A 57,671-nucleotide genomic window follows, 5' to 3' on the forward strand; every position below is an offset into this window, starting at 1 on the left:
GGCAAGGACCCGCTCCATGATGTCCAGTCTCCTGGCTTCCTTGGGTTTCAAGAAAACGTCTCCCTTCTTCATGAGTGACATTTTCTCAGACCGCTTACGGGGTGACAATATCACAGGCCAACAACACAGAGGAAAGATTGGGCTTGATCTTCCACCGTGTGGGTGATACAATATAACTCGTGCATGACCGCACGGAAGAGGTTTAAAAGCGGTGCGACCGGCGCCCACCCCGTTCCGGCGAGTCCTTAAAAAAAACAGAGGGGGTAAACATGTACGCGATTATTGAAACCGGCGGCAAGCAGTTGTGCGTCCGCGAAGGAGACACGGTACGGGTTGAAAAGCTCGCGGCCGAAAACGGCGCCCAAGTCCTTTTCGACCGGGTGCTTTTAGTCAGCACGGACGAAGGCGTGAAGATCGGCCGGCCGCTGGTCCCGGGCGCCCGGGTGACCGGCCGGGTGCAGAAACAGGGGCGCGCCAAGAAGATTATTGTTTTCAAGTACAAGTCCAAGAAGAACTACCGGCGCAAGCAGGGGCACCGTCAGCCCTACACGCAGGTGGTAGTGGAGAAGATTGAGTTTTAGTCCATTGGGGAGGTGACAAAAAATGGCCCATAAAAAGGGAGTAGGCAGCTCAAGGAACGGCCGGGATTCAAGGGCCCAGCGCCTGGGAGTCAAGCGGGGCGATGGGCAGTTTGTCACGGCCGGGAGCATTATCATCAGGCAGCGGGGGACCAGGGTCCATCCCGGGCGCAACGTGGGGATCGGCGGCGACGACACCCTGTTCGCCAAGACGGACGGGTATGTCAGTTTCCAGCGCCAGGGCAAGGACCGCAAGACGGTCAACATAGTTCCCGCCGCCACCCTGTAGCGGCGTCTGTTCAGGGGCCAGCCTTTAACCGGGCTGGCTTTTGTTTTGTCGGGGAGGTTTTGAGAATGTGGACCCCCGGAGGGCTCGCCACCGGAATCGGCAGTCTGCCGTACACGAGTCCGGAGCAGGCACTGAATCTCGTGGCGGCGTACTTGCCGGACATGCCCCACTGGCCGCAACTGCCCGGTTTGGGCCCGCAGGAGGGTTTCGTGCTCCAGTTCCTGTGCCCCCTGCTGGAAACCGGGCTTTTGGAGCAAAACGGAGACAAGGTTTGCTTTGCCACCGGCGCCCCCGACTGGCCCGAACGGATGGCCGCGTTCTATGCGCTGTACCTGGCGGCGGAGGAAGGTGACCGGGAGGCCCTGGAGCGGTTCGCCATCCCGCGGGAGGCGGCCTCGGGGTTTCACGCCTTCTTGGAACGAGCCCCGGCCGGACCGGCTGGTTTTGTGAAAGGACAGGTCGTGGGGCCGCTGACCGCCGCCTTTCAGTTGACCGATGCCGAGGGCCGTCCCGCGTATTACGATGAACAATTGCGTGACCTGGTGGTCAAGAATCTGGCGCTTCAGGGCCGCTGGCAGGCGCAAGCGCTGAAGGGGATCGGCGCTCACGTGCTGGTCTTTGTGGATGAGCCGGGAGTGAGTGTCTACGGGCAGTCGACGTACATTACGGTAACCCGTGAGATGATCGTGGATGATCTGAAGGCCGTCGTCGCCGGCATCCGGATGGCGGGGGCGAAGTCCGGCATCCACTCGTGCGCCGCCGTCGATTGGAGCATCCTGATGGACACCGGCACCGAGGTACTGAGCCTTGACGCGTACTGGTATTTTGATTCTCTGCTGCCGTACCGGGCCGAACTCAATGCCTTTTTGGCACGGGGCGGGGTGGTGGCCTGGGGCATAGTGCCCACCTCGGAGCAGGTGGAGACGCAAACCGTGGAGAGCTTAAGTACCAGGTTGGAAGGATTCTGGGAGGAGCTTTCCAGCCGGGGAATCTCCGCGGAGCGGTTGCGGCGGCAATGCTTGATCACCCCCAGCTGCGGCGCCGGCACACTGACGGAGGCCCTGGCCGAAAGGATCTACCGGTTGACGGCGGGCGTTTCGGAAGCACTGCGCGCCGGCGGTGGAATTGCCGGGAGAGAAGGGTTTTGATGCCCGTTGCCGGTTGACTACCACCTCCACACCTTCCGGTGCGGGCACGCCCGGGGCCGGATGGCCGACTACGTCCGGGTGGCCCGCAAGCGTGGTTTGCGTGAAATCGGGTTCGCCGACCACATTCCGTTGTATTTTTGCCCTCCCGAAAGGCGCCCCTCCGGTCTGGCCATGACCGAATCCGAGTTGCCGCAGTACGTGGACGACGTGCTGGCTCTGCGGGCGGCCAACCCGGATCTGCCGGTCAGGCTGGGGATCGAGGCCGATTTCGTGCCGGGCCGGGAGGCCGAACTGGCGGCGCTTTTGTCGGGATACCCTTTCGACTATGTGCTGGGTTCGGTTCACTATATAGACGGCTGGGGCTTCGACCAACCCGAACTTCTGGACGGCTACCGGAACTGGGACTCCGAGGCGCTCTACCGGCGCTATTTCATGCTGGTGCAGGAGGCAGCCCGTTCCGGTCTTTTCGATGTCCTGGCCCACCCGGACCTGCTGAAGAAATTCGGTTGCCGGCCAAGCGGCGACCTGACGGCGCTCTACCGGGAGACGGCTTCTGTCATCGCCGGATCCGGCATCTGTGTTGAAGTAAATACCGCGGGCTTGAGGGCCCCCGTGGCCGAAATCTACCCGCATCCAGCTTTTCTTACCGCCTGCCGTGAGCTGAACATCCCGGTGACGCTGGGTTCTGACGCCCACCGTCCGGAAGAAGTCGGTTTCGGCTGCCACGAGGCCGTGACCCTGCTGCGGGGGGCCGGGTACGACCGGCTGGCCGTCTTCAGAAAGCGCGAAAGGCATTTGGTGCCGCTGTAGGAAACCTAGAATTCAAGGCCGGCGCTTTTTACGCCGCTGGCCCCGGCCCCGGGCATATTGTCCGCACCCCTCCCGTATATTGTAAGCAAATGTTTGAGGTGGTGGGCGGAAAATGAGGCGGCAAAGCCGAAAGGCGCCGGAAAGACTTGGTTGGAAGCGGCTGACGGTGCTGGTATGCGCGGGATTGCTGGTGGTGGCGGCGGTGGGCGCAAGCGCCTTCAACCGGACTACGTCCCAGGCTCCCGGCGGCCCTCCGGAAGCGGCGCGTGAACAGGTGCAACGTGAGCTGGAGGCGCTGCTGGTCAGGAGCGCCGACATAGACGGACTCCACTACCGGCAGGTGACCAACTACCCCCTGTGGTCGTACGAAACACGGGTCTGGTTACAGGGTGACTGGGTAAAGACCGAGACGATGGTCGACGGGCAGAGCTTGGTTTTACTGGTGGACACCGCCCGGGGCGAACTGTTGTCCTACGACGCCGCCGAAAGCACGGCGACGCGGATGAGGCTGGGCGATGGGGAAGCGAGTGTTCCGGAGACACTGCCGGACTACGTGCGCGGCCTGAACCCCGCCGAGTGGGTTCCGGGCGAGGTCACATTCCTGGACGGCCTGCGCTGCCGGAAGTTCACCCGGGAAGAGGCCCGGGGGGCGACGGTGCTCTACCTGTGGGAGGAATACGGTCTGCCCCTGCGGGTGGAAAACGTGGCGGACGGCGGCTTCACCGTAGTGGAGTTCAAGGACCTGGAAGTCGGATTGGTACCTGACGACGTCTTCGCCCTTCCGGCCGGGGTGGATGTCACCGACTTCTGGGAGGAAGAGGCGCCGGGCGACTACGGCGAGAACACAAAACGCTAAAAGTCAAATAAAGAATATCTGCTGCCCTGAAAGGGCTTTCCCGCATGGAAGGCTCTTTTTTGGTTCAACCGCCGGCGCAAAAACCTTTTTATATTTTTAGGAATTAATTGCAGGATTTCTCTTGTCAAAGGCCGAAGAGTGGTTTAAAGTGGGGGAAAGTGGAGGAAATAACGGCGGGCGGGGGGTGGCCGTCCTGTTTATTGGGGAGTACTTGCACACCATGGATAATAAGGGGCGGCTCTTCATACCGGCCCGCTTTCGTGAGGGCCTGGGGCTGGTTTTTGTCGTCACCAAGGGACTGGACCGCTGTCTGTTTCTGTATTCCCGGCCGGAATGGGAATTGATGGAAAAGAAACTGCGCAAGCTGCCGTTGGCCAGGGCGGAGGCCCGGGCTTTCACGCGGCTGTTTTTTTCGGGCGCGGCCGAACTGGAGGCCGATAAGCAGGGCCGGGTTTTGCTGCCGGCCGCGCTGCGCGATTATGCGCGGCTGGAAAAGGACGTGATGGTCCTGGGTGTTTCGTCCCGGGTGGAAATCTGGGCGCGCGAGGAGTGGGAGCGGTACAGCTCGGAAGCAGCGGCGGCCTACGAGGAAACCGCCGAGAAGATCGTGGACTACGACCTGGACCTGTAATGCCGTGCACTGCGGGGTAGGCCCATGACCCTGACCGGTTTTCACCACCAACCGGTGATGCTCCGGGAGGTCCTGGAGTGGCTGGATCCGAAGCCTGGCGGGACCTACGTGGACTGTACCCTTGGAGGGGGCGGGCACGCGCTCGGTATCCTGGAACGAACCGGAGGCCGGGGCCTCCTGGTGGGGATGGACCGGGACGCGGACGCGCTGGCCGCGGCCGCCTTCCGGCTGGCCGGATATGGTGGAGGGGTGCGGCTGGTGCAGGCCGATTTCAGGGAACTTTCGGCTGTTCTCCAGCGGTTCGGGACCGGCCTGGTACAGGGAATTCTCTATGACCTGGGTGTTTCCTCGCACCAGCTGGACACGGCGTCCCGCGGGTTCGGTTACCGGCAGGACGCGCCCTTGGACATGCGGATGGACTCCGGCAAAGGCGTCACCGCCGCCGACCTGGTGAACCGGTTGCCGGAAGATGAGTTGTCCGGCTTGATAAGAGCATACGGCGAGGAACGCTGGTCCCGGCGCATTGCGTCCTTTATCGCCCGGGAGCGGAAAAGGGAGCCGATTATGACCACCGGACGCTTGGCGGAGCTGATCAAGGAGGCCGTCCCGGCGCGGGCGCGGCGTACCGGACCGCACCCCGCCCGGCGCACCTTCCAGGCCCTGCGCATTGCCGTGAACGATGAATTGGGGGCCCTGAAGACCTCGTTGCACCAAGCGGTGGATCTGCTGGCCGCGGGAGGCAGGGTCGTGGTCTTAAGTTATCACTCGCTGGAGGACCGGTTGGTGAAGGACGTTTTTCGGGAGTTCGCGATACACTGCAAGTGTCCTCCGGGACTGCCGGAGTGCCGTTGCGGGGTGGTGCCCCGGCTGGAGATCCTGACTCCCCGGCCACGGGTGCCGGAGGAGGACGAGGTTCTGGCCAACCCCCGGGCCCGAAGCGCCAAATTGCGGGCGGCCCGGAAGCCGGCCGGCGTTCTAAAGGACTGAGAGGTGAATAGGCTTGATAGTAGCGCGGGAAAGGGCTGATTACGGTCTGGAGGCACACCGGCGGAGTGTGTCGGCCCAAGTCCGGTCCGGTGCAGGGAAAAAGGCGCGTCTTTCCCTGATGGTCACGGTGGTGTTTGCGTTCGTGCTCGCCGCCGCGTTCAGTTATGCAAACACTTATACCATGAATGTAAGTTACCAGGCCCAAAAAATTGAGAAGAACATCGGGATGCTGGAGGCGGAAAACCAGAGCCTGAGGACGGCGATCAACCGGCTGGATTCCCTGCCCCGGGTCGAAATGCTGGCCGTGACCCAACTGGGGATGGTCCGTCCCACCCCGAACGATATGCTTTTTGTGGCTGTCGGCGACTCCGGTCTGACCGCTTTTTCCGGTGCCGCTGATCCGGAACCGACCAAACCCGCCTACGCCGTTACCGGTTCAAATCCGGAGGAGCGTGGGCTGCCGGGAGGGAAGCCGAGCGATCCGGGAATACTCCAGGCCTTTCTGAATCTGGTCGTCCGCTAGCCGCAAAGGCACAAGGCAAAAGCTTATACGGACGGGAGGGGCGGTATGCAGACCACCAGAATCATCATGCGCAAGCGCATCCTTTTGCTCCTCCTGGCGAGTACGGTCGTGTTTTTTCTTTTGTCCCTGCGCCTGGCATACATCCAGTTCTTCCTGGGAGAGCAGCTGCGGAAGGAAGCCCTGGAGAACAGGATGCGTGATATTCCGGTGGAGGCCAAGCGGGGAACGATCTACGACCGTAACGGAAAAGAACTCGTAACCAGCATCAGTGTCGACTCGGTGTTCGCCGTTCCCTCTCAGATCGAGAACCAGGGCGAAACCGCCCAGAAGGTGGCCGTGGTGCTGGACATGGACGTTGACCGTGTCCGCCGGCTGATCACCAAGCCGGAGTCGTTCGTCTGGATCAAACGCAAGGTCGATTTCCGGACCGCCCAGGAACTAAAATCCCTGAAACTGCCCGGCATTGAGTTCGTCGAGGAGAGCCGGCGCGGCTACCTGAAAGACGGTCTGGCCGCACATGTTCTGGGTTTCGTGGGCATTGACAACCAGGGCCTGACCGGCATCGAGAACACGTGTGACGCCGACCTGCGCGGGATTCCCGGCCGAATCGTCATGGAGTACGACGCCGTCGGGCGCCAGATTCCCAGCGCCGTGCACAAGTACTACCCGCCGGTGCAAGGGCACGCCTTGTTTTTGACGCTGGATGAGACAGTTCAGTACTTCGTGGAGCGTGAACTGGACCGGCTGGTGGACACCTACCAGCCCAGGTACGCGGTCATCATCGTCATGGACCCGCAGACCGGCGAGATTCTGGGGATGGGGAACCGTCCCACCTTCGACCCCAACCGCTGGGCCGACCAAGCCGAATCCGTCTGGGACCGGAACCCGGCGATCTGGTACAATTACGAACCCGGATCGACCTTCAAGATCATCACCCTCGCGGCGGCCCTGGAAGAGGGTAGCGTCAACAAAAACCGCCGTTTTTACGACCCAGGCCACATCAAGGTCGCCGACCGGAACATCAGGTGCTGGAAAGCCGGCGGCCACGGCAGCCAGACGTTTGAAGAAGTGATTCAGAACTCTTGCAACCCGGGCTTCATTGAGATCGGCCTGGGTATCGGTATCGATCCTTTCTACAAGTATCTGCATGGTTTCGGTTTTGGTGCGCCCACGGGAATCGGCCTGCCCGGCGAGGCGCACGGCATCATGATTCCGCAGAAGCAGGCCACCAACTTAAACCTGGCCGCCATGTCCATCGGCCAGTCCATTGCCGTGACCCCGACCCAGTTGACCGCGGCGGTGGCGGCGGTGGCTAACGGGGGTGAACTTCTACAGCCGCAATTGGTAAAAAAAGTGGTCGATCACGATGGCAAGGCGGTCCGCGAATCAAAGCCGAAAGTGGTGTGCCGGGTCATTTCCAACGAAACGGCGCGGGAGATGCAGACGCTCCTGGAGAACGTGGTGTTGCGGGGAACCGGAATGAACGCCCACGTGGACGGCTACCGGGTGGCCGGCAAGACCGGCACGGCCCAGGTCGTGGGGCCGGCCGGGGGCTACGTGTCCGGCCGGTACGTATCTTCATTCGTCGGTTTTGGGCCGGTTGACGACCCGCGGGCGGTCACCCTGATCATGGTCGTGGAACCGCAGGGCCCGATCTACTACGGCAGCCAGGTGGCGGCGCCGGCCTTCCGGAACGTGATGCAGGACGTGCTGCGGTACATGGGCCTTCAAGCCCGGGAGGATCTGCCGCGCCCCGAGAGACAGTGGATCTGGGTGGAACCGCAGGAACCCAAGGACGTCAAAGTGCCGCAAGTGGTCAACCTACCGCTGGACGAAGCGGTGCTGGAACTGCGCGCCGCCAACCTGAATTTCATCACCCGCGGGGAGGGGAATATTGTACACGAGCAGGTGCCTGAAACCGGGGCGGTCGTCAAAGAGGGCACCACCGTGATTTTGAGCCTTAAGCCCGAACCGGTGGATAAGCGCCGTCCGGTGACCGTACCTGATCTCGCCGGACTGACCATCAAGCAGGCCGGCACCCTGCTGGAAAGCCTGGATCTCCTGCTGGAGCCGTCCGGAAGCGGGGTGGCCGTACAGCAGTCCGCGGCGCCGGGGCAAAAGGTTGACAAGGGTACCGTGATAAAGGTAAAGTTTGAACGTCCGGCGGCGGGAGGTCCGCCCGGTCAGGAGACCAACGGCACCGGTGTTCCCGACCAATCCCCCCGGAGGGATGGCATTTGAGCTTTAGAGATCTGATCAACCAGCTGGACGTGTTGGATCACGGTCCGCTTTTGGACGTTTTGGTGTCCGGAATCGCTTACGATTCGCGGCAGGTCCAGCCGGGTTTCATGTTTGCGGCTATCGACGGGCTGGTCACCGACGGCCACCGTTTTGTGCCCGACGCCGTGGCGCGGGGTGCGGCGGCCGTATTGCTCCAGCAAAGGGTGCCGGTGCCTGAGGGAGTGGCTTGGGCGGTGGTGCCCGACACCCGTAAAGGGCTGGCTTTGGCGGCCGGCCGTTTTTACGGGGACCCGGGCCGGGCGTTGCGCCTGGTCGGGGTGACGGGGACGAACGGAAAAACCACCACCACCCACCTGATCACGGCTCTTTTCCGGGCGCGCCGGCCGGGTGTGGGGTTGATCGGCACCATTGAAAACCGCATTGGGGACGAAGTGCTGCCTGTACGGCATACCACCCCCGAATCACTGGACCTGCAACGTCTTTTGCGCCGGATGGTCGATGCCGGGGTGACCGACGTGGTAATGGAGGTTTCCTCACACGCGTTGAGCTTATCCCGGGTGCACGGGCTTTCTTTTGAGGCGGGCGTGTTCACCAACCTGACCCAGGACCACCTCGACTTCCATGCCGGTTTTGAGGACTATTTCGCCGCCAAAACTCAACTGTTCACGGGGCTCGGCGAAGCGGCGGCCGCCGTAATCAACCGGGACGACCCTTATGGGATACGCCTGTTGGATCTGACCCGGGGACGCCCCATCACATATGCCGTGCACGAGGCCGCCGACGTGCGCGCTTCCGGGGTCCGTCCGGTTGCCGGCGGAGTGGAGTTTTTGCTGGAGAGTGCCTGGGGTTCCGCACCGGTGGCGCTCCGGCTGTCCGGGCTTTTTAACGTGTACAACGCTCTGGCCGCGGCCTGCGTCGGGCTGGATCGCGGTTTTGCACCGGAAGAGATCGCCGGCGTCCTGGAAAAGGTCCAAGGCGTTCCCGGCCGGTTTGAGCGTGTTGATCAGGGGCAAGAATATACTGTGATCGTGGACTACGCCCATACCCCGGACGGCTTGGAAAACGTGCTCCGGGCGGCGCGGGAAATTGCTCCGGGGCGGCTCATTTCGGTATTCGGCTGCGGCGGTGACCGGGATCGCGCCAAACGCCCGCTCATGGGGGCGATAAGCGCCCGCGGCGCCGACTACTCAGTGCTGACCTCGGACAATCCGCGCACGGAGGATCCATTGACCATTATCGCCGATGTTGAGGAAGGCTACCGGCGGGTGCGGCCGGATGGATACGCGGTGGTGCCCGACCGCCGCGAGGCCATGCGGCACGCTTTCGAGAAGGCCCGGGCCGGAGACGTTGTGGTTATTGCGGGCAAGGGCCACGAGGACTACCAGATCGTCGGCACCAAGCGTCTGGAGTTCGACGACCGCCGGGAGGCCGCCGGGATTCTGGCCGCTTTTGGCTACGGAGGAACAGATGAAGCCGACGACGATCGCTGAGATCGGCACTGTAACCGGGGCCGAGTTGATCCAGGGTGCACCGTTCGCCCCTGTGGCGCGCGTAACGACCGACACCAGGGCAATTAACGGCGGCGAGCTGTTTGTCGCCCTGCGCGGTTCCCGTTTTGACGGGCACGATTTCGTGGCGCAGGCCGTGGACCGCGGGGTTGGCGGATTGCTGGTCGGCCGGGAGGTATCCGTTCCCCCCGGCGTCCCCGTGTTGAAAGTCGCCGATACCCTGGCGGCGCTCCAGGCGCTGGCGCTGGACAACAGGCGGCGCTGCGGCCTGCCCGTTATTGCGGTTACCGGCAGCACCGGGAAGACCACCACCAAGGACCTGCTGACGGCCGTGCTCGCGGCCCGTTTCCGGGTGTCGGCCACCCGTGAGAACCTGAACAACGAAATCGGCCTACCCCTGACGCTCCTGGATATTGACCCCGACCACGAGGTGGCGGTGGTCGAGCTGGGGATGCGCGCCCGGGGCGAGATCGACCTCTTGGCCCGGATTTGTGAGCCGACGGGAGGCGTGATCACCAATATCGGTGAAACCCACCTGGAACTTCTGGGTTCAGTGGCGAATATCGCCCGCGCCAAGGGGGAGCTTCTAGAACACATCCCCACTTCCGGGTTTGCCGTGCTGCATGCCGATAGTCCCGGGATGGATGAGCAGGCAGGGCGGTGCCGCGGGAAAGTGATCCGCTTCGGAGAATCTGAATCCGCCGACTTCCGGCTCCTCGGCTATCAAGCCGTGCCGGGCGGCTCGGTTTTCCGGGCGCGGTCCCCCAGAGGGGACGAGGACTACCGCATGCCGCTTTTCGGCCGGCACATGGCGCAAAACGCCCTGGCGGCGATCGCGGTCGGGTCGGAACTGGGCCTGACGGTGAGTGAGATCCGTGCCGGCCTGGAGCAGGTCCGGACCTCGTCTTGGCGCCAAGCCCTGGTGAGGGCCGGGGGCTTGACCATAATCAACGATACATACAACTCAAGCCCTGCTTCAGTCAAGGCGGCGCTTGCGGTTTTGGCGGAGATTGCGGCCGGGGGTCCTACAGTGGCGGTCCTCGGCGGCATGTTGGAGTTGGGTCCGCGTTCTGAGGCCGCCCACCGGGAGGTGGGGGTGGCTTTAGCCCACGCCGGCGTCGGTCAACTGGTGACCATGGGGGAGATGGCCGCGGGGATTGCCTGCGGCGCCCGTGAAGCCGGGTTGCCCGCCTCCCGCATCCAGATCTGCCGCACGCTCGAGGAAACCGTGGGCGCTGTCCGCCGGTTGGCGGGAGCGGGCGTTTTTGTTTTGGTCAAGGGCTCGCGCGCGTTCCAGATGGAGCAGATCGTGAAAGCCCTCGCCGAAGCGGCCGCGCCGGCCGCAGGCGAAACCGGGAGGGACGGACGTTGACACCGGTATTGGTGGCCGCCGGGGTAGCCTTCCTGGTGACACTGATCCTGGGTCCGATCGCAATTCCGCTTTTGCACCGTCTCCGGTTCGGCCAGCGGGTGCGCTCCGACGGCCCTGCCCGTCACCTGCAAAAGACGGGGACGCCCACGATGGGCGGGGTGATGTTTCTGATCGGGGCGGCGGCCGCCGTCCCGGCGGTCGCCTTTTTGCCGGGAGGGCCGCCCGCCGGCTGGGCCGAAGGGCTGGTGGTGCTGGCCGTTGCCCTGGGGTTTGGGGTGCTGGGTTTTCTAGACGATTTCTCGAAGATGGTGCATAAACGGTCCCTGGGCTTGCGGGCCCGGGAGAAGCTCTTCGGCCAGGTACTGATTGCGGTCGCTCTGGCGGTGGTGTCCGTTTTTGTACTGGAACGCGGCACCGATTTCCCCGTGCCCTTTTCCGGACTGGTGGTTTCCGGCGGATTGACCTTGGACCTGGGCTGGTGGTTTTTTCTAGGGACCACGGTATTCGTGGTTCTGGCTACAGCCAACGCCGTCAATCTTACTGACGGGCTGGACGGTTTGGCGGCCGGGACATTTGCGGTCGCGGCCCTGGCTTTCGCCGTGATTGCGCTGGTAATGGACAAAACCGGGGTCGGGATCGTGCTCGGTGCCTTAATCGGGGGTTCCTTGGGTTTTTTGTGCTACAACTACTACCCCGCACGGGTCTTCATGGGGGACACCGGTTCTCTGGCTCTTGGCGGGGGGTTGTCCGCGGCGGCGGTGATCACCAAGAGTGAACTCTTTCTTTTGATCATCGGTGGCGTGTTCGTAGCCGAAACGCTGTCCGTGATTATTCAGGTGCTCTCGTACCAGCTCACCCGGCGGCGCGTATTCCGGATGGCCCCCCTGCACCATCACTTTGAACTGGCGGGCTGGTCCGAAACACGGGTGGTGCTCACTTTCTGGACTGTCGGGGTGGTGTTGGCCCTCCTTGGCCTCGCCGGCCTCAGAGGTCTCGGCTAGACGGGGGGAATGGACGTGGAACTGGCGGGAAAAAGCGTTTTAGTAGTCGGCGCCGGTAAGAGCGGGCAGGCGGTGTCCCGGTTTCTCGCGTCGCAGGAAGTGTCGGTAACCCTGACGGACACCAAAAAGCAGGAGGACCTTGAGCTGGATGTTCCCGCGGGCGTAAGCTTAAGCCTGGGCTTCTACCCCCAGATTTCTTCCGGGCGCTGGGATTTGATCGTGGTCAGTCCGGGTGTGCCCGCGCATATTCCACCCGCGGCCGAAGGCCGCCGGCTTGGTATCCCCGTGATCGGGGAACTGGAGTTGGCCTGGTGGTTTACACGTTCTCCCGTGGTGGCTGTAACCGGCACCAACGGGAAGACCACTACCACCGCGCTCTTGGGGGAGTTGTTCCGGCAGGCCGGGCGCCGCACCTTGGTGGCCGGGAACATCGGGGTACCCTTGATCACCGAGGTCGGGAACTACGGCCCGGGAGACGTAATCGTGGCCGAGGTGTCGAGTTTCCAACTGGAAACCACCCATGATTTCCGGCCCCGGGTGGCGGTCATCCTGAACCTGACCCCCGATCACCTGGACCGGCACGGCACCATGGAAGTCTACACCGAGGCTAAAGCCGCCATTTTCGCCAACCAGCAGGCGTCCGACTGGACCGTTTTGAATTTCGACGACCCGCGCACCAGAGCACTGGCTTCCCGGACGCGGGCCAAGGTCTTATTCTTCAGCCGCCGGCATAAACTGGAACAAGGCGTGTTTATCCAGGACGGCCGGATTATGGCGCGGACCGGGGGGAAGGAAGCGGACGTGTGCCCGGTCGAGACCCTGGGCATCCCGGGTGCGCACAACGTTGAGAATGCGCTCGCGGCGACGGCGGCGGGATGGGTGTCGGGGATCGAGCCGTCCGTCATAGGCCGGGCGCTGGCTGCTTTTAAGGGCGTTCCGCACCGGCTCGAAGTAGTGGGCCGGGTCGGCGGGGTCGAGTTCATCAACGATTCCAAGGCCACCAACCCGGACGCGGCTGTCCGGGCCCTTGGCGCGTACCCGGGCCCGGTGGTGCTCATCGCGGGCGGGCGCAACAAGGGCAACGATTTCTCCGCCTTTATGGAAAAGGCCAAGGAGACGGTGCGGGTACTGGTCGTTCTGGGGGAGTGCGCCCCGGAAATGGCCGCCGCCGCCTTCCGGGCGGGCCTGGCGGAGGTCGTGTGGGCGAAAGACCTGCCCGCCGCCGTGCAACTGGCGCGAAAAGCTGCTCGTCCCGGCGAGGTGGTGCTTTTGTCCCCGGCATGTGCCAGTTGGGATATGTTCCGAAACTACGAGGAGCGGGGCGACCTCTTTCGCCGCCTGGTACGGGAACTGGCGGACAAACAGCAGTGATGGGCAAGGGGGGGGGCGGGTTAGTGCCTAAAACCAGCCGGGCTCCTGATTTTCTGCTTTTCCTGACCGTGTTGATGATGTTGAGCATCGGCCTGGTCATGATTTTGAGCGCCAGTGAGTACAGCTCCCTCATTCACTTCAACGACAGTTTCCATTACTTCAAGCGCCAACTGCTGTGGGCTCTGATCGGCCTGGCGGCGATGTTCCTGGCGATGAACCAGGACTACCGGAAATGGCGGCGCTGGGCCCTGCCGATGCTGGCGGCGGCGTTCGTCCTGCTGATCCTGGTGCTCATCCCGGGGATCGGCATAGAGGCTTACGGGGCGCGGCGGTGGATCGGGATCGGCCCGGTCACTATGCAACCGTCAGAGTTCGTCAAGCTCTGCCTCGTGGTCTTCACCGCCTACGGCTTGTCCCGGAAGGGCGAGCTGGTGCGGCATTTCAGCCGCGGTCTTTTGCCGTTTCTGGTTATGCTTGGGGCCGCTTGCGGTCTGATTCTCCTCCAGCCCAACCTGGGCACCGCCATTATTCTGGCGGGCACGATCTTCGTGATGCTCTTCGCGGCCGGAGCCCGGCTCAGCACTTTGGCGGGCCTGGGTGTGCTGGGCCTGGCGGGCGTCGGGGCGGCCATCGCCGTCGCTCCTTACCGGTTGGAGCGCCTGCTCGCCTTCCTGGATCCCTGGCAGGACCCGCAGGGCAGCGGGCTTCAAATCATCCAGTCGCTTTACGCCCTGGGTTCGGGCGGACTTTTCGGCACCGGTCTCGGTCAGGGCAAGCAAAAATTCCTATACCTGCCCGCGCAACACACCGACTTCATCTTCGCGGTGGTGGGCGAGGAATTGGGGTTTATCGGCGCCTTTCTAATCATCGGTCTTTTTACGGTTTTCCTATGGCGGGGTTTGAGGATCGCGGTGTCCGCCCCCGACGCGTTTTCCAGCCTGCTGGCCACCGGGTTGACGGCGGGCATTGTCTTACAGGCCATCATCAACATCGGGGTGGCCACCGGGAGCATGCCGATCACCGGGATTACCCTGCCTTTTATCAGTTTCGGAGGCAACTCCCTGATTTTCACCCTGGTCGGCGTGGGAATTCTGTTGAATATCTCTAAGTACGCCACCGGAAAATGAGCACCATGAAATGAGGTCTGGGTTCTTGCGCATTATCATTGCCGGGGGCGGTACCGGCGGCCACATCTACCCGGCGCTGGCGATTGCGGAAGGAATCAAGCGGCGTCATTCCGGCGCCGACCTGCTGTACGTCGGGACAAGCCGGGGACTGGAGAGTGAGATCGTCCCCCCTACGGGCTTGCCGTTTTACGCCGTTCCGGCGGCGGGACTGAAGCGAAGTTTGAGCCCCGCCAACCTGGCGGCGGTGTTGCAGGCGGGGCGGGGACTCCAAGAGTCATTGTCCCTGGTGCGCCGTTTCCGCCCGCACGTGGTGGTGGGCACCGGCGGTTACGTGTGCGGGCCGGTGGTGCTGGCCGGGGTGCTGCGGGGAATCCCGACCCTGATCCACGAGCAAAACGCGCTGCCCGGCTTGACCAACCGGATGCTGGCGCGCTACGCCAGTCGCACGGCGGTGACTTTTGTCGACGCCGCCGGGTACTTTCCGGCCCGGGCCCGGATCATCCTTACGGGCCTGCCGGTGCGGCCGGAAATCCTGAGCACCAGCCGGCACGAGGCGCGCCGGCACCTGGGCCTTCCGGAGAAAGCCTTCGTGTTGCTGTCCTTCGGGGGCAGCCGGGGCGCCAGGAGTCTCAATCAGGCGATGATCCCGGTGGTACAGGCCTTCCGTAAACGTCCTGATGTGTGGTTGTTTCACGCCACCGGGACGTCCGGATACGGCGAGTTCGCGCCGCTTATGGAGGCGGCCGGTTCTTTTTCCCGGCCGCCCGGCAACCTTGTGGTCGCGCCCTACTTCCACGACATCGCCGCTCTCCTGGGTGCGGCCGACTTGGTGATCTGCCGCTCCGGAGCTTCGACCATCGCCGAACTCACGGTGCTCGGGCTCCCGAGCATTCTGGTGCCCTATCCGTTCGCCACCGGAAACCACCAGGAGTATAACGCCCGGGCCCTTTCCGCGCGGGGTGCGGCCCTGCTTATTCCGGACCGGGAATTGACCGGAGAGCGTCTTTTGGCCGCCGTCACCGCCCTCCTGAACGAACCCCGGAAACTGGCGGAAATGGGTCGGGCGGGCAAAGCCCTGGGTAAGCCGCGCGCCCTGGACAGCATTCTGGATACCATTGAGAAGCTTGCAGGAAAAGGAACGAGATAATTGAAACATGTCACTCGTACACCTAGTTTCATCCGGTCCCGGACAGGCTAACGTAACACCCTGTCTGGAGTGCGCATAGTATACAAAGAACAGACGCCTTGGAGGAAGGAGCGAGTTTATGTGCCTCTAGCACCCGAACGCGTACACTTTGTCGGTATCGGCGGCGCTGGGATGAGTGGCATTGCCATGGTCCTTTTGGACCGGGGGTGCAAGGTCAGCGGTTCGGATCTAAAGAAGTCGGAAATCACCGACAAGTTGCAGATGCGCGGGGCCCGGGTGTTTTATGGGCATTCACCGTCTCACCTGGGCGACGCCGAACTGGTGGTGTATTCGTCCGCCGTACCGCCCGACAATCCGGAACTGGTGACGGCGCGCAAACGGGGCTTGCCCGTTGTTCCGAGGGCAGAGATGTTGGGGCGTCTGATGCGCCACTGGAAAGGGATCGCGGTCGCCGGCGCCCACGGCAAGACCACCACCACCTCACTGGTGGCCTTCCTGCTGGAGCGGACGGGATTGGACCCGACGGTGATCATCGGTGGCGAAATGAATGGATTTGGCAACGCCAAAACGGGCAGCGGGGAGTTCCTGGTGGCGGAAGCCGATGAGAGTGACGGTTCGTTCTTCCTCCTTGACCCGTCCATTGTGGTCGTCACCAACGTGGAGGACGATCACCTGGACTACTACCACACGGTGGAGGCCATCCGAAAGGCCTTCCGGGAGTTCATCTTCAAGGTGCCGCGCGACGGGGTGGCGGTCTTAAACTACGATGATCCCTTTCTGCGCCGGGTGGCGCACGAGTTGCCCGTTCCGGTCATCACTTACGGCTCGGCGCCGGACGCCGACTGCCGGGCGGCTCGGTTTCACCTGAACGGCGCGGTCTCGGGCACCGACGTTTACTGGAGACGGGAACTTCTGGGCCGTCTTGAGCTGACCATTCCGGGCCGCCATAACCTCCTGAACGCACTGGCGGTGGTGGCCGTGGGCCGGCACGTAGGATTGGAGTTTCCGGAGATTGCCCAGGCACTCAGGAACTTCCGGGGAGTCCGGCGGCGGTTCGAGCTAGTGGGGGAAAGCCGGGGAGTGCGGGTGGTTGACGACTACGCCCACCACCCTACGGAAGTCAGGGCCACGCTGGAGGCTGCCCGCCAGACCGGGCCGAAGCGTCTGATCGCTGTGTTTCAGCCGCACCGCTATACGCGCACCCGGTTTTTGCACAAGGAGTTCGGCAAGGCCTTCACGGCCGCCGATCAGGTGTGCTTGACCGAGATTTACCCGGCCGGTGAAAGACCGATTCCCGGCGTCAGTGCCCGGTTGATCGGAGACGAGATTCCGAAGCACCAGGGAGTTCGACCCGTGCTGTTCGAAGAGCAGGACCAATTGGTGGCCTACTTGGCGGCGATGGTTCGAGAGGGGGATCTGGTGATCACCCTGGGCGCCGGGGACATTTGGAGGACCGGGCGGGCGCTGCTCCGGATCCTGGAGGGAAGATAATGGAAGTCTACCTGGGCCTGAAAGCGGGAATCAGGGGTTCGGTACGCGCTGGCGAGATGCTGGGGGCCCACACTACCTGGCGCGTCGGCGGTCCGGCCGATTTTTTCGTGGAGCCGGCTGCAGTTGAAGACCTGCGGTTCGTGCTGCGTTTTACCGCCGAGCGGGGACTGCCGCTGACCGTGATGGGTAACGGCTCCAACCTGCTGGTAAGTGACGCGGGCTTGCGGGGGGTCGTGGTCCGGATGGGTACCGGTATGGACCGGGTGGGGCTCGACGGGAACATAATCCTGGCGCAGGGTGGAGTCAGACTTTCGCGTTTGGTCCGGACGGCGCAAGCTTCAGGTCTGGGCGGACTTGAGTTTATGGCTGGGATTCCGGCGTCGTTGGGCGGAGCGGTGGTAATGAACGCGGGCGCCAACGGGTTGTGCATGGGTGACCGGGTGGAAGAGGTCACGGTGGTCGACCGCTCGGGAACGGTTGAGCGGCGGGCGGTGAGCCAACTCGGTTTCCGGTACCGGTGGAGCAACATCCAGGCCGGACCGGAAATCGTGACCGCGGTGGCCTTGCGTTGTTTTCCGAAAGACAAGAACGAAATCGGCCGCGAAATCGAGCGTTTTCTGAACCGGCGCCGGGAAACACAGCCGCTTGACCAGCCGAGTGCGGGTTGCGTGTTCAAGAATCCGCCGGGCGATTCGGCCGGCCGGCTGATTGAGGCCGCAGGCGGGAAAGGCCTGCGGGTGGGGGGCGCCACGGTGTCGCGAAAACACGCGAATTTCGTGCTGAATACGGGCGGGGCCACGGCACGGGATATCCTGGAGTTGATCAGGCAAATACGCCAGTTGGTAGGTGATAGATTCGGGATTGAATTGGGACTAGAGGTGAAACTGATGGGCGATTTCTAAGGCGGGGTGACGTATGGAGCGCATTATCATCAAGGGGGGAAACCGCCTTAAGGGGAACATTGCGGTCAGCGGCGCGAAAAATGCCGTACTCCCGATTCTGGGGGCCAGCCTCTTGTGCGGGGGAGAGTCTTTCATCAAAAACGTACCGAAGCTGCAAGACGTGGGGGTGATGGTTGAGCTTTTGAAGTACCTCGGGGCCCGCATCAACCGGGAGGACCACTGCCTCCGGATTGACAACCGCAACGTGGCGCCCCGGGAAATCGGCGAGGATTTAATGCGTAAAATGCGGGCCTCCAACCTTGTACTCGGCCCGCTCCTCGGGCGGTTTGGCTCCGTTCTCATTTCTCAGCCCGGGGGGTGTGATATCGGTTCGCGGCCGATGGACCTGCACCTGCGGGGGATGCGCGCTCTGGGGGCACGAATCGAGGACCGGGCGGGTTTTATCCGGGCCGAAGCCGCAGGGCTTGCGGGCGCCGACATCTATCTCGACGTTCCCAGCGTCGGCGCTACGGAGAACATCATGATGGCCGCCACCCTGGCCCGCGGCCGTACCACCATCCGGAACGCGGCCCGGGAGCCGGAAATCGCCGATTTGCAGGATTATTTGAACCGGATGGGTGCGAGGATCAGCGGGGCGGGGACCGGCGTAATCCGCATCGAAGGAGTGGAAAGTCTCAATCCCTGCCGGCACACGGTGATCCCCGACCGGATCGAAGCCGGCACCTACTTGATGGCGGCCGCCGTCACCGGAGGTGAGGTGACGGTGGAGAACATCATCCCGGACCACCTGGAACCGGTTCTGGCCAAACTCCGGGAGACCGGGGCTGAATTGGAAGCGGCCGGAAACGCCGTCCACATCCGCGGCCCGGAACGGCCCAAAGCTATAGACGTCAGGACGCTGCCTTACCCGGGCTTCCCCACCGACATGCAGCCCCAGTTCGTGGCCTTGCTGAGTCTGGCTGAGGGAACATCCACAGTGACCGAAACCATTTTCGAGAACCGTTTTAAGCACGTTCCCGAGCTGAGGCGCCTGGGGGCGGACATCCGGGTGGAAGGCAACACGGCGATCATCAAAGGCAAGAGGAACTTGAGCGGAGCGCTCGTGGAGGCCTCCGACCTGCGGGCGGGCGCGGCTCTCGTCCTAGCCGGACTAGGCGCCGAAAACACTACCGTGGTCGGGCGGGCCGAGCATATTGACCGGGGTTACGAGAGATTGGAAGAAAAATTCCGCAATCTGGGAGCAGAGATCATAAGGGCGCGGGCATAGCCCGCCCCTTGTTGGTTTGGATTTGGACAAGTCCCGGTGCCGGAGTTATAATTACGTATCATTCAGGGGGATTGGACGTGCCCGGACCGAGGCTCAACTGGTGGGAAACCATCCTGTTTTCGATTGTCATCCTTGTGGCGGGGTTTATCCTCGTTGGTTCGCCGTTGTTTGAGATTGACACTATTACCGTGGAGGGCAACCTTTGGCTGCAGGCCGAAGAGATTATCGCCGCCAGCGGGCTGGTTCCCGGAACCAACATCTTCCGGGCGCAAACAGGGGAGGCCCGGGACCGCCTCGAAGCACTCCCCGCTGTTCGGGAGGCCCGGCTGGTCCGGGAGTTCCCTTCGGCGGTCCGCATTGTGGTGGCCGAAAGAGTGCCGGTGGCCCTCTTGAGTATTCAGGGGGAATTCTGGGAGGTGGACGTGGAAGGGGTTCCGGTGCGCAAAAAGAGGAAGGGCTGGGATGATTTGCCTGTAATCACCGGTGTTGGGATCAAAAACCCCAACTTGCCGCGAACCCTGGAAGCCGTAGAGAGACTGCCGGAGGAAGTGGTGGCCGGGCTTTCCGAGGTCTGGTTCGGAGAGGATCTCCGGCTGATCCTTTATACTATTGATGGAATCGAAATCCGCCTGGGCCGGCTTGAGCGTCTGGAACAAAAGGGCGTGCTGTTGGCGGAGGTGCTGACGCTGGTCCGGGATGACGGCCGCAAGGTGGAGTATATCGACCTTTCGGAGCCCGACAAGACCGTGGTGAAGTATGCCGGAGGTGGCGGCGGTGTTGAGGAGTAAGTTTCACTGGGTCCTGGTTGTCGTCGGCCTTGTACTCGGCCTGATGCTGTCCACTCAGTTCAGGGCGCAGCAGGACAGGGTTGCTACCACCACCGTCCAACGAATTGAACAGTTGGCTCAGGAGGTGAAGGCGGCCCGTGCGGAGCGGGACGCGTTGCGCGTCCGGAACAGCGAACTCCGGAACGAGTTGGACCAGGTGGCCGGGGAGGCGCGGCACGGGCGCCTGCGTAACGAACTGGAAACGGTGCGTATCCAGTCCGGCATGTCGTCGGTGACCGGACCGGGAATCGAAGTGGTTTTGAGTGACAGCAGTCTGCCTTCGCAAATCGGGCAGAATCCGAACCTTTATGTTTTGCACGATGAGGATCTGGTGCGGGTGTTGAACGAGTTGCGCGCCGCCGGGGCGGAAGCGCTGGCGATCAACGGGGAACGGATCGTGGCCACCAGTGAGGTGATGTGCATCGGTCCGGCCGTCCGGGTAAACAAGACCAAACGGCTGACCCCTCCATACGTGATTACGGCGATCGGGAATCAGGACACTATGATTGCGGCGCTTGAAATGCGGGACGGTGTAATGGACACCCTGAAGTACTGGGGCATCCAGGTCACGGTGCGCCGGGTGGCGGAGGCCGGCATACCGGCGTATACCGGGCCGACCACCTTCAACTACGCGCGGCCGCTTTCTCAGGAAGGGGGTTCTTAAGGCTGTGCACCCCCGGTACTTTTCCATTGCCGTGGTGGGGCTGCTCCTGGGCCTCTTAGTGGGATTTCAAGTGCGGCTGCTGGAGCTTCCGGAGCCGCCCCTGCCTCCGCACGACCGGGGCCGCATCCTGACCGCCGAACTTAAGGAATTGGCGCTGGAAAAGGAGAGCCTGGCGGCGGAGGTCCGGGAAATGGACGACAAGGTGGAAACGGCCCGGCAGGGCATTGAGCAGGCCGAGTTCGCTTTGCGGGCCGAAATTGAAAAACACATGGTTCTGGCCGGTCTCACCAGGGTGGCTGGGCCCGGTGTGGAGCTTATCCTGCATAACGTGCCGGGCATTGACCGGCCGGACGGGTTTTTGTTCGCCGTGCGTGACGAAGACCTCCTGCGCGTGGTAAATGAACTCCGGGCGGCCGGAGCGGAGGCGATCGCGGTCAATGACCAGCGGCTGACCGCCTCGAGTGAAATCCGGCAGGCCGGGCCGTTCATCAACGTCAACCTGGAACGCGTATCGGCCCCCTACCGGATTCAGGCGATCGGCAACCCCGACGACCTGGTCAAGGCGTTGGAGTTTCCCGGGGGGCTGGCCGAGACCCTGCGGCAGTGGGGCATCAACGTGGTCATTGAAACCAGAACTGAACTGGTGCTGCCGGCGTACCAGGGCCGCCCCCGCCCGGAATACGCCCGGCCGCTGAGGGAAGGAGTGTAGTCGCGTGTGGGTTAGCGTCTGGCTGGCAGTGATCGGCTTGGTCATCGGGTTCGGAATCGGGATGAGCATTCCCGCGTTCCTGCCGCCGGCATACGCCAAATACCTGGGAATCGCCATCCTGGCCGCGCTGGACTCGGTGTTCGGCGGAATCAGGGCCGCTTTGGAAGAGAAGTTCGACAACCTCGTGTTCTTGTCCGGTTTCGCCGGTAACGCCTTGATGGCCGCGCTGCTGGTATTTATCGGAGACCGGCTCGGAGTGGACATATACATCGCCGCGGTGGTTGCCTTCGGCGTACGGTTGTTTCAAAACCTGGGCATCATCCGCCGCTACGTCGTTGGCAGAAAAAATGAGGCCGGCTAAAGGGAATGTTCGCCTGGGTGTTGAATACTAGAGCCGTACGCCGCGCGTGCGAAAGGGGGAGCCGGGTGATAGATCTGGAGTTGGAAGCCAGCAGTTTTGCCAATATCAAGGTGGTGGGTGTCGGCGGGGGCGGCAACAACGCCGTGAACCGGATGATCAGCGCAGGGCTGAAAGGCGTGGAGTTCATCGCCATCAACACCGATGCGCAAGCACTGGCGGTATCCCTGTGCAGCTATAAAATCCAAATCGGGACCAAGCTCACCAAAGGCCTCGGCGCGGGGGGCAACCCCGAGGTTGGGCAGAAAGCGGCCGAGGAAAGCCGGAACGAGTTGGTCCAGGGTTTGAAGGGGGCGGACATGGTGTTTGTCACCGCCGGCATGGGCGGGGGCACCGGCACCGGCGGGGCGCCCATTGTGGCCGAGGTGGCCCGGGATTTGGGAGCGCTCACGGTGGGCGTGGTGACCCGCCCGTTCACCTTCGAGGGGCGTAAGCGCTATCAGCAGGCCGACTCGGGGATTGAGAACCTGAGGACCCGAGTGGACACCCTGATCACCATTCCGAACGACAAGCTCCTGCAGGTGATCGAAAAGAACACGTCCATCATCGAGGCTTTCCGTATCGCCGACGACGTTTTGAGACAAGGGGTCCAAGGGATTTCCGACCTGATTGCGGTGCCGGGACTCATCAACCTGGACTTCGCCGACGTAAAGACGATCATGAAGGAGACGGGTTCGGCCTTGATGGGCATTGGCACGGCGGCCGGCGACAACCGGGCGGCGGAAGCGGCCCGGATGGCGATTTCCAGCCCGCTCCTGGAAACCTCGGTGGACGGAGCGCGCGGCGTTCTTTTGAACATCACCGGCGGCAGTTCGCTCGGGCTGTTTGAGGTCAACGAAGCAGCCGAGATCATTGCCCAGGCGGTGGATCCGGAGGCGAACATCATCTTTGGGGCCGTCATTGACGAAGCGATGAATGACGAGGTCCGGGTGACGGTGATCGCCACCGGTTTCGAATTGGAGGCGGCGCGCCAGGCCGCCGCTGCGGCACCCGAAGATGAGCTGCGCCCGTTTACCAGTCATGACGACCTCGATATTCCCGAGTTTCTGCGGAGACGGTAGAGGAAACAGAATAGCCGATACCGTCGATAAAAAAACCGGACACCCGGCTACCTTTTTACAGGTTTTTCCAACCCCGGTTGCTATAATAGGAACCGGGGTTTTGTTTTTGGCATAATCTCTGGTTCAAGTCATATAAAGTGGTAGGGATTGGGGGCGAGGTGGGGCTTTGCGTGACGTACACCGTGTATCTGGACGAGTTCTTCCTGGGCAACGTGCTCATGAACTTCACCATCCTTTGGTTTACCGCCCGGGTGGCCCTGGTTCCCGCTACCTTCCGGCGGCTTCTGGGCGCCGCCGCGCTCGGCGCTGCCTATGTCCTGTTAGTGTTTTTGCCGGCGCCGGCCTGGTTGACGGGAATACCGGCCAAGGTCGGCGTTTCTCTGCTGATGCTGGCCACCGCTTTTTACCCGCAGCCGGTCCGCAAGTTCGGGGCGTGTTTCGCGATTTTCTATCTGGCGTCTTTTGGGCTGGGCGGGTTGGTGTTCGGACTCACCTATTTCTTCGGCGGCGGCGAGTCGGCTGGCGTGGCCGGCTTCCTGGATGTGCCGCGGGGCTACTTCTGGCCGGCCGTGACGGCCGCTCTGGCGGTGATGTGGCTGGTAGGGCGCAGCGGGGGTACATTCTTGAGGCGGCGGCGATTGAAAGGGCTGTTTCACATCCCGGTACGGATCCGTACCCACGGAAGAAGCCTTTCGGTCAACGCCCTGCTCGACACCGGCAACCAACTCTCCGATCCGCTGACCAATCACCCGGTGGTGGTGGTGGAATTCAACGCCGTGCGGGAATTGTTGCCGCCCGAAGTCCACTCGACCTTCGAGACCGGGGAGGAACCGGATCTCGTCCGCGTGCTGAAGAGTCTGGGCGAAAGCCGATGGGCCGGCAGGTTCAGGGTAATCCCCTTTCAGTCCCTGGGGCGCAGCAGCGGGCTATTGCTGGGGTTTCGGCCGGATGAGGTTGAAATCCGGTACGGCTCGGAAAACATCCGGGTGCGCAAGGTAGTGATCGGGGTATACCACCGTCAGCTGTGTCCCGAAGCCACCTACCGGGCGCTCGTCAATCCGCGCCTTTTAGAGAAGGCGGCCGGATTCTGACAAGGGGGGATAAGTGTGCGTCAAGCCTGGCAGATCAGGCTTTACCTGCGGCTACTGGCGGTTAGGCTCCTGCGGAGTGTCGGCTATCATCCCGAGGGGCATTATGTCGGCAGTAGCGAAACCCTGCCGCCGCCGCTCACCCTGGACGAGGAGACGGGATTAATCAACCGTCTGGAGGCCGGCGACCACGGGGTGCGCAGCACCCTGATCGAACGCAACCTGCGCCTGGTAGTCTATATCGCGCGCAAGTTTGAAAGCACTGGTGTAGGGATTGAGGATCTGGTGTCCATCGGAACCATCGGCCTGATCAAGGCGGTGAACACCTTCGATCCTCGTAAGCGGATCAAGTTGGCCACCTATGCTTCACGGTGCATTGAAAATGAAATCTTGATGTACCTGCGGCGCAACAGCAGGGTCCGCGGTGAAATCTCTTTCGAGGAGCCGTTGAACATAGACTGGGACGGCAACGAACTCTTGCTTTCGGACGTGTTGGGCACCGACTCCGACATTATCTATAAAGACCTGGAGATGGAGGTTGATCACAAGCTGCTCCGCCTGGCCCTCCAAAAACTGACCCACCGGGAGCGCAGGATCATGGAACTGCGCTTCGGCTTGAACAATGGGGAAGAAAAGACGCAGAAAGAAGTGGCCGACCTGTTGGGCATCTCCCAATCCTACATTTCGCGCCTCGAAAAACGAATCATCAACCGCCTCAAGAAAGAGATCTACCGTTTCGGGTAGGAAACCACAAAGCCCGCCAATCAGTCAACCAAACCTTGCTCCGGTGCCGGCCGGGGCATAAGTTTTTCCGGCTCCCGCCCGGTGGGCCGGCCGTGGTGCGGGTATAAACGCCTGCGGGCAAGGCAATAATGAGGACAATCAAATAACGCAGGGAGGCCGGGTTGTGGTCAACAAGGTGGAGATTTGCGGGGTTAACACGTCCAAGCTCCCCGTCTTGACCGCCGCTGAAATGCGGCAGCTGTTCCAGGAGATGCAAGCCGGAGATCCCTCGGCCCGGTCCAAACTCATCAACGGGAACCTCAGACTGGTTTTGAGCGTGATCCAAAGGTTCACGAACCGCGGTGAGTTTGTGGACGACCTGTTCCAAGTCGGATGTATCGGCCTGATCAAGGCCATTGACAACTTCGACTTGGGCCAGAACGTCAAGTTCTCCACCTACGCCGTGCCGATGATCATCGGCGAAATCAGGCGTTACTTGCGGGACAACAACCCCATCCGGGTCTCGCGCTCCTTGCGTGACGTAGCGTACAAGGCGCTTCAGGTTCGGGACAACCTGGCCAACCGGTTTTCGCGCGAGCCGTCGGTGAGCGAAATCGCCCGGGAACTGAATATACCCCGCGAGGAAATCGTGTTCGCTCTGGACTCCATTCAAGAACCGATCTCACTTTTCGAACCGATTTACCACGACGGCGGGGATCCGATCTTTGTGATGGACCAGGTCTCTGACGATAAAAACGCTGATGCCAACTGGCTGGAGGGCATCGCCATCCGAGACGCGATCCGCAAGCTGAACGAGCGGGAAAAACTCATTCTAACCCTGCGGTTCTTCGAGGGGAAAACGCAGATGGAGGTGGCCGAGGAAATCGGCATCTCCCAGGCGCAGGTGTCCAGGCTGGAAAAAGCGGCCTTAAGCCATATGCGCAAATACATTTGACTCTCAAAGTGAGGTATGGTTGAAATGCGGAAAACGAAGCTTTTGGTGGTGGGCGTGCTGGTGGCGGGAGCAGTGGCGGCGGGTGGGGCCGCGGTGCACTGGCAGCAGGAGGCGGCCCTACCGGCCTACAACCAGGACAACTTGATCCGGATTCACATCGTGCCCCACAGCGACGATGAGGCCGACCAGGTTTTGAAGCATCGGGTGCGCCAAGCAGTGGTGGAAAATGTGCGTCCCCTCGTGTTCGGGGTGCATGACGCCCGGGAGGCCGGGCAGGTTATCGGTGACAGCCTGGTTATGATCCAACAGGTCAGTCAGGCGGAAGTGGAAAAAGCCGGGAAGCACTATCCGGTTGAGGTAGGCTACGGCACCTTTGCATTCCCGACCAGGACCTATGGGAGCCTGACCCTGGCCGCCGGTGATTACCAGGCCGTCCGGGTGACTCTTGGGTCCGGCGGCGGCGCCAACTGGTGGTGCGTGCTCTTCCCGCCGCTGTGCTTCGTGGACGCGGAGCCCCAGGCGCTTGGGGCGGGCACCGCGGATGGCGTTCCCGCTGCCGGGTCCGGTCGGCTGCAGGTGAAGTTCAGGGCGGCCGAACTTTGGGAAAGGTCCGCGGCCATTGCGGCGAACCTGGCCGGACACTTAAACGGCAAAGACAAGGAGGAACGGATCTAGGTAGTGGGCCGCAGCCAGGTCTGGGATGTGGGAAGTGGGAAGTTGGAGGTGGGATAAGGGGCCGGAAATCCGCATGCCGAATTCCTTTAAACCTCCCACTTCTCACTTCCCACTTCTCACTTCCCACCTCTCACCTCTCACCCCGGGGCGGTTTTGGTTCTTCCGGAAGGTGCGGCGTACATATAATTAACGGGGTGATCCAGATGCTGAAGGTGTCCGACCTCCGGATGCGTGAAATTGTGAATGTGATCGACGGCCGGCGCATGGGGTTGATCAAGGATATCGACATCGATCTCGACAACGGCCGGATCAGCGCGCTCATCCTGGCCGGCTCATCAAGGGTGCTCGGTTTTTTTGGGCGCGACGACGAAATCATGGTCCCTTGGGAAAAGATCGTTAAAATCGGAGTGGACGTAATTTTGGTAGAGGTGCCTGACTACGTTGAACGCTTTCCGGCGCGCAGATAGCCGGAGTATTGACCGGGGCTTTCGCCTTTTGATCGACAGGGTCAACGGCAGCCGGCACAACTGGATTTGGTGCAGGGCCCACAGGCATCGCCCTTTCCGCCCTCCGTACCCGGCGAACTGAACCCGGAAACGATTCGTACCACGCCGGAGGTGTTGCACTCCGGACAGGCAAGGTGCGCTCCGTTTTCACCGAGGCGGCAAAGCCTCTCGAATTTCCGCTGGCACCAAGGACATCTGAACTCGTATACCGGCACAATAGACCGCTCCTTTCGTCCCTAGCTTAAGCCTGACGCCCTGCGGCTGTCAAGGGCGGAGGGTCCGAGTCCGTCTCTTTTTCCGAACTCCGTTGTTACCCGGTTTATGGGTCCGCTTCACGCTCACCGGCAAGTTCGAAGATTCCGGCGGTGACAAGAAAACGCTTCTTTAGTGTTCACCAGCCTCCTTGTGTTTACCTCCCTCGAGTTTTCAGCTGCTTTCTGCGCAATCCGGTTGCCGTCCTTGGAGATTAGCGGCTATAATCTAGTCAGTCATTGAAACAGCAGGGAGGCGCTTCGCCTTGCGTCTGACTTTCTACGGTGCCACCGACACGGTGACCGGATCCTGTTTCCTGCTGGACACGGGCAAACTCCGGCTCCTGGTGGACTGCGGGTTGTTTCAGGGCCGCAAGGAAATCCGGAAAAGAAACTACGAACCGTTCCCCTTCGCTCCGGAGAGCATCAACCTGGTGCTGTTGACCCACGCCCATATCGACCACAGCGGCCTATTGCCGAAGCTCGTCAAGCACGGTTTCCGCGGCCGCATTCTGGCCACCGGATGTACCGTGGAACTGTGCCGCGTGCTGTTGCCGGACAGCGGCTCCATCCAGGAATCGGAGGTGGCCTTAAAAAACCGTAAGGCCAAGCGATCGGGGCAGCCCCAGCTCACGCCGATGTACACTGAGGACGACGCCTACCGGTGCCTCGAGTACTTCACCCCGGTCGATTATGACCGGCAGATCACTCTGGCGGACGGGGTGGAGTGCTGTTACCGCGATGCCGGCCACATCCTGGGCAGCGCCCTGATCGAGGTCCGCGTCGCCGGACCGGCAGGGGAAACCAAGCTGGTTTTTTCCGGTGACCTGGGGAACCAGGACCGGCCCTTTGTCCGAAACCCAACCAATGTGTTGGATGCCGACTACCTGGTCCTGGAGTCCACCTACGGGGCGCGGATGTACCTCCCCAGCCCGGAGGCCGGCCGGGAAGCCCTGAAGAAGGCGATTTGGGACACCTACCACAAGGGCGGCAACCTGCTGATCCCCGCCTTCGCCGTGGAACGCACCCAGGACTTGATCTATTACGTCTTCGCCTTGGACCGGAACGGGGAACTGCCGCCGGTGAGCGTCTGGCTGGACAGTCCCCTGGCGGTGGCGATTACCCGGGTTTTCGGCCGCCACCCCGAATGCTTCGACGACGAAACGACAAGCCTCGCGGCCGGCGGTATCGATCCCCTGGGCACGCCGCATCTGAAACTGGCCCGAACGGTGGAGGAGTCCCGGGCGCTGAACGAGTCGCCCGGCCCGAACGTGATCATCGCCGGCAGCGGCATGTGTGACGGCGGCCGGATCAGGCACCACTTGAAACACAACCTCTGGCGTCCCGAATCCACCGTCTTGTTTGTGGGTTACCAGGCCGAGGACACTCTGGGCCGGTACCTGGTGGAGGGGGCGAAGAGGGTGAGGCTCTTTGGCGAGGACATCGTGGTCAAGGCCGACATTGTGAATGTCAACGGTTTCTCATCCCACGCCGACCAGAAGATGCTTTTGGAGTGGGTAGCCAATTTCCGGGTACGACCACGCCGGATCTTCCTGGTACACGGGGAGGCCGTCGCCGCCGCAGCGTTGCGGGAATTGCTCGGGGCCGCCGGGTTTGAGGCCTACCGGCCCGGGTGGCAGGAAACAGTCATTCTTGGTCCGGGGCGGACGGTGGAGGAAAGGCTTTGGCAGGTATTTTCCGGCCTGCGTGCCCGGACGGAAGCGTATCTCAAAACACATTCCGAACCAGAAGCGTATAACCGCATCTTAGAGAAGCTGGTGGCCCTGGATGTGGATCTGCACGGCAATGCGGGGGGCGGAAATGGACGCGGGGAGGGCTAGTTCCGGTTTTCGAGCAGAAGAAGCCGGCGGGCTGGTATACTATACGCCCGGGTTTGCGCGGGGGGACGGCGTTCGGGCCGCTTTCAGCAACCGGCGGGGAGGCTGGAGCCGGGGCCCCCACAGTACGTTGAACTTGGGACTGCACGTGGGCGACGACCCGCAAGCGGTCCTCAGCAACCGGGCCTCTTTCTGTGCGGCGCTCGGGTTGAACCACCGGGACTTGGTGGCTTGCGCCCAGGTGCACGGAACGGCGATGGCGGTGGTGGGGCCGGACGACCGGGGCCGGGGGGCTTTTGACCCGGGTGGGGCGGTGCCCGGAGTCGACGGCCTGGCCACCGATGTCCCCGGAGTGCCGCTCGTCACTTTTTATGGTGACTGTGTGCCCCTCTTCTTTTTCGACCCGGTACGGCCGGCGATCGCCCTGGTGCACGCCGGCTGGCGGGGGACTCTGGGCCGGATCGCCGCCCGGGCCGTCAGCCTGATGCGGGAGCATTTCGGCGCTTCACCCGAAAGAATGCTGGTTGGAATCGGCCCGTCGATCGGGGCCTGCTGCTATACGGTGGGTCCGGAGGTGGCCCAGATGTTCGCCCGGCAATTCGGCCCCGCGGCGGAGGTCCGCTGCCACCCCGGGGAAGGCGGGCGGCTCGACCTGGCGTTGCTCAACAGGCGGATTCTGGAGGCGGCCGGCGTGTGGAGCGAGCATATCGATACTGCTCCGTGGTGTACTTCGTGCCACCCCGAAGAGTTCTTTTCCCACCGGGCCTCCCGGGGGATAACCGGCCGGATGGCCGCAGTAATGGCCCTGGAGTGATTGGTCAATGGCAAGGGTTTTGGTGGTCGAGGACGACAAACACATTGTCGAACTGGTGCGGTACGCCCTGGAGAAAGATGGCTTTCAGGTGCTGGAGGCCCACGACGGCGACCGGGCGTTGGAGATGGTCCACGCGCAGCGGATCGACCTGGTGGTGCTGGATGTCATGCTGCCCGGTCTGGACGGGCTGACCATTTGCCGGCTGATGCGCCAGGACGAGCGCACCCGGGACATTCCGGTGATCATCCTGAGCGCGAGGGGCCAGGAGTTGGACCGCGTGCTCGGCCTGGAACTGGGCGCCGACGATTATATCGCCAAGCCGTTCAGCGTGCGGGAACTGGTCGCCCGGGTCAAGGCGCGGCTGCGTCGTCACGTCCCGGTGCAAGAGGGGCGCAAGATGGTCCGGTCGGGCGACCTGGTAATCGACGCGGAACGTCTGGCGGTTGAGGCGGCGGGAACGCGGGAGCGACTGACGCCCACCGAATTTGAGTTGTTGTGGGTGTTGGCCGCGAGTCCGGGCCGGGTTTTCTCCCGGGATTTGCTGCTCCAGAAGGTCTGGGGCTATGACTATGCGGGGGATTCCCGGACCGTGGACGTGCATGTGCGTCACGTGCGCCAAAAACTGCAGCGGCTGCCTGGAAGCCCCCAGTACATTGAAACGGTGCGCGGAGTCGGCTACCGTTTCCGGGAGTTGAGCGGATGAGACGGATGCAGAACCAGGTGGTTTTCAGCCTGCTGCTGTTGGCGATGGTGATCATCTCCTTATGGGCGCTTTCCGCCGCGGGCCTTCTCGGTACGGGAGCGGCGATGGCGCTGGGGCTCCTGGCCACGGCGGCGATGGCCGTCCTGGCCCCCCGGTTTATCAGCCAGCCGCTCTCCAGGGTGGCCGAGACCGCCGAGAAGATTGCGGAGGGTGACCTCAACAAAACCATCCGGGTATACGAGGGCGACGAAGTCGGCAAGCTGGCGCAGAGTTTCAACCAGATGGCCCAGCGCTTGCGGGGCACGCTGAGCCTGGTGACCGACGAGAAAAACCGGATCCAGGCCATTCTGGACAGTATGGCGGACGGAGTGATCGCCGTCGGCCGGGAGACGCGGGTAATCCTGATCAACCCGGTGGTTGAAGAAGCTTTCGGCCTGAACGAGGAAGCGAGCCTCGGCCGGACGGTGCTCGAGGTGGTGCGGGACTACGAACTGGACCGGCTCTTCCGCCAGGCGCTGGAGACGGGCCGGCCTTTGAAGCAGGAACTGCGGATTCTGACCCCGGAGCCGCGCATCTTTCGGGTGCACTTGACCCCGCTCCGCGGTCCTCAGGGCGGCGTGGTCGCCCTTTTCCGGGACATCACCGAGCGCCGCCGGCTGGAAGAAATGCGCACCGAATTCGTGGCCAACGCTTCACACGAGTTGCGCACGCCGCTGACGTCCATCCGGGGGTTCATCGAGGCCCTGAGGGACGGCGCGGTGAATGAGCCGGAAACGGCGCACCGTTTCTTGGGCATTATTCAGGAGGAAACCGACCGGCTGACCGAATTGGTGGACGACCTGCTGAAACTGGCCACCATTGAGGAGCGGCGGAATATGTTCGGCCGTTTGCCGGTGGAATTGCCTGCGGTCGTGCAACGGGCGGTGGATACATTCGCCTCCCGGGCCCGGCAAAAAGGACTGGCGCTGCGGGTGGAACTCCCCGAAGGGTTGCCTCCGGTGACCGGGGACGAGGACCTCTTGGCCCAGGTGTTCAACAACCTTTTGGACAACGCCGTAAAGTTCACCGAAAAAGGCGGGATTACGATCCGGGCCGCGGCGGCCGAGGGCGGAGTGGAAGTGGAAGTCTCGGATACCGGCGCCGGGATCGCGCCGGAAAACCTGCCCCGGATCTTCGAGCGCTTCTTCCGGGCGGACAAGGCCCGCACCCAGGGCGGCACCGGCCTGGGGCTGGCGATCGTCAAACACACCGTCGAGGGTCACGGCGGCAAAATACGGGTGACGAGCAAGCCCGGCCAGGGCACGACCTTTTCTTTGTTTTTGCCGTCCTAGTACCGGTATCGAGCTTCGGCCTTAACTTTTCCTTAACATTGCTTTAACACCGGACTAATAATGGCGTGTTAGGCTGGATCGGGGGAGAATCGGGCTCTGACCGGGCAGGTGGTTCGCGCCGGCGCCATTGTGCCTTTTCGGCAAAACCTAGGAGGACGAAAGACGGATGGAGAATAAGATCGCAATCCGGGACCTCAATTTACACTATGGGGATTTCCAAGCTCTGACCGACATCAACATGGACGTTCCGGAGCGGCGGATCACCGCGCTCATCGGGCCTTCCGGCTGCGGCAAGAGCACGTTTTTGCGGGTCTTGAACCGGATGAACGATTTGATTGAAGGGGTGCGGGTGTCGGGAGAGGTGTTGCTCGACGGTCAGAACATCGTGGGACCGGAGGTTGACGTGGTACAACTCCGCAAGCGGGTCGGGATGGTGTTCCAGCGGCCCAACCCCTTTCCGATGTCGGTGTACGACAACGTTGCCTACGGGCCGCGGATTCACGGTTTGAAGAACAAGCAGCGGCTTGACGAGATCGTGGAGCGCAGCCTGCGGGACGCGGCCCTCTGGGAGGAGGTCCGTGACCGCCTGTTCCGCTCGGCGTTGGGGCTTTCGGGCGGGCAGCAGCAACGGCTGTGCATCGCCCGGCTGCTGGCGGTGGGGCCCGACGTGCTCCTGATGGACGAACCCAGCTCCGCCCTGGACCCGATCTCGACGCTCAAGATCGAGGAGTTGCTTCAGGAACTGAAAAAGGACTACACGATCATCATCGTCACGCACAACATGCAACAGGCGGCCCGGGTGTCGGACATTACCGCTTTCTTCCTGAACGGAGAAGTAGTGGAATCGGGAGCCACAGACACCCTGTTCACCAAACCGACCGACAAACGGACGGAAGACTACATTACCGGGCGTTTCGGCTAGTCAAGTGGTTCTTGCCCTTTCAATACGCATATGATACATTAATGCTTATTACATTTAACCGATTAGTTTATCGAGCCAGGGGTGGTCCCATTGTCCAATCGGCGCGCTTTTGACACGGAATTGAACGATTTGAAGCATGACATCCTGCGGATGGCCAGTCTGGTCGAGCAGAGCATTTTCAACGCTCTCGAGGCGCTCTTGAAACAGGACCCGCTGATCGCGAGAGACGTCATCACCGGGGACGATGCTATCGACCGGATGAGATACGAAACCGAAAACCGGTGCATCCGGCTGATCGCCACCCAGCAGCCGATGGCCCGGGACCTGAGGGTGATTGTCACCGGCATCAAGATCCTGATCAATCTGGAGCGGATGGGCGACCACGCCGAGGATATCGCCCGGGCGGCGATGTGCGTTTGCGGGCGGATGCCCGCCAAGCCGCTGGAGAAGATCCCCCGGATGGCGCAGCTTGTCCAGCGCATGGTCAAGGACGGCTTGGACGCCTACGTGCACGGTGACGTGGAAAAGGCCCGGCAGATGTGCCTTATGGACGACGACGTGGACGAGATCTACAACCTGACCTTCCAGGACCTGATCACCTACATGGAAGAAAACCCCCACACCATTCCCTGCGTGGTGTACCTCCTTATGGTTGCCCGCTCCTTGGAGCGCCTGGCGGACCGGGCGACGAACATCGGCGAGGAAGTTATCTACCTGGTTACTGGAGAATGGAAAGAGCTGAACTAGAAAGAGCCCGCGCCAGGGCTCTTTTTCTTCGCAGGAGTTGCCGCCGGGGCGTAGAATAGCATGCCCCAAACAAGTACCGGTAATTTGCCTTGTGTTTAAGATACTCCTGAAATCGGCCCGGCTGTTAAGCTGGTACACGATCGGGGGCGGGACAGGCGTGCAAACGATAGATGTGGTTCACAACCTGGAACAGGTTCGCCGGCGGCTCGCCGCAGCGGCCGGGCGCGCCGGGCGTGACCCGGAGACCGTCGGGCTGGTGGCCGTTTCTAAAGACGTCGGCCCGGAACAGATCAGGAAGGCCTTGGAGGCGGGCGTACAGGTCTTTGGAGAGAGCCGGGTGCAGGAACTGGCCGGGAAGTACCCTGAACTGCCGGGAGCGCGGTGGCACTTCATCGGTCATCTGCAGCGCAACAAGGTCAAGTACCTGGTGGGCCGGGTGGAACTGATCCACAGTTTGGATCGCTGGTCGCTGGCGGAGGAACTGGACCGCCGGGCCCGGGGGCAAGGGCGCCCGTTCCGGGTGCTGGTCCAGGTGAGAGCGGGGGCGGACGAAGGGAAACTCGGGGTTGGGGCCGCCGAAGTGGGTGATTTTGTCAGCCGGGTGGCAGGACTGGGCGGCCTGGATGTCGAAGGAATTATGGTTATCGCGCCGTTTGTGGAAGACCCGGAACAGACGCGTCCCTATTTCCGGGCCGTGAAACGGCTTTTTGACAGTCTTGCGGATGTGCCCGGCTTCAAGGGACGTTACCTTTCAATGGGAATGAGCGGCGACTTCGAAGTCGCGGTGGAGGAGGGAGCGAATCTGGTCCGCGTGGGCACGGCCGTTTTCGGCCCCCGAAAATGCACATTAAGGGAGGGCTGACGGTGGGAAGAAGAAAACTGGTGGACCGGGTCCTGAATTTCATGGGTTTTGAGGATGAAGGGCCGGAACAGGTGCAGGAGGAGCGGGTGCCGCGGGAGAGCCCGGACCCCAAGAAGAAGGCCACCGTGGTAAATCTCCACGCGCAGCGGCAGACACGAGTGGTGGTGGTGGAGCCCAAGTTGTTCGACGAGGCCCAGGAAATCGCCGAGCACTTGAAAAACCGGCGCCCCGTGATCGTAAACCTGGAACGCGTGGACACCGACATCGCCCGGCGGATCGTGGACTTTGTGAGCGGTGCCACTTTGGCGTTGAACGGAGCCCAGCAGAAGGTGGGCGGGGGCATCTTTCTGTTCGTGCCCAACAACGTGGACATCGAAGGCAAAACCCAGGCGCCGGAACGGGGGATTTTCCCCTGGATCAAGTAACAGGGGTGTAGTAACTTGACCGTAGAGCGTTTCAAAGTCGGCATTGCCGGCGGCGGGGCCATGGGGGAAGCCTTGGTGCGGGGCCTCTTAGCGGCCGGCACGCATTCTCCGGCAGAACTGATGGTCAGCGAGGTGTACGGGCCGCGGCGGGAGTATCTGGAACGGGAAACCGGGATTGGGACCGTGGCGGAAAACCAGCGGCTGGTGGAATTCGGCGAGGTGCTGATCCTGGCCGTGAAACCGCATGTTGTCGGTGACGTGGCCGCCGAGATCAGGTCCGGATTGCGGCCGTCGCAGACGGTGATCAGTATCGCGGCCGGGGTGAGTCTGGAATATATTGAAGAAAGCTTAGGCGAAGGTTTCCCGGTGATCCGGGTGATGCCGAACACGCCGGCCTTGGTGGGCGCGGCGGCGAGTGCCTACTGTCTTGGGCGTTACGCCGGTTCCCGCGACGAGGCCCGGGCCCGAACCGTACTGGAGGCGGTGGGCCTGGCGGTCCAGGTTGAGGAACGGTTGCTGGATGCCGTAACCGGTTTGAGCGGCAGCGGCCCGGCATACATGTTCCTGGTTCTGGAGTCCTTGGCCGACGGGGCGGTAAGAATGGGCCTGCCGCGTAACGTCAGCGCTATGTTGGCGGCCCAGACCATGTACGGGGCGGCGAAGATGGCACTGGAGACGGGTGAACACGCGGGACGGTTGAAAGACATGGTTGTTACCCCGGGCGGCACAACGGCGGCCGGTCTGTTTGCGCTGGAAGTGGGGGGCGTGCGGGCGGCGCTGCAACGGGCGGTGCAGGAGGCTACCGAAAGAGCCCGGGAGATTAATAAGCGGGGTGGATCATGAGCCTTATAGTCGACGTAGTCAGTACGGCTTTCAGCGTCTATTCCTTACTGATCATCGGCCGGATTTTGCTTTCCTGGATCCCGCACAATCCATACAACCCGGTGGTCCGGTTCGTGTACGAATTGACGGATCCCTATCTGAACATCTTCCGGCGCGTCATCCCGCCGCTCGGGATGATTGATATTTCCCCCATTGTGGCGCTGCTGGTCTTGCACCTGATCCGGTCGGTTATCATAACGCTTCTGATTTAGGGGGAGGTGCACGATGGTCACGCCGCTGGAAATCAAAAAGAAAGAGTTCCGGCGCTGTTTCCGGGGCTATGACGACCAGGAAGTGGACAACTTCCTGGACCGGGTGGCGGCCGCTATCGAAACGCTGCTCAAGGAAAACGAAGAACTCAAGGATGCCGTGGAACGGGCGGAGCAGAACGTCTCCAACTACCGGGAGATAGAAAACGCGTTGCAGCAGACTCTGGTGTTTGCCCAGAAAAACGCCCAGGAACTGAGGGAAAACGTGCAGAAAGAAGCGGATGTCATCCGGAGCGAGGCCCGGACGGCGGCCGAAGCGATTCGCCACGAGGCGGCGCAGAAGGCCGAGTTGCTTCTTGAGGAATCCCGGCGAAAGGCGGAAGAAATCACGCTACAGGCTCACCGGCAGGCCGAACAGTCTCTGGAAGCGGCCCAACGTCAGGTGGACGAGCTTCTTCAGGAGTACCGGCAAATGAAAAAACAAGTAAAGGCTTTTCGGGATCAGTTCCGGTCTTTTTTGGAGACCCAACTCGAACTGCTTGATGACCAGGAACACGGAGTGGCCCGGGAGATGAAGCCGGTGATTTCGGAAGAGAGCAGGGGGGTTGAGCCTGGTACCGCAGGGGCCGAGCCTGACGTGGGGGGAACCGAACCCCAGCCAGAAACCCGGCAGTTGAAGCCGATAGCCGGCGGCAAATCCTAAGTTGCGAACCGTAAACCTGGGGGTTTGAAGCGCGAATGGATTACAGCAAAACCCTGAACCTCCCGACAACCGAATTCCCGATGCGCGCCAATCTGCCGCAGCGGGAACCGGAAATCGGGCGGTTCTGGGACGAAATCGACATCTACCAACTGGTGCAGGCCAAAAATGCCGGGCGGCCGAAGTTCATTCTGCACGACGGCCCCCCGTATGCCAACGGACACATCCACCTGGGCACTTCGCTCAACAAAATCCTGAAAGATATGGTGGTCAAGTTCAAATCAATGGACGGCTACAGTGCGCCGTACGTGCCGGGGTGGGACACCCACGGACTGCCCATCGAACAGCAGGCCATCAAACAGCTCAAAATCAAAAGGAGCGAGCTTGGCCCCGTTGAGTTCCGGCGGAAGTGCCGGGAATACGCCCTGAAATTCGTGGACATCCAGCGCGCCGAGTTTACGCGGCTGGGAGTGCGCGGGGAATGGAAAAACCCCTACCTGACCCTGCAACCCCATTTCGAAACCCGCCAGATTGAGGTTTTCGGCGAGATGGCCAAGCGGGGCTACATCTACAAGGGGTTGAAGTCGGTATACTGGTGCGCGGACTGCGAGACCGCGCTGGCCGAGGCTGAAGTGGAATACGCGGAAAAAGAGTCTCCGTCCATCCACGCCGCTTTTCCGGTGGTTGACGGCCGGGGACTCGTGCCGGATCAAGGCGCGGCCATCGTGATTTGGACCACGACGCCCTGGACCATCCCGTCCAACGTCGCCATCTGCGTGCACCCGGAGTTTATGTATGTGCTCCTTTTTAGCGGGGGCCGGGCTTATCTGGTGGCCCGGGACCTGGCCGACGGTTTCCGGCAGGTGCTGGGCGACCCCGGGGCCGAAGTCGAACGGGAGTTCCGCGGGGCGGAGCTGGAGGGGGTAGTCTGCCGGCACCCCTTCGTCGAGCGCGATTCGGTGGTGGTGCTGGGCGATTACGTGACCCTGGAGCAGGGCACCGGCTGTGTGCACATCGCGCCCGGGCACGGCGAGGAAGACTTTGCGCTCGGTCAACGCTACCACCTGCCCGTCATTTCGCCGATCAACGGCAAGGGCTGTTTCACGGCCGAGGCCGGGAACCTGCTGGACGGCATCTTCTACCTTGACGCCAACCCGGTGGTGGTGCGAGAGCTCGAGACACGCGGGGCGCTGGTGAGGCATTCGCGGACGCGGCACCAGTACCCGCACTGCTGGCGGTGCAAGCGCCCGGTGTTTTACCGCGCCACCGAGCAGTGGTTTGCTTCCATCGACGGTTTCCGCAGGCACCTTTTGGAAGCTGTCGACCGGGTGGATTGGATTCCGGCCTGGGGCCGGGACCGGATTTACGGGATGGTCGCCGGCCGCGGCGACTGGTGTATTTCCCGGCAGCGCCTCTGGGGCGTGCCCATCCCTATTTTCTACTGCGGTGATTGCGGCCGGGCCGTGATCACGGACGAAACAATCGGTCATCTAAAAGGGCTTTTCGCACAATACGGTTCCGACGTATGGTATGCCCGGGAAGCCGCGGAACTGGTGCCGCCCGGCTTGGCCTGTCCGCATTGCGAAGGCCGGGGAGAATATACGAAGGAACTGGACACTATGGATGTGTGGTTTGACTCGGGGTCCAGTCACTGGGCGGTGCTCACCCAGCCCGACTACTGGCCGGAACTGCATTGGCCGGCGGACATGTATCTGGAGGGAAGCGACCAACACCGGGGCTGGTTCAATTCCTCGCTCACCACGGCGGTGGCCGTCACCGGCGAGCCGCCGTACCGGGCCGTGCTCACCCACGGCTTCGTGGTCGACGAACAGGGACGGAAGATGTCCAAGTCGCTGGGTAACGTTGTCGAGCCGATGGAAGTCCTCAAGGAACTAGGCGCCGACATCCTGCGGCTGTGGGTTTGCTCGGCAGACTACCGGGGAGATCTGGCGGTCTCACCCGGTATCCTGAAACAAATGTCCGAGGCCTACCGAAAAATCCGGAACACTTTTCGTTTTTTGCTGGGCAACCTGCAGGACTTCGATCCCGAAAGGGACACGGCAGCCTACGCGGAACTGACCGAACTTGACCGGTACGCCCTCCTGAAGTTGCACCGGGTAATGGACCGGGTGCTGCGGGCCTACCGGGAATACGAGTTTCACCAGGTCTACCACACATTATACAATTACTGCGTCACCGACTTGAGCGCCTTCTACCTGAACGTGATCAAGGACCGGCTGTACTGTGAACCGGCCGCGTCGGTCAGCCGCCGGGGGGCGCAGACTGTGCTCTACGGCGTGCTCGACTCCTTGGTCCGGCTGCTGGTGCCGGTGCTGGCCTACACCACCGAGGAGGTTTGGAGGCATTTCCCGGCCAACGGCAAGAAACCGCCCAGCGTACAGCTCTTGGAGATGCCCGAACCAAACCCCGAATACATGGACGATGAACTGGAACGGCGTTGGGAGCGGCTCCTGGCGGTGCGCCAGGACGTGCTCCGGGTGCTGGAGAGCGCGCGCCAGGAGAAGCTGATCCGGGACGCGCTCGAGGCGGAAGTAGTGCTCTGTGCGGAGCCGGAGCTGCTTGGATTTCTCAGGGAAAACCAAGCCCAACTACCGGTTGTTTTTGTCACTTCATCGGTGCGAGTGCTGCCGGCGGTGCAGACGGGAGAGGGGGCCGTCTCCGGAACCGTACCGGGGCTTTTGGTGGCCGTGCGCCGCGCCCCCGGCACCAAGTGCGTGCGCTGCTGGACCTACGGCGAAATCGGGTTCGATCCGGAACATCCCGAAATCTGCCCCCGCTGTGCCGCCACCCTGGGATCAAACCTTTAGTCTGATCCCTATCGGTAAAGGAAGTTGTAGATGCGGTAGTGGAGCAGGACCTTTCTCACGAACCGTCGGGTTTCCGGGAAGGGGATCTGTTCCAGGTTACCTGCTTCCCCCGTCCAGCGGTCCTCGCCAAGCCATGTCCGGACGTTGCCGCGCCCCGCGTTGTATGCGGCCAAAACCAGGATGGGGTTCCGGCCGAACTCTTCGTTAAGGTACGCCAAGTACCAAGTGCCGAACATCAGGTTGGTTTCGACGTCGTTCAAGGCCTCGGGTTCGAACTCCTCCGCGCCGAGCTGTTCGGCGATCCAGTTCCCTGTTTCAGGCATGATCTGCATCAAGCCCAGGGCCCCTTTGGGGGACTCCGCCGTCGGCCGGAAGTTGCTCTCGGTTTTGATCACGGCGGCCACGAAGTAGGGGTCGAGGCGCTGCAGTTGGGAGTAGTGAAATACCAGTTCCTGGTGGGGGAAGGGATAGAAGTGACGCCCGATGCGTTCAGCATTGAAGGCCAGGATTATGAGCAGGATGACGAGCAAACACCCAAGTTTCTTCAATACTGATCACTCCGGCTTGATCTTGGTCCAGTACTTTATAACCTGTTGCCTGGTCCTTGTCAAGGACCCATTAGTGTCGATTATCCGGTGGGCGTGTCTGCTTTTTATTTCCTGAGGCATCTGAGCGGCGAGGATCCCGGCGGCCGTCTCGGAGGAAAGCCCGCGGGCCTGGAGACGCTTCAGCTTGACGTCCGGATCGGCCACGGTCAGCCAGACCTCGTCAACCAGCTTTTCCATTCCGGTTTCGAAGAGAAGCGGCACCTCAGCCACCAGCACCCCGGAGCCGCCTTCACGGGCCGCGGCGATCTCACGCTCCAGAACTTCCAGAACCGGAGGATGGATGATCCGGTTCAAAACCTCGCGCTCTCCGGGGTCAGTGAACACGCGGGCCGCCAGACGGGGCCTGTCCAGGGTGCCGTCAGGCTTTAAAAGGTCCCGGCCGAATACCCGGGCGATCTCTCGGAGCACGGGCGTTCCCGGCTCGGTCAACCGGCGGGCGATCCGGTCGGCGTCCAGCACGACCGCGCCCAGTTCCGCCAGGATCCGGGCCACCGTACTCTTGCCGCTGCCGGCGTCACCGGTGAGTCCGATAATCTTCACAGAGCACCATTCCGTTCTCCGAAGCCAAAGTATATTTACCTTTTTTGGCCGCTTGTGTCCCATCGTATCATTGATGGCCGGGCGCGGCCAAACCTAGGCCACGGTGCGCAGGACGCCCAGGACGATGAGCAGGCAGCCCGGCAGGAGACTGACCTTGTAGCTCAGGAGGTGGGCGGAACGCTCTCCGAGTACCATGCCCAGGTGCAGCAGCGTGAACAACCCGACCACCACGAACAAGGGCACAAATACGGAAGCGAGCCCCGACAAAGCGATGGCGAAACCAGCGGCAAAAGCGTCCAGAGCCAGGGCCATTCCCAGCACCACCGCTTCCCGGGCGGAAATGCATCCGGAACCGTCCATGTCGGCATCCAGCGGCTCCAGGAGTACCTGGATAACCATACCCAACTGGGGAATCCGGATGCTTAGCGTCCTCCGGGTGGAACTGCGCAGGGCCTGGAGCAAGATCCAGAACCCAAGCAAGATCAGGAGCGCCCCCCCCAGGAACCGGGCTGCATCCGGAGGGATTCCCCGAGCCGCCAGGTGCCCCAGGAACAAAGACAGGCTGATCGTCAAACCCGAAGTCAGGCTGATAATGACCATCGACGCGATCGGGACTCTGATCCGGCGCAAGCCGTAGGCCAAACCGGCAGCAAAGCCGTCGAGGCTCAAGGCCAACCCAAAAACCAACAAAACCGCTAATTCCAAGCTTGCACCCTCCACGGACTCTTCACCTTTTAGACTATGGGAGGGGTAGAGCTTTGGTGCTTGGAAAAAGGTTGGCAGTCAGGGCAGAAGTGGGTACCGCGCCCGCCGCAGCGGATCCGCTTCACCGGAGTACCGCACGCCGGGCAAGGGACCCCCTTTTTGCCGTAAACCCGCAGGATTTCCTGAAACCGGCCCTGCTGCCCGGCGCCGTCGACATAGTGCTGCACACTCGTCCCTCTGTAAGCCACACCCTCCGCCAGTACTTCCCTGATGACCCGGTACAGGGTAAGCGCTTCCCGGACGTCCAGACCGGCGGCGGGCCGCTCGGGGTGGATCCCGGCCCGGTAGAGCGCCTCGTCGGTGTAGATGTTCCCCAATCCGGCCAGGAAGGTCTGGTCCAGAAGCAGGGGCTTGATCATCCGCCTGGACCGGGCGAGCCGCCGGATGAAATCCTCCTCCACGAATCCGGCGCCGAGCGGTTCGACCCCCAACTCCCGCAGCCCGGGCACACGCCGCACCTCCCGTGCGGGCACCAGCCACACCCGGCCGAACTGGCGCAGGTCGGTGAACCTTAACAACCCCTGGTCCAGGTGCAGGACCAAGTGGGTGTGTTTGGGGCGGGGCTCGGACGGGCCGAGGCCCCTGTACACCAGTTGTCCGGTCATGCGCAGGTGCAGGATCAGCGCCCAGGCTTGCGACAACTCCACCAGGATGTACTTCCCGCGCCGGCTCAAACCCAGGATTTCACGCCCTTTGATCAGCCGCGCGAATTCTGCCGGTGACGGAGCGGCCACCACCTTCGGCAGCAGCACCTCGGCCCGTTCCACCACCAGTCCGGTGAGCCGGGTTCCCAAGTCACGCACGATAGTCTCTACCTCAGGAAGTTCAGGCATCGGGTCACCTCGTCTATTTGGCGCACTTCATACCAGTTGGGCCCGATTTTCAGGTCGACGGTCAGGGGCACGGAAAGCGGCAGCACATTTTCCATTTCGGCTTTGACCAGCGGGGCTACCGTGCACACTTCTTCCGCCGGCGCATCGAAGATAAGCTCGTCGTGCACCTGCAGGATCATCAGCGTTTTTAAGTCCCGCTCCCGTAAGCAGGCGTGGATATTGACCATGGCCAGCTTGATGATGTCGGCCGCAGTGCCTTGAATCGGCGTGTTGACCGCCGCCCGTTCCCCAAAGCTCCGCACGGTGTGGTTGGCGCTCGCGAGCTCGGGAAGAGGCCGGCGGCGGTTCAAAGCCGTGGTCACGTAACCGCGCTCCCGGGCCGAACGGATTGCGGCGTCTATATATTCCTTTACCCCGGGCAGGCAGGTGAAATACCTCCGGATGTACTCTCTGGCCTCGGCCCGGGTTACCTTAAGGTCCCTGGCCAGCCCGAAATCGCTGATCCCGTAAATGATGCCGAAATTGACCGCTTTGGCCCGGCTCCGCATCTCCGGGGTGACCATATCCAGCGGCACGCCGAAGACCTCGGCGGCCGTCCGGGCGTGGATGTCCTCTTCATTCCGGAAAGCGGTGATCAGTGCTGGATCCCCCGACAGGTGCGCCAGGATGCGCAGCTCGATTTGAGAGTAGTCCGCGGTCAGAAGCACGCGAGCCGGGTCGCGGGGAATGAACACCCTCCGGATCCGGCGGCCCTCCTCCATCCGGATCGGGATGTTTTGAAGGTTCGGCTCGGCCGACGATAGTCTGCCCGTGTTGGTTACCGTCTGGTGCAGGGTGGTATGCAACCGTCCGGTTGCGGGGTCGGCCAGGGCGGCCAGCCCGTCGGCGTAAGTGGTCTTGAGTTTGACCAACTGGCGGTACTCCAGGAGCAGAGCGGCGATTTCGTGTTTTTCAGCGAGGTCCAGCAGCACTCCGGCGTCGGTGGAGTATCCAGTCTTGGTTTTCTTTCCGGCCGGGAGCGAGAGCTTCTCGAACAGGATGTAGCCCAACTGGCGGGGGGAATTGAGATTAAAGTCCTCCCCGGCCAAGGCGCAAATCCGGGCGGCGAGTGCGTGCGCCCGGGTGCCGAATTCCTCCGACAGCGCCTCGAGCTGGTCCCGATCCACGGCCACGCCCACCCGTTCCATGTCCGCTAAGACCCCGGTCAGCGGCATTTCCACCCGGTCAAAGAGGTAGTCGAGTTCATACCCGCGCAAATCGGCCCGGAGAACCGGATAAAGCCTTCGGATGCACTCCGCCGCGGCGGCCGGGGCGGCGGGGCCGTGCCCAACCAACACCAGGTTCAGATACTGATGGGCCACATCCTCCAGTTGCTGGTTGGCCGCTAAGGGGTTCACCAGGTAAGCGGCCACCATGGTGTCAAAACCGATGTTGAGAAGTCTAAAATCCGGAGCCCAGCGCAAAAAGTCCTTGACATTGTGCATATGCTTGGCCACCCCCGGGTCGGCCAAGAGCCCGCGCACACCGGCCAGGATCTCCAAATCGGCCGCTTGGAGGGGCAAAAGGTAGTTCCCCGTCTCCACACTCAAACCCAGCATCTCGATACCGTTTCGGCCGCGCGCATAGGCGACGGCCACCGCGCCGGCCCGGCGGGCGTCACCCAGCACAGCCTCCAGGCGGTCGGGCCGGTCCAGGAGCCGGTAGTCGGGGCTGAACGCTTCCACCGGTTTCCCCGCGGGAACGCCCCCGGTGGCGGGGGCTTCGGTGATCCGGCGCACCAGGCTTCTAAACTCCAGCTTATTGAACACCGCCAACAGGGCCGGCTTGTCCGGACCCGGCCAAGTCTGGAGGTTTTCCGGTCCCAATCCGGGAACCGCGGTATCAATGGTCGCCAGCTTTTTGGACATTCGGGCCTGTTCGCCGAAGTCCTCCAGTTGTTGCCGGATACGGGGGGCGAGCCCGCTCAGGTTTTCCAGCACCGTCTCCAGCCGGCCGTGGTCGGCGAGGAGTTTCGCGGCCGTTTTCGGGCCGATGCCCGGTACGCCGGGAATATTGTCCGAAGGGTCGCCGACCAAGCCCTTCAGGTCGGCCAACTGTTCCGGGCTGATCCCGAAGCGCTCCCGCGTCTTGGCCGGGTCGTAGCGTTCGAGGTCGGTGATACCCTTGCGGGTCAGCAGGGCCTGGGTACGGGGCCCGACGAGTTGCAGGACGTCTTTGTCCCCGGTCAGGATCAGGGAGTCATGTCCCTTTTCACCGGCGATCCGAACCAGCGTGCCGATGAGGTCGTCAGCCTCGTAACCGTCTGCTTCGTGGATGGAGATCCGCAATGCTCCGAGCACATCCCTCAGTAAAGGCAGCTGGGGGCGCAGGTCGTCCGGCATCGGGGGGCGCTTGGCCTTGTATTCCTGGAAGGTATCATGGCGGAAAGTGATCCGGCCCTTGTCGAACGCCACCGCAATTATGTCCGGCTGTTCTTCGGCGATGGACCGCAGGAGCATGTTGGTAAAACCATATACGGCGTTAGTGGGCAAGCCGCCGGAAGTGGTAAGCGGTGGGACCGCATGGTAGGCCCGATGCAATAGGCTGTTGCCGTCGACCACGAGGAACTTGGCCATTGGAACACCTTCTCTCTGGTTTAGCGTATTATTTCACCGGTCCCGTTGCGGATACCTGCCGTTACCGGCAGGCCGAAAAGGCTGGCCCGACTGAGAATTTCTTGGCTTTCAAAGGGAATTTTAACGGGCGCGCAGGGCAGGAGACTTTGTTTAGGAGTCGAATACACTCTTGAAGGACCAGGGTCTCGCTGTAATTCAAGGCGCAGAGGGGGTTGGACCATCAACAACTCAGACCGGCAATGTCCCTGTGGTTGTGGCCGCTGTTACCACGAATGCTGTGGGAAACCGGAGAAAGTTGTTTCCCTGGCCCAGGTGAAGTGGCGCCGGGCCAGCGCCGAACTCCGGAGAAAGCTGGGAGAGTTTGCCGAAGAAGTTGTGTTTTTGCGGGAAGCGGCCTCAGCCCAGGAGGTTTACTTTGCGCAACTGGACGAAGATCTTCAGGCCCTGGATGATGACCTGGTAATCGAGCGGTGCTTCGAATGGTTTATTTTCGACTATCCTCTTTCGAGCGGGCAGTCGTTGATTGAATTATTCGGCGAGGTTTGCGGATCAAAACTGCCGTTCACGCAAGCGATGCTGTTGGTACTCTGGCAAGAGGCACGCAGCAGTTTCTTTGAAGTTAAAGCAGTCTACCCCGGCAAGGGAGTAGCCTTGGAACACCTGGTTTCCGGGAAGAAGGTTTATGTCCGGGAACGGGGAGTCCGGGACGACATCGTGCCCGGCAGCGTTCTGTACGTGCGGCTGCTCAAGGTGGGGGAAGAACACGAGTTTTCGACCAGTGCCATCGGTGTGGCGGCCGTGTTCAAGGCCGAGTTGGCGGACTGGCTGAAAAAGGACTTCCAGAAGTGGAAGCGGGCCCGCCGCCCCGGTGAGGACCGCACCTGGAACAGCTACCTGCGTCTGCAGGCGCACCGGCTGAACGGGCATATCATCCGCCTGGGACTGGGCTTGAGCGCCCCGGCGCCTTTTTGGGGACGGGATGACGGGTCGGCAACAGTTCCTTCGTTGCTGTCCTTTCTCCAGGGGGACACCTTAAGACAAGTATGCGCCACCAACGAGGGGCGGGAGCAGGTGGAGGAGTTGCTCCGCCTGATCCAGGGTGCTGAAGAAATCCGCAAGGTCCGCCGGTTCCTGAGGGCGGGCCGCTCACGGCCAGCGCCGGGGATGCCGCGCGACCGGGGCTTCGACGGTTTCGCCTGGCCTGAGGAAACCTATGCCGAGGTGGCTTCTCAGATCGCATCCGGCCTCGAGAACCTGGGGTACAGCCGGGAGGACACCAAGAGCACGGCTCTGCGCCTGTGGCACGACTTCTGCTGCCTGGAACGCCCTTACTTGAGGAAACCCCCGGCCTGGACGGCGGCGGTGATTTACGCGGCCATCCACAGGGAGGGCCGGAAGAAAGTCAGCCAGCACCGGCTGGCCCGGCTGTACGGCGTTTCGGCCTCTTCCGTCTCGAACAACTTCCGCAGGCTCTGTCAAGCGCTGCCACCGCAGCGGGGTGTGCCCATGCCCAGCACCGAACTGATGAAGATCGAACCCCTGATTCACCGGATACTGCACGACCTCAAATCCTAGTCTCTTCACCCCCTCTTGGAGGGGTTTTTTCTTTTTGGCCCGCATAGGATTGCCAGAAGGGGGTGCGGCCGGTGACGGCATGGTTGGACCGGCTTTTCCTGCAATTGACGGAGGCCGTCGCCGCCCTGGGTTACTGGGGAGTGGCGATCGGAATGGCCTTGGAGAGCGCGAACATTCCTTTGCCGAGCGAAATCATCCTGCCGTTCGGCGGGTTTCTGGCAAGTCAGGGCCACCTGAGTTTCTGGGGCGTGGTGCTTGCTGGAACCATAGGTGGAACGGCCGGTTCATCGGTTTCCTATTTCATCGGTTCGGTGGGTGGACGGCCGCTGGTACTTCGCTATGGCCGGTACGTCGGGCTCGGTCCGGAGAAGCTCAATTTGGCCGACCGCTGGTTCGCCCGATACGGTGAGGCCACTGTATTTCTAACCCGTCTCGTGCCGGTCGTCCGGACGTTCATCTCGCTGCCGGCGGGCATTTCCCGGATGAACTTCAAGCGTTTCGTGGTTTACACGTTTGCCGGATCACTGCTCTGGAGCATCGCCCTGACGTACGTGGGCTTTGCGCTCGGGGAAAACTGGCACGAGCTGAAACCGTGGTTCCACCGCCTGGACGTGGTGGTGGTAACACTCCTGGCCGCCGCCGGGCTGCTCTGGTGGTGGCGGTTCCGCCGGTAGGTTTTCCCAGTTTATCTTGGTGCTGCCGGTCCAAACTAAGACGGACCTTCAGTCAGCCTTTTTGAACCGACAGCCCGGTGGACGAAGCCAACGGCGTTTTTGAAAGAGAACGGGCGGGTTCCGCCCGGCAGGCCGGGGATTAATTACCTGCGCCACAAAGGAATGCCTTGCCCGGCGCGGGCGAATACTAGGTCCACACGGAAAGGAGGGAGATTATGGCCCACAGAAGGAATGGGTTCCTGGTGTCGGTTGCCGCGCTGTTAGGGGTGATTCTGCTGGTCGGTGCTCTGGCCGGCTGCGGAATCATGCGGCGTCCGGCGCCGCCCGAACAGGCGCCTCCCGAGGCGCGTCAAGCGTTGCCCAATGACCCGCGGGAGGCGGGCCGGCTGGCAGACAGGCTGGCCAAGACCGCCGCCGAGACCCCCGGTGTGAACAGGGCTACCGTTGTGTTGGCCGGCAACACGGCCTATATCGGTTTGAACCTCGAGGAGGGGATCGAGGGGCGGCGGACCGATGAGGAGAAGGAGCAAGCGGCCAAAAGAGTACAGCAGCAGGAACGGCGCATCGAACGGGTGATGGTAACCACCGATATGGATACGTTTGCCCGCCTGGACAGAATCGCGGCCGGGATCCGCAGAGGGGAGCCGGTCAGTGCTTTTCAGAGGGAATTCGCAGAGATCAACCGCCGCTCAACCCCGATAACCCGGTAATAACGATGAAGCCGCAGCAAAAGCCTGCGGCTTCAACTTTTCTGACGCTTCACGCCGGCTATTCGGCGACGCCCCGCCCATGTTTTAAGAGCTCCGACACGGTGACCAACTGATAACCCCTCTCTTTTAATCCCTGGATAATGCCCGGAAGCGAGTCGGGGGTCTCGTCGGCGCTGTCACTGGCGTGCATCAGGATGATCGCCCCCGGTCCAGCCTGGTCCAGTACCCGTTTGGTGCTCGCTTTAGCCCCGATATCTTTCCAATCCAGCGAATCAACGCTCCACTGAATCGCCCGGTAACCGGCTTCGGAAATGGCTTCGACCACCCGCTCATTCCAGTCGCCGTTCGGGGTCCGGATGAGGGCGGGTGTTCGACCGGTGGTTTCCTCAAGTGCTCTGTGGGCCTTGGCGATCTCCTCCTTGATTACCGCATCCGAAAAAGTGCTGTAGTCTTCGTGACGCCAGCCGTGGCTGCCGACCTCGTGCCCGTCGTCCGCGATCCGCCTGGCGATCTCGGGATATTTTACCACCCAGGGGCCGGACAGGAAAAAGGTGCACTTGACCGCCTCCCGCTCGAGAATGTCGAGCACCGGCGGCGGCACCTTCTCGCCCCAGCTGATGTCGAAGGTGAGTGCCACCACCGGATCCTCGGTTTTGACCCGGTAAACAATCCCGGAGTGCTCGGTGAGCGTTGGCACGACGACCACGGGTCGGCGTGTCATGACCGAGGTGAACGCGGCGGCCGCAAGGACCAGCACGACGGCCAGGACCAGGTTCCGCTTCAAGCTGCGGGCACTGAAAACGTAAATGCGCACAGGGGAACACCGCCCTTCGAACGTTATGGTAAGTTATATTTCCCACCGCAGACAAATATGCCCACGAGGCCGCGCGTAAGAAAACTCCATTGCGGCGAGAGAATAATGCAGGAGCGTGATAGCTGATGAAATTATTGGCAAGGGCAAGCCTGGCCTTGCTAATCGTCTTGTTTGTCTTCCCAGTACTGCAGTCGTCTCCGGCAGCACAGCCAGCGGATTTAATCGTGGAGCCGCCCAGGGTTACCGCCGACGCCGCCATCCTGGTCGACGTCCGGACCGGACACGTGTTTTTCGCCAAAAATGAAAAACACCGAAACGACCCCGCGAGCCTCACCAAGGTGATCACCGCCATCGTCGCGCTGGAGGCGGGCCGTCCCGGAGACGTGGTTACCGTGAGCGAAAGAGCGGCCCGGTTCGGGCGGGGAAGCGTCATCGACCTCCGAACCGGGGAGAAAATCACCCTGGAGAACTTGTTGAAAGCCGCCCTGATAATGTCAGCCAATGATTGCACTATTGCGATCGGGGAACATGTCGCCGGCGACTACGACCTGTTTGTACGGTGGATGAACCTGAAAGCACGGCAGTTGGGAGCATACGACACCCGTTTCCAGAACACGCACGGCTTCACCCACCCCAACCACTATTCCACGGCTGCGGACCTGGCGGAGATCACCCGGTACGCCTTGCGGATTCCGCACTTCGCCGCCCTGGTGCGGACCAGGGAAATCACCGTCTACTGGCGCGAACCGGACCGTAAGCGGACCATCCGGAACACCAACCGCCTGCTTCGCTCGGATTATGAAGGTATCGACGGCGTAAAGACCGGCACGACCTCCGCCGCCGGTCACTGCCTCATTGCCTCGGCCACCAGGGACGGCCGTCAGCTAGTGGCCGTGGTCCTGCACAGCGACGGCCGGTATCAGGACGCCCGTCGGCTGCTGAACTACGGTTTTGCGTTGGAACCCATCGAAGCGGCCACCCGAGGCGAACAGATCACCCGGTTGATGGTCCGCGAGGGTGTGCGGCCCGACGTCGCCGTGGTGCCGGCCGAAACCGTAAAGCTATACCTCCCCGCGGAACAACTCCCCCTGCTGGAGAAAGAAGTCCGGCTGAGAACAGAACTTGAGGCCCCGGTCGCCCCCGGGGTAAAGCTGGGCGAAATGTCCTTCAGGATCAACGGGCGCCAGCTGGCCCAGGTCGATCTCACGGTCGGCTACGGGGTGGCCCGCAAGCCCTGGTACACTCGCCTGCGATGATTCAGCCTGTGCGCCGGGGGGGGCGGCTGATCCCGCATGCCTGGTTCACCCGGGGCGCCGGCGGGGCGTAGCACGGGGTGCAGCCCGGCTTGACAAAAGAGCCGAACTCGGGCATAATGGGAAATACATTCGGGCGGGTAGTTCAGTGGGAGAACGTCTGCTTGACGCGCAGAAGGTCGTGAGTTCAATCCTCGCCCCGCCCACCATCTAGGACTTGCAGTCCCAAGGCGTTCGGCCTTGGGATTCTACAATTTAAAGAGGCGCGCCCAGGCCAAAGAGAGGATAAGGTAACGCCAGTAAGGAGTTATGGCGATTTTGGGTCCTGGATCAAGGAGCTGCCGGTGGCGATTACGGAAAGAGATCTCTGTACAAGCTAGGATTTATCTTGAGTGCCCGTCGGGGGCAGGTCCACGATTGCACTGATCATCGCGAAGGCGTCTTCCCACCATGCCGGACAGCCGGATTGCCCACGGGTAGTGTAGATCTCTTCGTCGGTCCAGAGAATGAAGGCCCAGTTCACCCCGGGAATGGGGGTATCACGCGCGAAGCGGGGTTCGCTGGGGTAGCTCTCCCGGGCCGCCTTCATGACGTCGATTATCCAGTCAAAGAACTCCTGTTCCCGCTCCTCTTGCTAAAAAAGGGTGCCGAAAAACAAAGACCGCCGTTTACGGCGGCTTTCAACTTGGGCGGGACCGGTTGATCGCTCCAAGGGCTGCAAGAACCGGCGGGGCAGGTTGGCGCCGGTGACCGGCTGATGGTCGCGGAGAAAAAAGCGGGGCGGGTTTTTTCCCGTCATCGCCCATGCGGTGGGGAAAACCGTATGGCGCTAGGGTGCGGGGACCCGGGGTCACTTCGGACGTACCGGGGGTCACCGCGGCCGCGCCGGTTCCAGGTTTACGTTCCAGCCCTTGATGACGGCGTGGCGCATCGAGGCCACCACCTGGTGGGCCACCTCCCCGGGCACCTCCAGGAAGGTGAAGTTGTCGTAGATGTCGATCGCCCCGATTACGCCTCCCGGGATACGTGCCTGCTCGGCCACGCCGCGCACGATGTCGGCCGGGGTAACCCCCTGATTCCGGCCGATATTCATGAATAAGCGCACCATACCCGCCTCGGCCCCGGTGTCCCCGAACTTTTCGGCGCGTAGCGCGCCCGCGTCCCGGTCCGCACGTCCCAGGTCCCTGGCCAGCAGCTTAAGGGCGGCGGCGGCCACCTCCGCCGGTTCGTATTCCTCGCTGAGTTCCTGAACCAAAGTGCGGTAGGGGGTGAGGTTGCCGGTGCCCAACGCTTCCAGCAGACGCTGCCGCCAGATCTCCATCCGGCGGTCCGCCACGTCAGCGAGTGAGGGAATGGGGTGCCGTTCAATACGCACCTTCACCAGGCGCTGGATGGTACGCAAAAGGGGCAGTTCCTTTGGGTGCACCAGGGTGATGGCCGTGCCGGTCCGGCCCGCCCGCCCGGTTCGGCCGATGCGGTGCACGTATGATTCCGGGTCCTGCGGGCAGTCGTAGTTGATCACGTGCGAAATGTTCTGTACGTCAATGCCCCGGGCGGCCACGTCGGTGGCCACCAGCAGGTCGATGTCCCCCTCGCGGAACGCCCCCATCACCCGGTTGCGCTGGTTTTGCTCGAGGTCCCCGTGGATGTGGTCGGCGGGGTAACCCCGGGAACGGAGGGCCTCGGCCAGTTCATCCACCCGGCGCTTGGTGCGGCAGAAAATAATGGCCCGGTCCACGGCTTCGGCGTCCAAAATCCGGCACAACGCTTCCAGATGGTCCATGTTTCTGATTTCGCAGTAGATCTGCCAGATATCCGGCGCGGCCACGTACTCGGGATTGATGCTCACGTGGACGGGCGCACGCATATATTTCTCGGCCAGCCGGGCGATGGGGCCCGGGATGGTGGCCGAAAAGAGGAGCGTCTGGCGACCTGGCGGGGTGGCGTTCAAGATGCTTTCGATGTCGTCGATGAATCCCATATCGAGCATTTCGTCGGCCTCGTCCAACACCACGGCCTGAAGGTGTTCCAGGCGCAGCGTCTTCCGGTTCAGGTGATCCAGCACCCGCCCCGGTGTGCCCACCACCACGTCCACGCCGCGCTGCAGGGCTTTGATCTGCCGTCCGATGCCCTGACCCCCATAGACGGGCAGTACCCGGGTGGTCGTGTACCGGCCGACGCGTGCGAACTCCTCCGCCACCTGGATGGCCAATTCCCGGGTCGGGGTCATTGCCAGGACTTGCGGCCAACCCCGCCTGGGCTGCAGGCGCATCAGCAGAGGAATGGCGAAAGCCGCCGTCTTCCCCGTGCCGGTCTGAGCCTGACCGACCAGGTCCCGGCCGTCAAGGAGTTGGGGTATGGTCTGGAGCTGAATCGGCGAGGGTTCCTCGAAACCCATGTCGTCCACAGCCCTCAAGATTTCGGGGTTTATGCCCAGGTCGGCAAAACTCGCCGTCGGTCTTTCCTTACTCATATCGATAGCCTCCGAATCAACTGGTAGTGTTTCCAATAAGGGTTCATCCGGACGACCGTTGCCTTTGGACCAGAAATGGTCTTCACAGGTAGTGTTTCCAATAAGGGCCTATCCGGACCCCAAATATTGTATCACTTTTCTTCCACAACGAAAAGGCAGTCTTGCGGCGCATGCGGCGCACAGGACGCCCTGATTCAACGAGAATTAGCCGTGGTCAACGGCGGGGATGCTGGTTATAATGAGAAAGAAACGTGCAGAGGAGGGGCTCGGTTGAGCAAAGCGGTCATCGAAACGGAAAAGGGCAACATCGTCGTGGAGTTGTTCGAAAAGGAAGCCCCCAATACCGTAGCCAACTTCACCAAGCTCATCAAACAGGGTTTCTACGACGGACTGACTTTCCACCGGGTAATCCCGAGTTTCGTCATTCAGGGCGGCTGCCCCAAGGGCAACGGCACCGGCGGCCCGGGTTACACCATCAAGTGCGAGATCAACCCGAAAAAACACGTCCGGGGGGCCCTTTCCATGGCCCACGCGGGGCGGAACACCGGCGGCAGCCAGTTCTTCGTCTGCCACGACTCTTTTCCGCACTTGGACGGGGTCCATACCGTATTCGGCCAGGTCGTCGAGGGGCAGGACGTGGTGGACCGGATCAAGCAGGGAGACCGGATGACCAAGGTGAGGGTGGAGGAAGAGTAGCAGGAGGCGCCGCTGCGGCGCCGTCACCCCGGATTCGCGTGGTATAACCAGGTGTTCGCCGTATGCTGCAGCGCCGGCGGCCCGCAGGAATCCCTCTGCCGGCGGCGAATTCTTGCGCGAGGGATCTGCGGGCCGAAAAGGGGTGAATCGGGTTGAAATGTGCCGACTGCAAGCAGAATCCCCGGAACGCGTGCGACAAAACCGGCTTTGACTGTACCGGCGGCAAGCTGGTGCTGTCCGAATACGCCCTCCCGGAAAACCGGCCTTTCCTCTCGTTGAGCAGTGAATTTCAGTGCCAATTCGGCAATGCGCTCAGCCGTCTGGAGGAACTGGTCAAATTCTGTGAAGCAATGGGCTATCGTAAGCTGGGCCTGGCTTTTTGTTTGGGCTTGGCCCGGGAGGCCGGCGACTTGGCCGCGGTGCTGGAAAGCAGAGGTTTTCGGGTCGAATCGGTTTGCTGCAAAGTGGGCGGTCTTAGAAAGGATGACTTCGGTCTCGAAAAACTGGACCCGGAGAAATGCGAGACTCTGTGCAACCCGGTAGCTCAGGCCAAGATTCTGAACCGGGCGAGGACCGAGCTGAACATCGAGTTAGGTTTGTGCGTGGGGCACGACATTCTGTTTCACAAATACGTCCGGGCACCGGTCACGGTGTTCGCGGTAAAGGACCGGGTGCTGGCGCACAACCCACTGGGCGTGTTCCAGGCCAGTTACCTGCGCAGACGGTTCGGCCTCGAGGAATAGCGCGATGAACGGACGGAAAGCCGGCTTTTGGCACCGGTGGCCCTTTCACCGTCTTCTGCCTGCAAATAGCCGCTCCATTGACCGGTGACAATGGTAACCTTATAACACAAGACTGCCGGAGGCGTGGAAGAAGAAGTCCGGTGCCCCGGGAGGGTTTGCGCTTGAAGTGGTGCACGCCAGACGAGGCCCCCGGCTGGGCTGAGGAGTCCGGGGTGCCCCGGGAGGGTTTCCATTGGAAGTAGTCCACGGATATCTGGAACGGATCACTTACTACAACGAGGAAAACCACTTCACCGTCGCCCGGCTGCAGGAAACCGGGAAAAAGGAACTGATTACGATTGTGGGCAACCTGGCCGGCATCACCCCCGGGGAGTCCCTGAAACTCACCGGGAAGTGGGTTGCCGACCCCCGGTTCGGGCCGCAGTTCCGGGTCGAGAGGTTCGAGACCGTGGTTCCGGCGACGGTCAACGGTATTCGCAAGTACCTGGGTTCGGGACTCATCAGAGGCATCGGTCCCGTAATGGCCAAAAGAATCGTTAAGGTTTTCGGCCTGCAGACGCTGGACGTGATCGACCATTCCCCCGGGCGGCTGGCGGAGGTGGCCGGCATCGGCCCCAAGCGGGTGGCCCTGATCACCAGGGCCTGGGAGGACCAGAAGGAAATCCGGGGGATCATGGTTTTCCTTCAGGACCACGGCATCAGCGCCGCCTACGCCGCCAAGATATACAAGCAGTACGGAAACGCCGCGGTGGAGGTCGTGAAAACGAATCCGTACCGCCTCGCGGCCGACGTGCACGGCATCGGCTTCATCACCGCCGACCGGATCGCGAGGCAGGCGGGCATCGATCCCAATTCCATCACACGGGCCGAGGAAGGGACCCTCTACGTCCTGAACGAGAGCACCAACGAAGGACACGTCTACCTCCCTTGCGAAACGCTCGTGACCCGGGCGGCCCAAATGCTGGAGGTCAGCCGGGACCTCGTTGCCGAGGCCCTGGAACGGTTGATCACGCGCCGGCGTGTGGTGCGGGAGGACGAAGCGGTGTACCCCGCGCCCTTTTACGCCGCCGAAACCAGTCTCGCCGAGCGCCTGGGCGGGCTCCGGGACGCCGGAGCCGCCGTCGGGGTACCCGGGGGTACCCGGCGGGGGTACCCGCGTCAGTGGGTCAGTGGGTCAGCGGGTCGGGTGGACACCGCCCAAGCGCTTCCCTGGGTGGAAAAGAGGCTCGGGCTCCGGCTGGCCGAGAAGCAGGCTCAAGCCGTGGCGTGCGCGGTGTCCAACAAGGTCCTGGTGATCACCGGCGGGCCGGGTACCGGCAAAACCACCATCATCAGGGCGATGATCAACATCTACCAGGCTCTGGGGGTGCGGGTCGTCCTGGCCGCCCCCACCGGCCGGGCGGCAAAACGCATGCAGGAGGCTTCGGGGCACGAGGCCCGGACCATCCACCGCCTGCTGGAGTTCAGCCCCGCAAAAGGCCGTTTTCAGCGCGACCAGGACTCGCCCCTGGACGCTGACGCCGTTATTGTCGACGAGGCTTCGATGATCGACACCCTGCTGATGAACAGTCTGGTCCGGGCCATTCCACGAAGCGCCGCCCTGGTCCTGGTCGGGGACACCAACCAACTGCCCTCGGTCGGTCCGGGAAACGTTTTAAGAGACATTATCGATTCCGGCCGGTTCAAAGTGGTGACCCTGACCGAGATCTTCCGGCAGTCCCGGGAAAGCCGGATCGTGGTAAACGCCCACCGGATCAACCGGGGCGAGTTTCCCGATTTGCGCCCGCCGGAAACCGGCCGCCCGTCCGACTTCTACTTCATCCAGGAGGAGGACCCGGCAACGGCGGTCCAGACGATCCTCAACCTGTGCAAGGTACGCCTCCCCAAGCGCTTCGGCTGGCACCCGGTGCGGGACATCCAGGTGCTCACGCCGATGCACAAGGGCCTGGCCGGCGCTGCGAACCTGAACGCCGAGCTGCAAAATCTATTGAACCCGGGGAAAGAAGGGGTGGTTAGGGGCCACCGGATGTTCCGGACTCACGACAAGGTCATGCAGGTGGTGAACAACTACCAGAAAGAAGTGTTTAACGGGGACATCGGCCGGATTACGGCCGTGCACTTCGACGAACAACAACTAAAGGTGAACTTCGACGGCCGGACCGTAGGCTACGAGTTCTCGGAACTTGACGAGCTGGTCCTGGCCTACGCGGTCTCCGTGCATAAGGCCCAGGGAAGCGAATATCCGGTGGTGATTATGCCGGTGCTGACTCAGCACTATGTGCTTCTGCAGCGGAACCTGGTCTACACCGGGGTGACCCGCGGAAAAAACCTGGTGGTGCTCGTCGGCACCAAGAAGGCGTTGGCCATCGCCATCCGCAACGACGAGCCGCGCCGGCGTTACACCAGGCTGCGGGAAAGGCTCTCCGGGTTTCGTCCCGGGTATGGCGGCGAAATCAGTAATTAGTGTCGGCCGGTGCGTGATTATTTTCCGGCGGACTAGACCCGGAGCAGGAATTCCGAGGAATTTGCAGAATTCTATAACATTCGCCCGGCAATCAGCGCCGGTTCTCCTTCCGTCCGGACGATGCAAGAACCGCCGTCAAGCTTGCCCGAAAAGTTTTTAGCTTGAATTTAACCTTGCAGGAAAGGTATTAGTAAGGATGAATATCTAATGGTGGTCCAAGAGGTGGTCCACCGGGTAGGAGCGCGTTTAAGGTTTTTGTCGATTGCAAACTTAGGCGGGGGGGGGTGGTTCCGGGGAGAGCAATCGTCCGGGTAGGGGCCAGAAAAACCCAATCAACTTCTTTTACTCTTATTTTGGGAGGGGAAACTTGGTGAGAGTGTCCAAATGGGTAGCCCTGTTGACGGTGATTCTCTTTTCGCTGTCCATTATCGCCGGTTGCGGCGGTGGCCAAGCTCCGCCCCCGGCTGCGGCGGAGGAAATCAAGATCGGTTTGATCGCCCCCCTGACGGGTGACGTCAAGACTTTCGGCGAATCCGTGAAGAATGCTTTCGAGCTGGCGATCGAGGAATCGGGTAACAAAGTCGGAGACTTCAACATCAAGTACGTCATCGCCGACGACCGGAACGTGGCCACCGAAGCCGTGAACGTAGCCGACAAGCTCATCACCCAGGACAAAGTATCGGCGATCGTGGGTTCGGTTACTTCGTCCTGCACCATCCCGATTTCGGAAGTGGCTCAGGCTGCGGGCGTGGTCGTGATCAGCCCGACCGCGACCAACCCGAAGGTCACCGTTGATGCCGGGAACCGCAAAGACTTCATCTTCCGGGCCTGCTTCATCGACCCGTTCCAGGGCACCGTCGCGGCCCGCTTCGCCCTTGACGAACTCGGCGCCAAGACGGCGGCCGTCCTGTTCGACCAGGGGAACGACTACACCATCGGTCTGAAGGACTTTTTCAAGGAGGCGTTCGTCGCCGGGGGCGGCACGATGCTGGCTGAAGAGGCCTACGCCAAGACCGACACCGACTTTTCAGCAGTGCTCACCCGGATCGCGCAGCTGAAACCCGACATCCTGTTCCTGCCCGACTACTACCAGAAAGCCAGCCTGATCGGCAAGCAGGCCCGCGACAAGGGCATCACCGCCGTTTTCCTCGGCGGCGACGGCTGGGACAGCCCGGACCTGGATTTCGCGGCCATGGAAGGCGGCTACTTCACCAACCACTATTCTCCTGAGGACCCGCGTCCGGTAGTGGCGGAATGGGTAGCGAAGTACACCGCCAAATACGGCCAGACCCCCGACGCCCTGGCCACCCTGGCGTACGACGCCACCAACCTTCTGCTGGCGGCCATCGAGAAGGCCGGCTCCAAGGACCCGGCGGCCATCCGCGACGCGATGGCGGCGACCGACGGCTTCCAGGCCGTGAGCGGCAGCATCAGCTTCGATGAGAACGGTAACCCCATCAAGTCGGCCGCGATCCTGCAGGTCAAGGACGGCGCCCAGAAGTTCGTAACCATCGTAGATCC

The 57,671-nt window shown here is 62.1% G+C and carries 57 protein-coding genes and 1 tRNA gene (1 of these 58 running past the window's edge); 49 read left to right on the plus strand and 9 right to left on the minus strand.

All coding sequences use genetic code 11. The annotated features are described in order from the left end of the window. Nucleotides 1-269: 269 nt before the first annotated feature. The 28 genes from rplU (at nucleotide 270) to AB1402_07670 (ending at nucleotide 26,836) form a co-directional block, all read left to right on the plus strand. Complete coding sequence (gene rplU, locus AB1402_07535) at nucleotides 270-581, plus strand: 50S ribosomal protein L21 (GenBank protein ID MEW6541447.1); 312 nt, start codon at nucleotides 270-272, stop codon at nucleotides 579-581. 22 nt (nucleotides 582-603) lie between these two features. Then, on the plus strand, nucleotides 604-867 hold the full coding sequence (rpmA, locus tag AB1402_07540; protein ID MEW6541448.1) for a 50S ribosomal protein L27: 264 nt from the start codon (nucleotides 604-606) through the stop codon (nucleotides 865-867). 65 nt (nucleotides 868-932) lie between these two features. Beyond that, nucleotides 933-2,015, plus strand: a complete 1,083-nt coding sequence (locus AB1402_07545; GenBank protein MEW6541449.1) for a hypothetical protein — start codon at nucleotides 933-935, stop codon at nucleotides 2,013-2,015. 6 nt (nucleotides 2,016-2,021) lie between these two features. Continuing rightward, nucleotides 2,022-2,825, plus strand: coding sequence for a histidinol-phosphatase (locus AB1402_07550; protein ID MEW6541450.1), 804 nt, complete (start codon nucleotides 2,022-2,024; stop codon nucleotides 2,823-2,825). A 112-nt stretch (nucleotides 2,826-2,937) separates the two neighbouring features. Beyond that, nucleotides 2,938-3,681, plus strand: coding sequence for a hypothetical protein (locus AB1402_07555; protein MEW6541451.1), 744 nt, complete (start codon nucleotides 2,938-2,940; stop codon nucleotides 3,679-3,681). Between the two features lie 193 nt (nucleotides 3,682-3,874). Then, on the plus strand, nucleotides 3,875-4,312 hold the full coding sequence (gene mraZ / locus AB1402_07560; GenBank protein MEW6541452.1) for a division/cell wall cluster transcriptional repressor MraZ: 438 nt from the start codon (nucleotides 3,875-3,877) through the stop codon (nucleotides 4,310-4,312). 24 nt (nucleotides 4,313-4,336) lie between these two features. After that, nucleotides 4,337-5,299: a 16S rRNA (cytosine(1402)-N(4))-methyltransferase RsmH gene (gene rsmH / locus AB1402_07565; GenBank protein MEW6541453.1), complete on the plus strand. Its 963-nt coding sequence runs from the start codon at nucleotides 4,337-4,339 to the stop codon at nucleotides 5,297-5,299. Nucleotides 5,300-5,312: 13 nt separating this feature from the next. Continuing rightward, nucleotides 5,313-5,822: a hypothetical protein gene (locus AB1402_07570; GenBank protein MEW6541454.1), complete on the plus strand. Its 510-nt coding sequence runs from the start codon at nucleotides 5,313-5,315 to the stop codon at nucleotides 5,820-5,822. 45 nt (nucleotides 5,823-5,867) lie between these two features. Continuing rightward, nucleotides 5,868-8,063 carry a stage V sporulation protein D gene (locus tag AB1402_07575; GenBank protein ID MEW6541455.1) on the plus strand — a complete coding sequence of 732 codons (2,196 nt, stop codon included), beginning with the start codon at nucleotides 5,868-5,870 and terminating at the stop codon, nucleotides 8,061-8,063. Then, nucleotides 8,060-9,553 (plus strand): UDP-N-acetylmuramoyl-L-alanyl-D-glutamate--2,6-diaminopimelate ligase, encoded by a 1,494-nt coding sequence (locus AB1402_07580; GenBank protein ID MEW6541456.1) that lies wholly within the window; start codon nucleotides 8,060-8,062, stop codon nucleotides 9,551-9,553. The genes AB1402_07575 and AB1402_07580 overlap by 4 nt, the downstream gene beginning before the upstream one ends. Beyond that, entirely contained in the window at nucleotides 9,531-10,943 is a 1,413-nt protein-coding gene (murF, locus tag AB1402_07585; protein MEW6541457.1) for a UDP-N-acetylmuramoyl-tripeptide--D-alanyl-D-alanine ligase, read from the plus strand. Before AB1402_07580 ends, murF begins: the two co-directional genes overlap by 23 nt. Then, the gene (gene mraY / locus AB1402_07590) at nucleotides 10,940-11,944 is read left to right on the plus strand and encodes a phospho-N-acetylmuramoyl-pentapeptide-transferase (GenBank protein MEW6541458.1); all 1,005 of its coding nucleotides are present in this window, start codon (nucleotides 10,940-10,942) and stop codon (nucleotides 11,942-11,944) included. The genes murF and mraY overlap by 4 nt, the downstream gene beginning before the upstream one ends. Nucleotides 11,945-11,953: 9 nt before the next feature. Then, nucleotides 11,954-13,315: a UDP-N-acetylmuramoyl-L-alanine--D-glutamate ligase gene (murD, locus tag AB1402_07595; protein MEW6541459.1), complete on the plus strand. Its 1,362-nt coding sequence runs from the start codon at nucleotides 11,954-11,956 to the stop codon at nucleotides 13,313-13,315. Continuing rightward, a complete protein-coding gene (gene spoVE / locus AB1402_07600; GenBank protein MEW6541460.1) occupies nucleotides 13,315-14,442 on the plus strand; it encodes a stage V sporulation protein E in 1,128 nt (375 codons plus the stop codon). The genes murD and spoVE overlap by 1 nt, the downstream gene beginning before the upstream one ends. A gap of 25 nt (nucleotides 14,443-14,467) precedes the next feature. Next, nucleotides 14,468-15,589 (plus strand): undecaprenyldiphospho-muramoylpentapeptide beta-N-acetylglucosaminyltransferase, encoded by a 1,122-nt coding sequence (gene murG / locus AB1402_07605; GenBank protein MEW6541461.1) that lies wholly within the window; start codon nucleotides 14,468-14,470, stop codon nucleotides 15,587-15,589. A 120-nt stretch (nucleotides 15,590-15,709) separates the two neighbouring features. Further along, nucleotides 15,710-17,080 carry a UDP-N-acetylmuramate--L-alanine ligase gene (gene murC / locus AB1402_07610; protein ID MEW6541462.1) on the plus strand — a complete coding sequence of 457 codons (1,371 nt, stop codon included), beginning with the start codon at nucleotides 15,710-15,712 and terminating at the stop codon, nucleotides 17,078-17,080. Further along, a complete protein-coding gene (gene murB / locus AB1402_07615; GenBank protein ID MEW6541463.1) occupies nucleotides 17,080-17,982 on the plus strand; it encodes a UDP-N-acetylmuramate dehydrogenase in 903 nt (300 codons plus the stop codon). The genes murC and murB overlap by 1 nt, the downstream gene beginning before the upstream one ends. Nucleotides 17,983-17,995: 13 nt before the next feature. Further along, nucleotides 17,996-19,249, plus strand: coding sequence for a UDP-N-acetylglucosamine 1-carboxyvinyltransferase (murA, locus tag AB1402_07620; GenBank protein MEW6541464.1), 1,254 nt, complete (start codon nucleotides 17,996-17,998; stop codon nucleotides 19,247-19,249). A 77-nt stretch (nucleotides 19,250-19,326) separates the two neighbouring features. Continuing rightward, complete coding sequence (locus AB1402_07625) at nucleotides 19,327-20,037, plus strand: FtsQ-type POTRA domain-containing protein (protein ID MEW6541465.1); 711 nt, start codon at nucleotides 19,327-19,329, stop codon at nucleotides 20,035-20,037. Next, nucleotides 20,024-20,740, plus strand: a complete 717-nt coding sequence (locus AB1402_07630) for a DUF881 domain-containing protein (protein ID MEW6541466.1) — start codon at nucleotides 20,024-20,026, stop codon at nucleotides 20,738-20,740. Before AB1402_07625 ends, AB1402_07630 begins: the two co-directional genes overlap by 14 nt. 4 nt (nucleotides 20,741-20,744) lie before the next feature. After that, nucleotides 20,745-21,449, plus strand: a complete 705-nt coding sequence (locus AB1402_07635; protein MEW6541467.1) for a DUF881 domain-containing protein — start codon at nucleotides 20,745-20,747, stop codon at nucleotides 21,447-21,449. 4 nt (nucleotides 21,450-21,453) lie between these two features. Further along, the gene (locus AB1402_07640; protein ID MEW6541468.1) at nucleotides 21,454-21,810 is read left to right on the plus strand and encodes a small basic family protein; all 357 of its coding nucleotides are present in this window, start codon (nucleotides 21,454-21,456) and stop codon (nucleotides 21,808-21,810) included. Between the two features lie 65 nt (nucleotides 21,811-21,875). Next, nucleotides 21,876-22,928, plus strand: coding sequence for a cell division protein FtsZ (ftsZ, locus tag AB1402_07645; GenBank protein ID MEW6541469.1), 1,053 nt, complete (start codon nucleotides 21,876-21,878; stop codon nucleotides 22,926-22,928). Between the two features lie 170 nt (nucleotides 22,929-23,098). After that, nucleotides 23,099-24,019, plus strand: a complete 921-nt coding sequence (spoIIGA, locus tag AB1402_07650) for a sigma-E processing peptidase SpoIIGA (GenBank protein ID MEW6541470.1) — start codon at nucleotides 23,099-23,101, stop codon at nucleotides 24,017-24,019. A gap of 15 nt (nucleotides 24,020-24,034) precedes the next feature. Continuing rightward, entirely contained in the window at nucleotides 24,035-24,760 is a 726-nt protein-coding gene (gene sigE, locus AB1402_07655; GenBank protein MEW6541471.1) for an RNA polymerase sporulation sigma factor SigE, read from the plus strand. A 163-nt stretch (nucleotides 24,761-24,923) separates the two neighbouring features. Next, complete coding sequence (gene sigG / locus AB1402_07660; GenBank protein MEW6541472.1) at nucleotides 24,924-25,694, plus strand: RNA polymerase sporulation sigma factor SigG; 771 nt, start codon at nucleotides 24,924-24,926, stop codon at nucleotides 25,692-25,694. Between the two features lie 24 nt (nucleotides 25,695-25,718). Next, the gene (gene spoIIR, locus AB1402_07665) at nucleotides 25,719-26,369 is read left to right on the plus strand and encodes a stage II sporulation protein R (protein MEW6541473.1); all 651 of its coding nucleotides are present in this window, start codon (nucleotides 25,719-25,721) and stop codon (nucleotides 26,367-26,369) included. Nucleotides 26,370-26,572: 203 nt separating this feature from the next. After that, nucleotides 26,573-26,836, plus strand: coding sequence for a YlmC/YmxH family sporulation protein (locus tag AB1402_07670; protein ID MEW6541474.1), 264 nt, complete (start codon nucleotides 26,573-26,575; stop codon nucleotides 26,834-26,836). 41 nt (nucleotides 26,837-26,877) lie between these two features. Here the strand turns inward: AB1402_07670 and AB1402_07675 are convergent, their stop codons facing one another. Then, nucleotides 26,878-27,090 carry a zinc ribbon domain-containing protein gene (locus AB1402_07675; protein MEW6541475.1) on the minus strand — a complete coding sequence of 71 codons (213 nt, stop codon included), beginning with the start codon at nucleotides 27,088-27,090 and terminating at the stop codon, nucleotides 26,878-26,880. Nucleotides 27,091-27,392: 302 nt separating this feature from the next. On the opposite strand from AB1402_07675, the gene AB1402_07680 reads away from it, so the two are divergent. The 12 genes from AB1402_07680 to ileS all read left to right on the plus strand — a co-directional run bounded on the left by AB1402_07680 (nucleotide 27,393) and on the right by ileS (nucleotide 39,387). After that, nucleotides 27,393-28,967, plus strand: coding sequence for an MBL fold metallo-hydrolase (locus AB1402_07680; protein ID MEW6541476.1), 1,575 nt, complete (start codon nucleotides 27,393-27,395; stop codon nucleotides 28,965-28,967). Next, nucleotides 28,948-29,778 carry a peptidoglycan editing factor PgeF gene (gene pgeF, locus AB1402_07685; protein ID MEW6541477.1) on the plus strand — a complete coding sequence of 277 codons (831 nt, stop codon included), beginning with the start codon at nucleotides 28,948-28,950 and terminating at the stop codon, nucleotides 29,776-29,778. Before AB1402_07680 ends, pgeF begins: the two co-directional genes overlap by 20 nt. Nucleotides 29,779-29,785: 7 nt before the next feature. Then, nucleotides 29,786-30,481, plus strand: coding sequence for a response regulator transcription factor (locus tag AB1402_07690; GenBank protein MEW6541478.1), 696 nt, complete (start codon nucleotides 29,786-29,788; stop codon nucleotides 30,479-30,481). Next, nucleotides 30,478-31,812, plus strand: coding sequence for a two-component system histidine kinase PnpS (gene pnpS, locus AB1402_07695; protein ID MEW6541479.1), 1,335 nt, complete (start codon nucleotides 30,478-30,480; stop codon nucleotides 31,810-31,812). Before AB1402_07690 ends, pnpS begins: the two co-directional genes overlap by 4 nt. A 166-nt stretch (nucleotides 31,813-31,978) precedes the next feature. Continuing rightward, nucleotides 31,979-32,734: a phosphate ABC transporter ATP-binding protein PstB gene (pstB, locus tag AB1402_07700; GenBank protein MEW6541480.1), complete on the plus strand. Its 756-nt coding sequence runs from the start codon at nucleotides 31,979-31,981 to the stop codon at nucleotides 32,732-32,734. A 90-nt stretch (nucleotides 32,735-32,824) separates the two neighbouring features. After that, nucleotides 32,825-33,481 carry a phosphate signaling complex protein PhoU gene (gene phoU / locus AB1402_07705; protein MEW6541481.1) on the plus strand — a complete coding sequence of 219 codons (657 nt, stop codon included), beginning with the start codon at nucleotides 32,825-32,827 and terminating at the stop codon, nucleotides 33,479-33,481. A 157-nt stretch (nucleotides 33,482-33,638) separates the two neighbouring features. Further along, a complete protein-coding gene (locus AB1402_07710) occupies nucleotides 33,639-34,343 on the plus strand; it encodes a YggS family pyridoxal phosphate-dependent enzyme (protein ID MEW6541482.1) in 705 nt (234 codons plus the stop codon). Beyond that, nucleotides 34,340-34,768: a cell division protein SepF gene (locus tag AB1402_07715; GenBank protein MEW6541483.1), complete on the plus strand. Its 429-nt coding sequence runs from the start codon at nucleotides 34,340-34,342 to the stop codon at nucleotides 34,766-34,768. The genes AB1402_07710 and AB1402_07715 overlap by 4 nt, the downstream gene beginning before the upstream one ends. A 15-nt stretch (nucleotides 34,769-34,783) precedes the next feature. Next, nucleotides 34,784-35,611 carry a pyrroline-5-carboxylate reductase gene (proC, locus tag AB1402_07720; protein ID MEW6541484.1) on the plus strand — a complete coding sequence of 276 codons (828 nt, stop codon included), beginning with the start codon at nucleotides 34,784-34,786 and terminating at the stop codon, nucleotides 35,609-35,611. Further along, complete coding sequence (locus AB1402_07725) at nucleotides 35,608-35,862, plus strand: YggT family protein (GenBank protein MEW6541485.1); 255 nt, start codon at nucleotides 35,608-35,610, stop codon at nucleotides 35,860-35,862. Before proC ends, AB1402_07725 begins: the two co-directional genes overlap by 4 nt. Nucleotides 35,863-35,875: 13 nt before the next feature. Then, the gene (locus AB1402_07730; GenBank protein ID MEW6541486.1) at nucleotides 35,876-36,562 is read left to right on the plus strand and encodes a DivIVA domain-containing protein; all 687 of its coding nucleotides are present in this window, start codon (nucleotides 35,876-35,878) and stop codon (nucleotides 36,560-36,562) included. A 35-nt stretch (nucleotides 36,563-36,597) separates the two neighbouring features. After that, entirely contained in the window at nucleotides 36,598-39,387 is a 2,790-nt protein-coding gene (ileS, locus tag AB1402_07735) for an isoleucine--tRNA ligase (GenBank protein ID MEW6541487.1), read from the plus strand. Nucleotides 39,388-39,395: 8 nt separating this feature from the next. On the opposite strand, the gene AB1402_07740 is transcribed toward ileS, so the two are convergent. The 5 genes from AB1402_07740 to polA all read right to left on the minus strand — a co-directional run bounded on the left by AB1402_07740 (nucleotide 39,396) and on the right by polA (nucleotide 44,748). Then, nucleotides 39,396-39,935 carry a lytic transglycosylase domain-containing protein gene (locus AB1402_07740; GenBank protein ID MEW6541488.1) on the minus strand — a complete coding sequence of 180 codons (540 nt, stop codon included), beginning with the start codon at nucleotides 39,933-39,935 and terminating at the stop codon, nucleotides 39,396-39,398. A gap of 6 nt (nucleotides 39,936-39,941) precedes the next feature. Then, nucleotides 39,942-40,535 (minus strand): dephospho-CoA kinase, encoded by a 594-nt coding sequence (gene coaE / locus AB1402_07745; GenBank protein ID MEW6541489.1) that lies wholly within the window; start codon nucleotides 40,533-40,535, stop codon nucleotides 39,942-39,944. 93 nt (nucleotides 40,536-40,628) lie between these two features. Continuing rightward, on the minus strand, nucleotides 40,629-41,255 hold the full coding sequence (gene ytaF, locus AB1402_07750; GenBank protein ID MEW6541490.1) for a sporulation membrane protein YtaF: 627 nt from the start codon (nucleotides 41,253-41,255) through the stop codon (nucleotides 40,629-40,631). Nucleotides 41,256-41,269: 14 nt separating this feature from the next. Further along, the gene (gene mutM, locus AB1402_07755; GenBank protein MEW6541491.1) at nucleotides 41,270-42,133 is read right to left on the minus strand and encodes a DNA-formamidopyrimidine glycosylase; all 864 of its coding nucleotides are present in this window, start codon (nucleotides 42,131-42,133) and stop codon (nucleotides 41,270-41,272) included. Beyond that, nucleotides 42,112-44,748: a DNA polymerase I gene (gene polA, locus AB1402_07760; GenBank protein ID MEW6541492.1), complete on the minus strand. Its 2,637-nt coding sequence runs from the start codon at nucleotides 44,746-44,748 to the stop codon at nucleotides 42,112-42,114. The genes mutM and polA overlap by 22 nt, the downstream gene beginning before the upstream one ends. Before the next feature lie 312 nt (nucleotides 44,749-45,060). Between polA and AB1402_07765 the strand changes: the two genes are divergently transcribed. The 3 genes from AB1402_07765 (at nucleotide 45,061) to AB1402_07775 (ending at nucleotide 47,707) form a co-directional block, all read left to right on the plus strand. After that, nucleotides 45,061-46,323 carry a cyclin family protein gene (locus tag AB1402_07765; GenBank protein MEW6541493.1) on the plus strand — a complete coding sequence of 421 codons (1,263 nt, stop codon included), beginning with the start codon at nucleotides 45,061-45,063 and terminating at the stop codon, nucleotides 46,321-46,323. A gap of 71 nt (nucleotides 46,324-46,394) precedes the next feature. After that, nucleotides 46,395-46,997 carry a DedA family protein gene (locus tag AB1402_07770; GenBank protein ID MEW6541494.1) on the plus strand — a complete coding sequence of 201 codons (603 nt, stop codon included), beginning with the start codon at nucleotides 46,395-46,397 and terminating at the stop codon, nucleotides 46,995-46,997. A 215-nt stretch (nucleotides 46,998-47,212) separates the two neighbouring features. Beyond that, nucleotides 47,213-47,707, plus strand: a complete 495-nt coding sequence (locus AB1402_07775) for a YhcN/YlaJ family sporulation lipoprotein (protein ID MEW6541495.1) — start codon at nucleotides 47,213-47,215, stop codon at nucleotides 47,705-47,707. A 58-nt stretch (nucleotides 47,708-47,765) separates the two neighbouring features. On the opposite strand, the gene AB1402_07780 is transcribed toward AB1402_07775, so the two are convergent. Next, nucleotides 47,766-48,521: a polysaccharide deacetylase family protein gene (locus AB1402_07780; GenBank protein ID MEW6541496.1), complete on the minus strand. Its 756-nt coding sequence runs from the start codon at nucleotides 48,519-48,521 to the stop codon at nucleotides 47,766-47,768. 224 nt (nucleotides 48,522-48,745) lie between these two features. Here AB1402_07780 and AB1402_07785 point away from each other — a divergent pair, with 224 nt between their 5' ends. Together AB1402_07785 and AB1402_07790 are read left to right on the plus strand one after the other, a co-directional pair. Beyond that, entirely contained in the window at nucleotides 48,746-49,777 is a 1,032-nt protein-coding gene (locus AB1402_07785) for a D-alanyl-D-alanine carboxypeptidase family protein (GenBank protein ID MEW6541497.1), read from the plus strand. A gap of 131 nt (nucleotides 49,778-49,908) precedes the next feature. Beyond that, nucleotides 49,909-49,983: transfer RNA gene (locus tag AB1402_07790), tRNA-Val, on the plus strand. 167 nt (nucleotides 49,984-50,150) lie between these two features. Here the strand turns inward: AB1402_07790 and AB1402_07795 are convergent. Both AB1402_07795 and AB1402_07800 read right to left on the minus strand, forming a co-directional pair. After that, nucleotides 50,151-50,363 (minus strand): hypothetical protein, encoded by a 213-nt coding sequence (locus AB1402_07795; GenBank protein MEW6541498.1) that lies wholly within the window; start codon nucleotides 50,361-50,363, stop codon nucleotides 50,151-50,153. A 282-nt stretch (nucleotides 50,364-50,645) separates the two neighbouring features. After that, nucleotides 50,646-52,247 (minus strand): DEAD/DEAH box helicase, encoded by a 1,602-nt coding sequence (locus tag AB1402_07800; protein ID MEW6541499.1) that lies wholly within the window; start codon nucleotides 52,245-52,247, stop codon nucleotides 50,646-50,648. 270 nt (nucleotides 52,248-52,517) lie between these two features. Between AB1402_07800 and AB1402_07805 the strand changes: the two genes are divergently transcribed. The 4 genes from AB1402_07805 to AB1402_07820 all read left to right on the plus strand — a co-directional run. After that, nucleotides 52,518-52,943, plus strand: coding sequence for a peptidylprolyl isomerase (locus tag AB1402_07805; GenBank protein MEW6541500.1), 426 nt, complete (start codon nucleotides 52,518-52,520; stop codon nucleotides 52,941-52,943). 152 nt (nucleotides 52,944-53,095) lie between these two features. Beyond that, complete coding sequence (locus AB1402_07810; GenBank protein ID MEW6541501.1) at nucleotides 53,096-53,686, plus strand: DUF1847 domain-containing protein; 591 nt, start codon at nucleotides 53,096-53,098, stop codon at nucleotides 53,684-53,686. A gap of 232 nt (nucleotides 53,687-53,918) precedes the next feature. Then, nucleotides 53,919-56,150: an ATP-dependent RecD-like DNA helicase gene (locus tag AB1402_07815; GenBank protein MEW6541502.1), complete on the plus strand. Its 2,232-nt coding sequence runs from the start codon at nucleotides 53,919-53,921 to the stop codon at nucleotides 56,148-56,150. A gap of 370 nt (nucleotides 56,151-56,520) precedes the next feature. Next, nucleotides 56,521-57,671 carry the 5' portion of an ABC transporter substrate-binding protein gene (locus AB1402_07820; protein MEW6541503.1) on the plus strand. Its footprint extends 4 nt past the window's final position, so the window shows 1,151 of its 1,155 coding nt (coding positions 1-1,151); it begins with the start codon at nucleotides 56,521-56,523; its stop codon lies beyond the right edge, outside the window.

Source organism: Bacillota bacterium (assembly GCA_040757205.1).
Taxonomy (GTDB): Bacteria; Bacillota; Desulfotomaculia; order Desulfotomaculales; family Desulforudaceae; genus Desulforudis.

Bases quoted from the DNA above. Each gene is read 5' to 3' on its own strand.
- spoVE (MEW6541460.1), top strand. From the start codon at position 13,315: ATGGGCAAGGGGGGGGGCGGGTTAGTGCCTAAAACCAGCCGGGCTCCT.
- rsmH (MEW6541453.1), top strand. From the start codon at position 4,337: ATGACCCTGACCGGTTTTCACCACCAACCGGTGATGCTCCGGGAGGTC.
- AB1402_07555 (MEW6541451.1), top strand. From the start codon at position 2,938: ATGAGGCGGCAAAGCCGAAAGGCGCCGGAAAGACTTGGTTGGAAGCGG.
- AB1402_07725 (MEW6541485.1), top strand. From the start codon at position 35,608: ATGAGCCTTATAGTCGACGTAGTCAGTACGGCTTTCAGCGTCTATTCC.
- rplU (MEW6541447.1), top strand. From the start codon at position 270: ATGTACGCGATTATTGAAACCGGCGGCAAGCAGTTGTGCGTCCGCGAA.
- polA (MEW6541492.1), bottom strand. From the start codon at position 44,748: ATGGCCAAGTTCCTCGTGGTCGACGGCAACAGCCTATTGCATCGGGCC.
- murF (MEW6541457.1), top strand. From the start codon at position 9,531: ATGAAGCCGACGACGATCGCTGAGATCGGCACTGTAACCGGGGCCGAG.
- pgeF (MEW6541477.1), top strand. From the start codon at position 28,948: ATGGACGCGGGGAGGGCTAGTTCCGGTTTTCGAGCAGAAGAAGCCGGC.
- AB1402_07690 (MEW6541478.1), top strand. From the start codon at position 29,786: ATGGCAAGGGTTTTGGTGGTCGAGGACGACAAACACATTGTCGAACTG.
- AB1402_07795 (MEW6541498.1), bottom strand. From the start codon at position 50,363: ATGAAGGCGGCCCGGGAGAGCTACCCCAGCGAACCCCGCTTCGCGCGT.
- murD (MEW6541459.1), top strand. From the start codon at position 11,954: ATGGACGTGGAACTGGCGGGAAAAAGCGTTTTAGTAGTCGGCGCCGGT.
- murB (MEW6541463.1), top strand. From the start codon at position 17,080: ATGGAAGTCTACCTGGGCCTGAAAGCGGGAATCAGGGGTTCGGTACGC.
- AB1402_07545 (MEW6541449.1), top strand. From the start codon at position 933: ATGTGGACCCCCGGAGGGCTCGCCACCGGAATCGGCAGTCTGCCGTAC.
- spoIIR (MEW6541473.1), top strand. From the start codon at position 25,719: ATGCGGAAAACGAAGCTTTTGGTGGTGGGCGTGCTGGTGGCGGGAGCA.
- mutM (MEW6541491.1), bottom strand. From the start codon at position 42,133: ATGCCTGAACTTCCTGAGGTAGAGACTATCGTGCGTGACTTGGGAACC.
- AB1402_07670 (MEW6541474.1), top strand. From the start codon at position 26,573: ATGCTGAAGGTGTCCGACCTCCGGATGCGTGAAATTGTGAATGTGATC.
- murA (MEW6541464.1), top strand. From the start codon at position 17,996: ATGGAGCGCATTATCATCAAGGGGGGAAACCGCCTTAAGGGGAACATT.
- AB1402_07575 (MEW6541455.1), top strand. From the start codon at position 5,868: ATGCAGACCACCAGAATCATCATGCGCAAGCGCATCCTTTTGCTCCTC.
- pnpS (MEW6541479.1), top strand. From the start codon at position 30,478: ATGAGACGGATGCAGAACCAGGTGGTTTTCAGCCTGCTGCTGTTGGCG.
- AB1402_07800 (MEW6541499.1), bottom strand. From the start codon at position 52,247: ATGAGTAAGGAAAGACCGACGGCGAGTTTTGCCGACCTGGGCATAAAC.
- AB1402_07730 (MEW6541486.1), top strand. From the start codon at position 35,876: ATGGTCACGCCGCTGGAAATCAAAAAGAAAGAGTTCCGGCGCTGTTTC.
- AB1402_07775 (MEW6541495.1), top strand. From the start codon at position 47,213: ATGGCCCACAGAAGGAATGGGTTCCTGGTGTCGGTTGCCGCGCTGTTA.
- pstB (MEW6541480.1), top strand. From the start codon at position 31,979: ATGGAGAATAAGATCGCAATCCGGGACCTCAATTTACACTATGGGGAT.
- ileS (MEW6541487.1), top strand. From the start codon at position 36,598: ATGGATTACAGCAAAACCCTGAACCTCCCGACAACCGAATTCCCGATG.
- rpmA (MEW6541448.1), top strand. From the start codon at position 604: ATGGCCCATAAAAAGGGAGTAGGCAGCTCAAGGAACGGCCGGGATTCA.